47 protein-coding genes and 1 pseudogene (1 of these 48 running past the window's edge) are annotated in these 57,671 nt (G+C 56.9%); 25 read left to right on the plus strand and 23 right to left on the minus strand.

Annotated elements, in window-relative coordinates; all coding sequences use genetic code 11:
* Nucleotides 1–185 (minus strand): annotated as a pseudogene (locus VEV40_RS03980) (hypothetical protein); the annotation flags it as partial.
* A 17-nt stretch (nucleotides 186–202) separates the two neighbouring features.
* The gene (locus VEV40_RS03985; RefSeq protein ID WP_324830337.1) at nucleotides 203–973 is read right to left on the minus strand and encodes a class I SAM-dependent methyltransferase; all 771 of its coding nucleotides are present in this window, start codon (nucleotides 971–973) and stop codon (nucleotides 203–205) included.
* Nucleotides 974–1,122: 149 nt separating this feature from the next.
* On the opposite strand from VEV40_RS03985, the gene VEV40_RS03990 reads away from it, so the two are divergent.
* The 8 genes from VEV40_RS03990 to VEV40_RS04025 all read left to right on the plus strand — a co-directional run bounded on the left by VEV40_RS03990 (nucleotide 1,123) and on the right by VEV40_RS04025 (nucleotide 11,763).
* Complete coding sequence (locus VEV40_RS03990; protein ID WP_324830339.1) at nucleotides 1,123–2,481, plus strand: Gfo/Idh/MocA family oxidoreductase; 1,359 nt, start codon at nucleotides 1,123–1,125, stop codon at nucleotides 2,479–2,481.
* A gap of 23 nt (nucleotides 2,482–2,504) precedes the next feature.
* Nucleotides 2,505–3,449, plus strand: a complete 945-nt coding sequence (locus VEV40_RS03995) for a DUF1080 domain-containing protein (protein ID WP_324830340.1) — start codon at nucleotides 2,505–2,507, stop codon at nucleotides 3,447–3,449.
* Nucleotides 3,450–3,463: 14 nt separating this feature from the next.
* Nucleotides 3,464–4,705, plus strand: coding sequence for a Zn-dependent hydrolase (locus tag VEV40_RS04000; RefSeq protein WP_324830342.1), 1,242 nt, complete (start codon nucleotides 3,464–3,466; stop codon nucleotides 4,703–4,705).
* Nucleotides 4,706–4,791: 86 nt separating this feature from the next.
* The gene (locus VEV40_RS04005) at nucleotides 4,792–6,123 is read left to right on the plus strand and encodes an NAD(P)-dependent oxidoreductase (protein WP_324830343.1); all 1,332 of its coding nucleotides are present in this window, start codon (nucleotides 4,792–4,794) and stop codon (nucleotides 6,121–6,123) included.
* Nucleotides 6,110–7,525, plus strand: coding sequence for an NAD-dependent dihydropyrimidine dehydrogenase subunit PreA (gene preA, locus VEV40_RS04010; RefSeq protein ID WP_324830344.1), 1,416 nt, complete (start codon nucleotides 6,110–6,112; stop codon nucleotides 7,523–7,525). Before VEV40_RS04005 ends, preA begins: the two co-directional genes overlap by 14 nt.
* The gene (gene hydA, locus VEV40_RS04015) at nucleotides 7,503–8,963 is read left to right on the plus strand and encodes a dihydropyrimidinase (protein ID WP_324830346.1); all 1,461 of its coding nucleotides are present in this window, start codon (nucleotides 7,503–7,505) and stop codon (nucleotides 8,961–8,963) included. Before preA ends, hydA begins: the two co-directional genes overlap by 23 nt.
* Complete coding sequence (locus tag VEV40_RS04020) at nucleotides 8,960–10,390, plus strand: NCS1 family nucleobase:cation symporter-1 (protein ID WP_324830348.1); 1,431 nt, start codon at nucleotides 8,960–8,962, stop codon at nucleotides 10,388–10,390. Before hydA ends, VEV40_RS04020 begins: the two co-directional genes overlap by 4 nt.
* Complete coding sequence (locus VEV40_RS04025; protein WP_324830349.1) at nucleotides 10,387–11,763, plus strand: aspartate aminotransferase family protein; 1,377 nt, start codon at nucleotides 10,387–10,389, stop codon at nucleotides 11,761–11,763. Before VEV40_RS04020 ends, VEV40_RS04025 begins: the two co-directional genes overlap by 4 nt.
* A 91-nt stretch (nucleotides 11,764–11,854) precedes the next feature.
* On the opposite strand, the gene VEV40_RS04030 is transcribed toward VEV40_RS04025, so the two are convergent.
* The 3 genes from VEV40_RS04030 to VEV40_RS04040 form a co-directional block, all read right to left on the minus strand.
* Nucleotides 11,855–13,405 carry a CoA-acylating methylmalonate-semialdehyde dehydrogenase gene (locus VEV40_RS04030; protein WP_324830351.1) on the minus strand — a complete coding sequence of 517 codons (1,551 nt, stop codon included), beginning with the start codon at nucleotides 13,403–13,405 and terminating at the stop codon, nucleotides 11,855–11,857.
* A gap of 100 nt (nucleotides 13,406–13,505) precedes the next feature.
* On the minus strand, nucleotides 13,506–15,080 hold the full coding sequence (locus tag VEV40_RS04035; protein ID WP_324830353.1) for a hydantoinase B/oxoprolinase family protein: 1,575 nt from the start codon (nucleotides 15,078–15,080) through the stop codon (nucleotides 13,506–13,508).
* Nucleotides 15,077–17,050 (minus strand): hydantoinase/oxoprolinase family protein, encoded by a 1,974-nt coding sequence (locus VEV40_RS04040; protein WP_324830423.1) that lies wholly within the window; start codon nucleotides 17,048–17,050, stop codon nucleotides 15,077–15,079. Before VEV40_RS04040 ends, VEV40_RS04035 begins: the two co-directional genes overlap by 4 nt.
* Before the next feature lie 121 nt (nucleotides 17,051–17,171).
* On the opposite strand from VEV40_RS04040, the gene VEV40_RS04045 reads away from it, so the two are divergent.
* Entirely contained in the window at nucleotides 17,172–18,419 is a 1,248-nt protein-coding gene (locus tag VEV40_RS04045; RefSeq protein WP_324830354.1) for an MFS transporter, read from the plus strand.
* A gap of 47 nt (nucleotides 18,420–18,466) precedes the next feature.
* Here the strand turns inward: VEV40_RS04045 and VEV40_RS04050 are convergent, their stop codons facing one another.
* A complete protein-coding gene (locus tag VEV40_RS04050) occupies nucleotides 18,467–20,863 on the minus strand; it encodes a C13 family peptidase (RefSeq protein WP_324830355.1) in 2,397 nt (798 codons plus the stop codon).
* 22 nt (nucleotides 20,864–20,885) lie between these two features.
* Nucleotides 20,886–21,275 (minus strand): hypothetical protein, encoded by a 390-nt coding sequence (locus tag VEV40_RS04055; RefSeq protein WP_324830356.1) that lies wholly within the window; start codon nucleotides 21,273–21,275, stop codon nucleotides 20,886–20,888.
* Between the two features lie 603 nt (nucleotides 21,276–21,878).
* Here VEV40_RS04055 and rmuC point away from each other — a divergent pair.
* Nucleotides 21,879–22,247, plus strand: a complete 369-nt coding sequence (gene rmuC, locus VEV40_RS04060; protein ID WP_324830424.1) for a DNA recombination protein RmuC — start codon at nucleotides 21,879–21,881, stop codon at nucleotides 22,245–22,247.
* A 179-nt stretch (nucleotides 22,248–22,426) separates the two neighbouring features.
* Here rmuC and VEV40_RS20660 read toward each other — a convergent pair whose 3' ends face one another.
* The 11 genes from VEV40_RS20660 to VEV40_RS04115 all read right to left on the minus strand — a co-directional run bounded on the left by VEV40_RS20660 (nucleotide 22,427) and on the right by VEV40_RS04115 (nucleotide 38,368).
* Nucleotides 22,427–22,798, minus strand: a complete 372-nt coding sequence (locus VEV40_RS20660; protein WP_414637794.1) for an N-formylglutamate amidohydrolase — start codon at nucleotides 22,796–22,798, stop codon at nucleotides 22,427–22,429.
* A gap of 153 nt (nucleotides 22,799–22,951) precedes the next feature.
* Entirely contained in the window at nucleotides 22,952–23,920 is a 969-nt protein-coding gene (rapZ, locus tag VEV40_RS04070) for an RNase adapter RapZ (RefSeq protein ID WP_324830361.1), read from the minus strand.
* A gap of 47 nt (nucleotides 23,921–23,967) precedes the next feature.
* On the minus strand, nucleotides 23,968–24,648 hold the full coding sequence (hpf, locus tag VEV40_RS04075; protein ID WP_324830362.1) for a ribosome hibernation-promoting factor, HPF/YfiA family: 681 nt from the start codon (nucleotides 24,646–24,648) through the stop codon (nucleotides 23,968–23,970).
* 40 nt (nucleotides 24,649–24,688) lie between these two features.
* On the minus strand, nucleotides 24,689–26,410 hold the full coding sequence (locus VEV40_RS04080; protein ID WP_324830363.1) for an RNA polymerase sigma-54 factor: 1,722 nt from the start codon (nucleotides 26,408–26,410) through the stop codon (nucleotides 24,689–24,691).
* Nucleotides 26,411–26,536: 126 nt separating this feature from the next.
* Complete coding sequence (gene lptB, locus VEV40_RS04085; RefSeq protein ID WP_324830364.1) at nucleotides 26,537–27,265, minus strand: LPS export ABC transporter ATP-binding protein; 729 nt, start codon at nucleotides 27,263–27,265, stop codon at nucleotides 26,537–26,539.
* A complete protein-coding gene (gene lptC, locus VEV40_RS04090) occupies nucleotides 27,266–29,611 on the minus strand; it encodes an LPS export ABC transporter periplasmic protein LptC (protein WP_324830365.1) in 2,346 nt (781 codons plus the stop codon). It abuts the gene before it with no gap.
* 28 nt (nucleotides 29,612–29,639) lie between these two features.
* Nucleotides 29,640–30,254 (minus strand): hypothetical protein, encoded by a 615-nt coding sequence (locus VEV40_RS04095; protein ID WP_324830367.1) that lies wholly within the window; start codon nucleotides 30,252–30,254, stop codon nucleotides 29,640–29,642.
* Between the two features lie 20 nt (nucleotides 30,255–30,274).
* The gene (locus tag VEV40_RS04100; RefSeq protein WP_324830368.1) at nucleotides 30,275–32,803 is read right to left on the minus strand and encodes an ABC transporter permease; all 2,529 of its coding nucleotides are present in this window, start codon (nucleotides 32,801–32,803) and stop codon (nucleotides 30,275–30,277) included.
* Nucleotides 32,804–32,814: 11 nt separating this feature from the next.
* Nucleotides 32,815–35,316, minus strand: coding sequence for an ABC transporter permease (locus VEV40_RS04105; RefSeq protein ID WP_324830369.1), 2,502 nt, complete (start codon nucleotides 35,314–35,316; stop codon nucleotides 32,815–32,817).
* 24 nt (nucleotides 35,317–35,340) lie between these two features.
* On the minus strand, nucleotides 35,341–37,902 hold the full coding sequence (locus VEV40_RS04110) for an ABC transporter permease (RefSeq protein ID WP_324830371.1): 2,562 nt from the start codon (nucleotides 37,900–37,902) through the stop codon (nucleotides 35,341–35,343).
* A gap of 157 nt (nucleotides 37,903–38,059) precedes the next feature.
* Nucleotides 38,060–38,368, minus strand: coding sequence for a Dabb family protein (locus VEV40_RS04115; protein ID WP_324830373.1), 309 nt, complete (start codon nucleotides 38,366–38,368; stop codon nucleotides 38,060–38,062).
* A 69-nt stretch (nucleotides 38,369–38,437) separates the two neighbouring features.
* Between VEV40_RS04115 and VEV40_RS04120 the strand changes: the two genes are divergently transcribed.
* From VEV40_RS04120 to VEV40_RS04135, 4 genes are all read left to right on the plus strand, one after another.
* A complete protein-coding gene (locus VEV40_RS04120) occupies nucleotides 38,438–40,027 on the plus strand; it encodes a DHA2 family efflux MFS transporter permease subunit (RefSeq protein WP_324830374.1) in 1,590 nt (529 codons plus the stop codon).
* A 117-nt stretch (nucleotides 40,028–40,144) separates the two neighbouring features.
* A complete protein-coding gene (locus VEV40_RS04125) occupies nucleotides 40,145–40,690 on the plus strand; it encodes a pyruvoyl-dependent arginine decarboxylase (RefSeq protein WP_324830376.1) in 546 nt (181 codons plus the stop codon).
* A gap of 97 nt (nucleotides 40,691–40,787) precedes the next feature.
* Complete coding sequence (locus VEV40_RS04130) at nucleotides 40,788–41,711, plus strand: carbon-nitrogen hydrolase (protein WP_324830377.1); 924 nt, start codon at nucleotides 40,788–40,790, stop codon at nucleotides 41,709–41,711.
* The gene (locus VEV40_RS04135) at nucleotides 41,708–42,757 is read left to right on the plus strand and encodes an agmatine deiminase family protein (protein WP_324830378.1); all 1,050 of its coding nucleotides are present in this window, start codon (nucleotides 41,708–41,710) and stop codon (nucleotides 42,755–42,757) included. The genes VEV40_RS04130 and VEV40_RS04135 overlap by 4 nt, the downstream gene beginning before the upstream one ends.
* Before the next feature lie 23 nt (nucleotides 42,758–42,780).
* Here the strand turns inward: VEV40_RS04135 and VEV40_RS04140 are convergent, their stop codons facing one another.
* Nucleotides 42,781–44,385, minus strand: coding sequence for a HEAT repeat domain-containing protein (locus VEV40_RS04140; RefSeq protein ID WP_324830379.1), 1,605 nt, complete (start codon nucleotides 44,383–44,385; stop codon nucleotides 42,781–42,783).
* A gap of 281 nt (nucleotides 44,386–44,666) precedes the next feature.
* On the opposite strand from VEV40_RS04140, the gene gnd reads away from it, so the two are divergent.
* A complete protein-coding gene (gene gnd, locus VEV40_RS04145; RefSeq protein WP_324830381.1) occupies nucleotides 44,667–45,689 on the plus strand; it encodes a phosphogluconate dehydrogenase (NAD(+)-dependent, decarboxylating) in 1,023 nt (340 codons plus the stop codon).
* Nucleotides 45,690–45,693: 4 nt separating this feature from the next.
* A complete protein-coding gene (tadA, locus tag VEV40_RS04150; RefSeq protein ID WP_324830382.1) occupies nucleotides 45,694–46,146 on the plus strand; it encodes a tRNA adenosine(34) deaminase TadA in 453 nt (150 codons plus the stop codon).
* A gap of 146 nt (nucleotides 46,147–46,292) precedes the next feature.
* On the opposite strand, the gene VEV40_RS04155 is transcribed toward tadA, so the two are convergent.
* Nucleotides 46,293–46,808 (minus strand): cupin domain-containing protein, encoded by a 516-nt coding sequence (locus tag VEV40_RS04155; protein WP_324830383.1) that lies wholly within the window; start codon nucleotides 46,806–46,808, stop codon nucleotides 46,293–46,295.
* 185 nt (nucleotides 46,809–46,993) lie between these two features.
* Here VEV40_RS04155 and VEV40_RS04160 point away from each other — a divergent pair, with 185 nt between their 5' ends.
* The 3 genes from VEV40_RS04160 to VEV40_RS04170 are packed head-to-tail and all read left to right on the plus strand — an operon-like array spanning nucleotide 46,994 to nucleotide 50,964.
* Nucleotides 46,994–48,394, plus strand: a complete 1,401-nt coding sequence (locus VEV40_RS04160; RefSeq protein WP_324830385.1) for a sigma-54 dependent transcriptional regulator — start codon at nucleotides 46,994–46,996, stop codon at nucleotides 48,392–48,394.
* A 24-nt stretch (nucleotides 48,395–48,418) separates the two neighbouring features.
* A complete protein-coding gene (locus tag VEV40_RS04165) occupies nucleotides 48,419–50,374 on the plus strand; it encodes a sensor histidine kinase (RefSeq protein ID WP_324830386.1) in 1,956 nt (651 codons plus the stop codon).
* Nucleotides 50,371–50,964: a hypothetical protein gene (locus VEV40_RS04170; protein WP_324830387.1), complete on the plus strand. Its 594-nt coding sequence runs from the start codon at nucleotides 50,371–50,373 to the stop codon at nucleotides 50,962–50,964. The genes VEV40_RS04165 and VEV40_RS04170 overlap by 4 nt, the downstream gene beginning before the upstream one ends.
* Here VEV40_RS04170 and VEV40_RS04175 read toward each other — a convergent pair whose 3' ends face one another.
* From VEV40_RS04175 to VEV40_RS04185, 3 genes are all read right to left on the minus strand, one after another.
* Entirely contained in the window at nucleotides 50,965–51,642 is a 678-nt protein-coding gene (locus tag VEV40_RS04175; protein WP_324830389.1) for a TonB family protein, read from the minus strand.
* A 176-nt stretch (nucleotides 51,643–51,818) separates the two neighbouring features.
* Nucleotides 51,819–52,682, minus strand: a complete 864-nt coding sequence (locus VEV40_RS04180; RefSeq protein WP_324830390.1) for an NAD(+)/NADH kinase — start codon at nucleotides 52,680–52,682, stop codon at nucleotides 51,819–51,821.
* Between the two features lie 103 nt (nucleotides 52,683–52,785).
* Entirely contained in the window at nucleotides 52,786–53,553 is a 768-nt protein-coding gene (locus VEV40_RS04185; RefSeq protein ID WP_324830391.1) for a TlyA family RNA methyltransferase, read from the minus strand.
* A 44-nt stretch (nucleotides 53,554–53,597) separates the two neighbouring features.
* On the opposite strand from VEV40_RS04185, the gene VEV40_RS04190 reads away from it, so the two are divergent.
* The 6 genes from VEV40_RS04190 to VEV40_RS04215 form a co-directional block, all read left to right on the plus strand.
* Nucleotides 53,598–54,185, plus strand: a complete 588-nt coding sequence (locus VEV40_RS04190) for an RNA polymerase sigma factor (RefSeq protein ID WP_324830392.1) — start codon at nucleotides 53,598–53,600, stop codon at nucleotides 54,183–54,185.
* Nucleotides 54,182–54,976: an anti-sigma factor gene (locus VEV40_RS04195; RefSeq protein ID WP_324830393.1), complete on the plus strand. Its 795-nt coding sequence runs from the start codon at nucleotides 54,182–54,184 to the stop codon at nucleotides 54,974–54,976. The genes VEV40_RS04190 and VEV40_RS04195 overlap by 4 nt, the downstream gene beginning before the upstream one ends.
* A 52-nt stretch (nucleotides 54,977–55,028) precedes the next feature.
* Nucleotides 55,029–55,259 carry a CDGSH iron-sulfur domain-containing protein gene (locus VEV40_RS04200; RefSeq protein ID WP_324830394.1) on the plus strand — a complete coding sequence of 77 codons (231 nt, stop codon included), beginning with the start codon at nucleotides 55,029–55,031 and terminating at the stop codon, nucleotides 55,257–55,259.
* Between the two features lie 54 nt (nucleotides 55,260–55,313).
* A complete protein-coding gene (locus VEV40_RS04205; RefSeq protein WP_324830396.1) occupies nucleotides 55,314–56,240 on the plus strand; it encodes an MBL fold metallo-hydrolase in 927 nt (308 codons plus the stop codon).
* 46 nt (nucleotides 56,241–56,286) lie between these two features.
* A complete protein-coding gene (locus VEV40_RS04210) occupies nucleotides 56,287–57,348 on the plus strand; it encodes a LacI family DNA-binding transcriptional regulator (protein ID WP_324830397.1) in 1,062 nt (353 codons plus the stop codon).
* A 224-nt stretch (nucleotides 57,349–57,572) separates the two neighbouring features.
* Nucleotides 57,573–57,671, plus strand: partial view of an ROK family protein gene (locus tag VEV40_RS04215; protein WP_324830399.1) — the beginning only. It continues 942 nt past the right edge of the window; the window shows 99 of its 1,041 coding nt (coding positions 1–99); its start codon is at nucleotides 57,573–57,575; its stop codon lies off the right edge, out of view.

Here is a 57,671-nt window from a genome sequence, read left to right on the forward strand (position 1 = left end):
CCATCATCAATAAAGTAGAGGGAAACTTCGCGAACGAGACCAGCCGCGATTAGCTCTTGAATTAAAGACTCCAGACATGAAGCCGTTTCCGGCAGCACTTCTTCCTCGTTGTAGCAAGGAACAACGATCGCCAATCGCTGCAACAGGACTCTGGCGAGCATGGATGGAGGCAGTGTCGTATTCACAGGAACTCGTTCGGGTTCTATCGCGTCATTCTCCGGTACAAAAGTACACTCGAATGTTTCCACATAGCCAGCTTTGACACCAACCCGACCGGAAGAGGCGCAAGCACCTGCGTCCTCAGCCGGTAGAGCACTCCGGCAACATCGGCAATCGGCTCATTGTCCGCGACCCGCGCCTTTGCCACTGCTGGCGATAGCGCCTGGACCTGCTCCTCCGCCACATACAGCATGACGTTGTGTCGGTACCAGGCTTCCACTTCTGAGCAGTCCCTAATTGCAGGCCGGACGAAATCAAACGGCACATATCCATGATTCCGGAACAGCGCGCGCCAGAATTCATAGGGTTGCTCATTGATATGGTTCTCTCCGCCCTGCCCCGGAATGGCCGCTGAGAACAAAACCATGCTGCTGTGCCTGACAAGGTTCTCAACCAGGGTCTCGCTCGCGGACGTCGGCAGGTGCTCACCTACTTCAAGACACTGCGCCAGATCGAAGCCCCGTTTCAGATCAAATGACTTGGTAATGTCCTGTGCGCGAAAATTTTCTTCTGGAATCAGCAGCGATTCCTTCTGCACATACTCGCCATCAACGCCCAGATAATCTGCAATTCCTTGATGGCTGTACTGCCGCAGCCACGCACCCGCACCACACCCTACATCTAGCACGCTCTTTGTACCCAGCGTCTCAACTACAAGAGGAACAACCTTTTGCGCGGACCGCGTCGAGCCTTCCTGAATGTAGCGAAAGAAAGCGTCGTCATAGAGATAGGTGCCGGATGCGCTCGAATTCACGAATGGGTTTCCTGTCAGTCCTCACTATATCGTGAATCCAAATTCACGCTGTCCTAAAATCGGCACCCATTGAAGCATGTAACTCAGTCAGTTACTGTATTCACGACAGAAAAATGCGCCACAAAATTTACTTGTAGGAGATTGCCATTATGAATAAAGCCCTTTTCTCTCGACGCGAGTTCCTGCAAACCACTGCGGGAGCGGCAGGAGCTTCCCTGCTCACCGGTTCAAATTTTCTCGAAGCTGAACCAATACCGTCCTCGTCTCAGTCAGTCGCTCCAAGCGACCGGATACGTTTTGGCATCATCGGCGTTGGGATGGAAGGCTCGAACCTGCTCACTACCGCGATCCAACTTCCAGGAGTGGAATGCGTCGCCGCTGCCGATCTTTATGACGGCCGTCATGAATTATCAAAGGAAATCGTCGGCAAGCCGATCCGCACAACCCGCCGCTATCACGAACTACTCGACTCCAAAGATATCGACGCCGTTATTATCGCTGTCCCCGATCACTGGCATAAACAGGCTGTAGTCGATGCACTGGCCGCAGGAAAAGACGTGTATTGCGAAAAGCCCATGTCACACAATCCGGCAGACGGACTGGCCATGGTCGCAGCAGCGAAAAAGACAGACCGCATCGTGCAGATCGGCGCACAGCGCACCAGTTCTGTTCTTTGCGCAAAAGCGAAGGCACTTTTCGAACAGGGCGCTATCGGCGACATGAACCTGATCGAGGCGACCTATGGACGCAACGATCCCAATGGCGCATGGGAATATCCGCTGCCCACTGACCTGTCTCCCCAAACTCTCGACTGGGATACATGGCAGGGAACTGCCCCGAAGATACCCTTCGATGGGTATAGGTTCGCGCGCTGGCGCTGCTGGAAGGAATACGGAACCGGCGTGGCAGGCGACCTGCTGGTCCATCTCATCAGCGGCATGCAGTTTGTACTCGGCATCAACGAGCCGCCGAAGAAGGTGTCTGCTTTTGGCGGCATCTACCGCTGGAAGGACGGACGCAATATGCCGGACGTGCATCCTGTCCTTTTCGAGTATGACAACGTGCCCGTCTACATGCGCCTGAGCCTGGGATGCGAGTCCACCGAGGTCACGCGCTTTCAGGGCTCCAAAGGCGTCATCGAGCTGCGCGAATTCAGCGTCAGCTATACCCCACAGTTCGGAGTCGATACCTCTCCAAGCTACTATTCCGCCTCCTTCCCTGCCGCCATGAGGAATGCCTACGTCAAGGAGTGGCATGAAAAACACGATCCGACGCCCGGGCAGGAACCGGCCCTTGAAACCATTACCTACAACGGCAATGATTATGACGATCTAAAGCCGCATCTCTGGAAATTCTTCGAAGCAGTCCGCTCGCGTAAGCCAGTCTTGCAGGATGCCGTCTTTGGCCACAATGCTGCGCTCGGATGCCATCTCGCAAATGAATCGTATTTCCGCGGAACTCCGGTTTATTGGGACGCGGCATCAGGGACCATCAAATCACTCGCATGATTCAACCCAGAGAGGCCGATTCAATGAAATTCCAGAAACTGATTTTTGCCGCTGCATTCGCCATCTTGTTTACCGCCGCTCCCGGCTTTGCTCAGAACACAAATGCGAAGCCGTTCCTGGGCCGATGGGACCTGACACTGAAAGCTCCCGACCATGAATATCCCTCCTGGCTGGAAGTCAGTGAGGAAAACGGCCAGCTAAAAGCGCGGATGGTGGGGCGCTGGGGCAACGCCCGTCCGCTCCCCAAAGTTGACGTTGCAAATGGAACCCTCACCTTCGTCTCGCCCAAAGAAGAAGAAGGCAGCAAATCCGACCTGGTTTTTCAGGGTAAGATTGTCGGCAAATCTCTGTCCGGAACCGTAAACGGCCCCGATGGAACCACATGGCAATGGGTCGGTGTGCGAGCGCCCTCTCTCGTGCGGTCCTCCGAGCCGAAGTGGGGCAAACCCGTTCAACTCTTCAATGGAAAAGACCTGACCGGCTGGACGATGAGCAATCCCGGCCCTCCCGTTTGGACAGTTCGCGACGGACTGCTGATTAGCCCCGGACATGGACCCGAGCTTATCAGTAATTCGAAATTTCAGGACTTCAAGCTCCATGTTGAGTTTAACTGTGGAAAAGATGCAAATAGCGGAGTTTACCTTCGCGGCCGCTATGAAACGCAGATTGAAACCGAGTCACAGGACGAGCCGCCCAGCCATCATACCGGCGGTATCTACGGCTACATCGCACCTTCACCGGAATTGCCGCGCAAAGCCGATACATGGCAGACCTTCGACATCACGCTCATCGGTAGAAAAGTCACGATCGTGCAAAACGGTCAGACCATCATCAACAATCAGGAGATTCCCGGCATCACCGGCGGCGCTGTCAATAGCCACGAAGCGATGCCCGGGCCAATCTACCTGCAGGGCAGCGAAAAAGGCCATGTCGAATTCCGCAGCATCGTGATCACGCCAGCTGAATAGAATCGAGGCTGGCAATGGTCGACCCAAAGACAGTTTTGCAGAACCTTGAAGAGCTGCGCGCCCTCACAGCCGACGAGCAGGGCGCGCAGCGGTTGGCTTGGTCTCAAATCTGGCTCAAAGCGCGCGCATGGTTCGAAGAAAGATTGAAGAGTCTGCCCGTCGAGCATCATTACGACGCTGCAGGTAACCGCTGGATAACGCTGCCGGGCAAATCGGACAAAGCGTTGGTCATCGGCAGTCATCTCGACTCCGTCCCCAACGGCGGCTGGCTCGACGGCTGTCTCGGAGTGCTGGCGGGACTTGAAGTCCTCACCAGCCTCGCCAATGAATACAACGGCAAGGCGCCATGCACAGTGCGCCTTGTAGACTGGGCCGACGAAGAAGGCGCGCGCTTTGGCCGCAGCCTCTTCGGATCGTCCGCCTTTGCCGGAACCCACACCGTTAACGCCGACCGCGTCCGCACCGATCGCGACGGCACAACCCTCGAAGTAGCGCTGCGAAACTGTGGCATCGATGTCGAACGCATCGGCGGAGCCAGCCGTGAGCAGAAAAATATCGCCGCATACCTCGAACTGCACATTGAACAGGGCCCGATTCTCGAAAAGCTAGGAAAGCCGCTCGGTGTCGTGCTGGGCACCAAGGGAGTCGAGCGCTGGACCATCACGTTTCACGGACAGGAGGCGCACTCCGGCTCCACGCCCATGGAAGCGCGACGCGACGCGCTCGCCTCAGCCGCAAAGCTGGCTCTGGAGATACGCCCCATCGCCCGCAAGCACCCGCAGTCAGTTGCGACCATGGGCAGTGTCAAGACATTCCCCGGCATCGTGACCGCCGTAGTCGGTAGATGCGAAGCCACGCTTGACATGCGCGATCTCGACGCAAACATTCTCGCCGGAATGTTGCGTGACGCTCGTGAAGCTAGCGAACGCTTCGCGCAGGAAGAGCGCTGCTCCGTGGAGTGGTCAAAGATATGGTCGATTGAGCCAATTCCCTTCCATCCCGAACTCATCAAATTGTGCGAAGAAGCGGTCACCGAAACCGCAGAAGTCTCCGAAAAGCTTCCCTCCGGTCCCCTGCATGACGCGGCTGAGGTCGCGCGCCTCGGCATCCCAACCGTGATGATGTTCGTGCAGTCTCTTAACGGCCTCAGCCACAATCGCGCCGAGGACACAAAGCGCGAGCACCTCGAGCTGGCGGTTGTTGCGCTAAATCGCCTTGCCGAAAAAACTATCCACTGGATACAGCAGCACGGCTGAAATGACGAGCCTTTGCCGCTTGCGATAGAAATATATTGCATAAGCTGGGCTTCCAGCCGCCAGCGCGGGAGAGCCTTGGGAAATCGATGAGCGAGCCTACAAACTTCTTCGAGCAGGCACCGGACGCGCCTGAAATCGCAGCCCGCTTCCCCGACCTGCATCCGCCATTCAACAAAACCGTCGCGCTTACTGAAGCCAACCGCTGCCTCTACTGCTTCGACGCGCCCTGCACCGCTGCCTGCCCTACGCATATTGATGTGCCGCGCTTCATCAAGAAGATCGCCAGCGGCAATATGGATGGGTCAGCAAAAACCATTCTCGATGCCAATATCCTAGGAGCAAGCTGCGCCCGCGCCTGCCCGGTCGCCGTGTTGTGCGAGGGCGCCTGCGTCATGCACCGCTACAACAGGCAGCCCATCGCAATTGCGCGACTGCAGCGCTTTGCCATGGACAGTTTGTATGAAAGCGGAGCGTTGCTTCCCTTCTCGTCTGGAGCGGACACCGGCAAGTCAGTCGCTCTCATCGGAGGTGGCCCCGCATCACTTGCCTGCGCGGCCGAGCTCCGCCGCCGCGGCATCCGCGCGGAAATCTTCGACGCGCAACCGCTGCCGGGTGGTCTGAATACCTACGGCATAGCCGAATACAAGCTCCCTCTGGCGGAGAGCCTGCGCGAAATCGATATGCTTGCGCAACTCGGCGTTCAATTTCATTTCGATGTCACAGTCGACGCGAAGATGCTGGGCGAACTCGAAGCCTCGCACGATGCAGTCTTTCTCGGCCTCGGCCTGGGCGCGATCCACAAGCTTGGCATCGTTGGGGAATCGTTAGCCGGCGTAACCAACGCGCTCGATTACATTGCGGATTACAAAAGCGGAAAGATCACGTCCGCGCCAGCACACGTCGCCGTCATCGGAGCCGGAAACACCGCGATCGACGCCGCCAATGCAGCCGCCCGCCTGGGCGCGAGCGAAGTCCACATTGTTTATCGCCGTGGCCCTGAGCAGATGTCGGCCTTCGCATACGAGTACGAGAACTCGAAGCTTGAAGGTGTGAGGTTTTTGTGGCACACACAGCCTGTCAGCATCAACGGAAATGGCATAGTCGAATCTCTCCGCCTCGCGAAGCTTGACGACTCTCTCTTGCCAAAACCCGAAGAGGACTTCGACATACCGGTCGATCTCGTCATCCTCGCTATCGGGCAGTCCACGCATACAGAATTTCTGGCAGACGACAACATCAAGCTCGACCACGGACGCATCCTCATCGACCGCGCAACCGGCCAGACCTCAAATCCAAAATATTTCTCAGGAGGCGACTGCACGAATAGCGGGCGCGAAGTAGTCGATGCTGTGGCCGATGGCAAGCGCGCTGGCGTCGGAATCGCCGCGTGGTTGGAGGAACAACATGCCAACGCTTGAAACCACCTTCGCCGGTATCCCGTGTTTGAATCCGTTCTGGCTTGCCTCCGCACCTCCAACCAACTGCGGTGAGCAAGTCATGCGCGCCTTTGACGCAGGTTGGGGCGGCGCTGTCTGGAAGACCATCGGCGAACCAATCACCAACGTCAGTTCGCGCTACTCATCCATCGACTGGAATGGCCAGCGCATGATGGGCCTCAATAACATCGAGCTCATCAGCGACCGCCCCATCGAAGTCAATCTGCGCGAGATCTCCGAAGTAAAGCGCCGCTACCCAAAACACGTCGTTATTGCATCGCTGATGGTCGAATCAAAGCGCGACGCATGGCATGAGATCGTGCAGCGTGCCGAAGACGCAGGCGCCGATGGACTCGAACTCAACTTCGGCTGCCCGCACGGCATGAGCGAGCGTGGCATGGGCTCAGCCGTCGGTCAGGTGCCGGAGTACTGCGGCCAGATCACTGAATGGGTGAAAGAGAAAGCGGGCACGCCGGTCATCATCAAGCTCACGCCCAACGTCACCGACATCCGCATGCCAGCGCGCGCCGCAAAACAGGCAGGAGCCGACGCTCTTTCCGCCATCAACACCCTCAATTCCATCACCGGCATCGATCTCGACACGCTCGAGCCACGCCCGAACGTCGATGGCAGAAGCTCGCATGGCGGATACTGCGGCCCGGCAGTCAAGCCCATCGCGTTGAATATGGTGCAGCAGGTCATGTCAGACGAGCAGGCCGCGCTGCCCATGTCCGCCATCGGCGGCATCGGTTCATGGCAGGATGCAGCCGAGTTCATGCTGCTTGGTGCAGGCACAGTGCAGGTCTGTACCGCGGTCATGCACTATGGCTATCGCATCGTCGAAGACATGGCCGACGGTCTGCTCGCATGGATGCGGCAAAAAGGCTATGAATCACCCGATGACTTCCGCGGCCTTTCATTACCTAGAGTCACCGACTGGAAGCATCTCAACCTCAACTACAAAATCGTCGCCCGCATTCATGAAGACAAGTGCATCGGCTGCGGCCTTTGCTACATTGCCTGCTGGGATGGTGCGCACCAGTGCATCCATGTGGATCGCACCCTGCCCGCTCCGGACACATCGCGCACGCCGGATATCGTCGCAGCGGAAAGCGCGCGCCGCATCAGTACAACGCCAATCCCCAAGCTCGATCTCAACGGCGTTGGCGAAACCGGTCCATACCCAACGCCGCTCGCCCGCATCCCCCGCGTCGACGAGCACGAGTGCGTCGGCTGCAACCTCTGCTCACTCGTCTGTCCAGTGCCCGATTGCATTACGATGGAGCGCGTCGATAATGGACAGTCGCCGGAAACATGGGAAGAACGCGTGAACGCCGGCGTGGCTACAGAAAGCATGGCCGATGCCGGCAACCCGAATCTTTAGCGAGTACGATGTAGGAGGCGCAATGGGAACGCTGATCAAAAACGGCACGGTAATGAACTCGGATGGATCAGGAAAAGCCGACGTGCTGATGGAAGGCGAAAAGATCGCGCAGGTCGGCGGCAGCATCGATCCGAAGAACCATACAATCGTTGATGCCTCAAATCTGCTCGTCATGCCTGGCGGTATTGACGTTCACACCCATCTCGACATGCCCTTCGGCGGCACCGTCTCAGCCGACGACTACACTTCCGGCACACAGGCCGCAGCCATCGGCGGCACGACGATGCTCATCGACTTCGCTCTTCAATCGCAAGGCCACACCATGCGCGAAGCTTTCGATACGTGGCGAAAGAAATCAGACAACAAAGCCTGCATTGATTTCTCTCTGCACATGGCGGTGACCGACCTCGGACCCGGCGATGGCGCGCAAGGGCTGCGCGAGATGGAAGAGATGGTCGCTGAAGGCATCTCCAGCTTCAAGCTCTTCATGGCCTATCCCGGCGTGCTGATGATCGATGACGGCTTGATGTTCCGCGTGATGCAGAAAGCGGCGAAGCTCAATGCGCTCTGTTGCATTCACGCCGAGAACGGCAGCGCCATCGACATCGTGGTCGCGCAGATGCTGGCTGAAGGCAAGACAGCGCCACACTATCACGCGTTGTCCCGCTCGCCGAAAGCCGAAGCCGAGGCTACGCACCGGTCTATTGCTCTTGCTGATATGGCCGGGGCAGCGGTCTACATCGTGCATCTCTCAAATGCGTATGCGCTCGACAACCTGAAGTTCATGCAGAAGCGGGGCGCCAGGGCGCTTGCCGAGACCTGCACGCAATATCTCGTTCTTTCCCTCGAAGACCAGATGCCCGGCAAAAGCTGGGATGAAGCGAAATTTGTTTTTACTCCTCCTCTGCGCGAGAAGTGGAATCAGGAGCCACTTTGGAACGCGCTCAAAGACGGTTCGCTGTCTGTCGTCTCCACCGACCACTGCCCCTTCCGCTTTGCCGACCAGAAATCGCTCGGCCGCGAGAATTTTGCCAGGATTCCGAACGGTGGCCCGGGCGTCGAAAACCGCCTGCAAATCATCTGGCACTACGGCGTCAACGCAGGACGCCTCACGCCTGAGAAATTCGTCGAGCTATGCTGCACCGCGCCAGCGCGCATCTTCGGCATGGAAAAGCAGAAAGGATCCATCAAAGCCGGCCTAGACGCCGACATCTTGCTCTGGGACCCCAATGCCGACTACACCATCTCCGCCGCAACTCAGCGCATGGCCACCGACTACTCCATGTTTGAAGGTTGGAAAGTGAAAGGCAACGCAGCCAAAGTTTTTTCGCGCGGTGAACTTGTAGTCGATAACATGTCGCAGCCGGGCAAGTTTCTCGGTACAACCGGACGCGGACGCTTCGTCAAACGCGAAGCCAACGCTGGAGGCCTTGCTTGATCCCATCCGCAGCCGAGCTTGCTCCAGACCCGCGCCTCTACAACAAAGACCTCGCGCCCACCGAGCCAGCGCGGCGCACCTGGAGCACCTACAACTACATCGCGCTGTGGTTTTCCATGTCGATGGCCGTAACGACATACATGCTCGCGTCGTCGCTCATCGCCGGCGGCATGAACTGGAAGCAGGCCATCTTCACTATCCTGCTTGGCAACCTCATTGTGCTCATTCCCATGCTGCTCAACGCGCATGCCGGAGCCAAGTACGGCATCCCGTTTCCTGTCTTCGTGCGCGCATCGTTTGGCCCCATCGGCGCAAACATACCGGCAATACTTCGCGCCATCGTTGCCTGCGGATGGTTCGGCATCCAGTCCTGGCTGGGCGGAGAAGCCATCGCCGCCATGGTCGGTGTGCTTCTCCCGCAGACTATTCACATGCCCTGGGTACTGTGGATATGCTTTCTCGGCTTCTGGCTGCTGAACATGGCCGTCGTGTGGCGCGGCGTTGAATCCATCCGCTTTCTCCAGAGCCTCTCCGCGCCGTTCATGCTGGCCATCTCGCTCGTGCTCCTGTTCTGGATGCTGCATAAAGCAGGCGGCTTCGGCCCCATGCTGTCCACACCCAGCAAATTCACATCGACGCGCAGCTTCCTGCGTTTCTTCTTCCCTTCGCTCACCGCAATGGTCGGCTACTGGGCGACCCTCTCGCTCAACATTCCCGACTTCACGCGCTACGCAAAAAATCAGGACGCCCAGATGATCGGACAGGCATTCGGCCTGCCTGTCGCCATGACGCTCTATTCCTTCATCGGAGTCGCTGTCACTTCGGCATCGACAGCCGTCTTCGGTGAGCCAATCTGGAACCCCATTACCTTGATCGGCCGCATCCACCAGCCCTTCGCGGCCTTCCTCGGCCTGATCGGGTTGCTCGTCGCAACCCTGAACGTAAACATCGCCGCTAACGTCGTCTCACCATCAAACGATTTCTCCAACCTCGCCCCGCGGCTCATCAGCTTTCGCACCGGCGGCATGATAACCGGTTTTCTCGGACTCGCCATGATGCCGTGGAAGCTGATGGAGACCTTCGGCAGCTACGTCTTCGGATGGCTCGTTGGCTATTCCGGCCTGCTCGGCCCGGTCGCTGGCATCATGGTGGCCGACTACTTTCTAGTGCGTGGAACGAAGCTCGATTGCTACTCCCTCTATCGCCGTGGCGGAATCTACGAGTACCGCCGCGGCCTGAACCCCGCCGCGCTCATCGCCCTGGTGATCGGAGTCGTTGCCGCGCTCATCGGACGCTTCGCGCCCTCCGTCGCCTTTCTGTACGACTATGCATGGTTCGTCGGCTTCTTCCTGTCCGGCGCTCTCTATTACCTGATGATGCTGGGCAAGCCAGCCGTCGCAACCGAACGAATCGAGGCCACTCCATGACTCCCCACGAAACAATGACGCAGCCCACTACAACCGAAATGACTTCCGAAGAAGTTGTCCGCATCACGCGCGAGACCAACTACGGCACATGGCGATTTCAAAAAGGTTGGAACCCGCTGCACATCGTTGACTCCGATGGCTGCTACATCGTCGACGCGAACGGAAAGCGCTACCTCGACCTTTCAGCGCAGTTGATGTGCTCCAACCTTGGCCACAAGAACCAGGCCGTCATCGACGCCATTGCCAAGCAGGCTCAGGATCTCGCCTACGTTCTGCCGGGTTACACAACGACCGCGCGCGCCGAGTTGTCGAAGCTGCTGCTTGAAGTTCTGCCGAAAGGGCTGAACAAATTCTTCTTCACTACCTCCGGCACCGACGCCAATGAGGCCGCCTTCAAAATTGCCCGCATGTACACCGGAAAAACCAAGATCATCACGCGCTACCGCTCCTATCACGGCTCAACCGCAGGCTCCATCGCCGCCACAGGTGACCCGCGCCGCTGGGCCATGGAACCACGCGGCAAAGGCCCGGGCGTTATCTTCGGGCCTGAAGTGCATTGCTATAAGTGCCCCATTAAACACACCTATCCCGAATGCGGCATCGCCTGCGTCGACTACATCGAGCACATGATCCGCAACGAAACCGATGTAGCCGCCGCGCTCGTCGAGCCTATCGTCGGAACGAACGGCGTCATCGTCCCGCCCCCAGAATACATGCCCAAGCTGCGCCGCATCTGCGACGATACCGGCGTGCTGCTCATCGCTGACGAGGTCATGAGCGGGTGGGGACGCTCCGGCGAGTGGTTCACTATGAATCTATGGAACGTAACGCCCGATATTCTCACCACCGCCAAAGGCATCACAGCGGCATATGTGCCTCTGGGCCTCTGCGCAACATCGGAAAAAATCGGCGACTTTTTTCAGGACCACTACTTCGCGCACGGTCACACCTATGAAGCGCATCCCATGACGCTGCTTCCCGCCGTCGCCACCATTCGTGAAATGCAGCGCCTCGGCCTCGTTGAAAGAGCGCGAAAGCTTGGCCCGTTTGTCGAAGAGAAACTGAAGGCGCTTAAAGCCAAGCATCCGAGCATAGGCGATGTGCGCGGCAAAGGGCTCTTCTGGGCCGTCGATCTGGTGAAGAATCAGAAAACGAAAGAACCGTTCAATACCTACACCGACAAAGTCTCTGGCAAGCCGCTGCTAGTGGATCAGATCGCAGCAAAAACTCTCGCCGACGGCGTCATCATGCAGGCATGGGTAAGCCACTTCATCATCGCGCCGCCGCTCATTATTACTGAAGAGGAAATTGTCCGAGGCATCGATACCCTCGACAAGCACTTGCACATCGCCGACGAACAGCGTATTGTTTAACGCAAGCTCTAAAACAAATTGTCATCCCGACCGGAGTCGCGGAGCGACGCAGTGGAGGGACCTGCGGTTTCGTTCCCGCTACGAATTCGGCCTACCCCAAAGTGGGCATAGTCGTATCCACACCGGTCCTGATTCCGGTCGGCCAACGGGCCGTCACCGTCTTCAGCCGCGTATAAAAGCGCACTCCCTCCGGCCCATACATCGCGTGGTCGCCAAACAGCGACCGCTTCCACCCGCCAAAGCTGTGAAAGGCCATTGGCACCGGAATCGGAACGTTGATGCCCACCATGCCCGCCTGTACGCGTCGAGCAAAATCGCGCGCCGTATCGCCATCGCGCGTGAATAGTGATGTACCGTTGCCATACTCGTGCTCGTCGATGAGTTGCACTGCGGTCTCGAAATTATTGACCCGCACAACACCCAACACCGGGCCGAAAATCTCTTCCTTGTAAATTCGCATCTCCGGCTTCACATGATCGAAGAGGCATGCGCCGATAAAGAATCCTTCACCGCGCGGCAGCGCGCTCTTGCGCCCGTCAACAACAAGCTCCGCGCCTTCCTTCCCACCAAGCTCAACATAGCCGTTCACTCTCTCAAGTAGCTGCTTCGTGATAAGCGGTCCAAAATCAGCATCATCCTTTACGCCATCACCGACTAAAAGCCCGGCGACGCGGCTCTTCAGTTTCTCAATCAGCTTGTCTGCTGTCTGGCTTCCCACCGCGACCGCCACGCTGATCGCCATACACCGTTCTCCGGCCGATCCGTATGCCGAACCCACAAGAGCATCCGCCGCCTGGTCGAGATCGGCGTCAGGCATCACCACCAGATGGTTCTTTGCACCGCCCAGCGCCTGCACGCGCTTTCCATGGTTGGTGCCCTCGCGATACACATACTCTGCAATCGGCGTGGAACCAACGAAGCTCACCACCTGGATCAACGGATGCGCGAGGATCGCGTCAACAGCGACCTTGTCGCCGTGCACAACGTTGAATACGCCATCCGGCAAGCCCGCTTCCTTCAGCATCTCCGCCAGCAGAATCGATGAGCTCGGATCACGCTCGCTCGGTTTCAGAACAAATGTGTTCCCGCATGCCAGCGCAATAGGAAACATCCACAACGGCACCATCGCCGGAAAATTGAATGGCGTGATGCCCGCAACCACGCCCAGCGGTTGACGCATCGACCAGCTGTCAATCCCTGTCCCCACCTGCTCGGTGTACTCGCCCTTCAATAGCTGCGGAATTCCGGTGGCGAACTCAATCGCTTCCAGCCCGCGAGTGGCCTCGCCGCGCGCGTCAGAGATTACCTTGCCATGCTCGCTGTTAATCAGCGCAGCAACTTCTTCCATCCTGCGCTCAAATATCTCGCGAAAGCGATACATCACACGCGCGCGCCGCAGCGGTGGCTGTGCAGCCCATTCAGGAAACGCCGCTGCAGCTGCCGCAACAGCCTTGTCTACCTCGGCATCGTTGGCCAGCGGCACAAGGGATTGGACCCGGCCCGAAGCAGGATGAAAGACATCAGCAAACCGCCCAGACGATCCCTCAACACGATCCCCGGATATCCAGTGAGTGATTTGCTTTACATTTGTATCGACTGCCTTAGGCGATGCTGCAAGCGGACACGCGGTAACAGCGGGCATAGGACTTCTCCTTGCGGAAAGAACTTCCCATGATAACGCGCCATATGCAAATCAGGCACACGACACATTGCTTCCCTCCCAAGCGAGAACCACATTGCAATTAAGACTTGCCCCAGCCTCCGCCGCCCGGAGTCTCCACGCGAACAACATCTCCTCTGGCTGCGCGAATGCTGCATTTGCCGGAAAGCTGTTCCCTCTTTCCTTCATGCAGAATGGAGACATTTCCCGGCGTCCCATCTGCTCCGCCATTCAGTCCATAGGGTCCCATCCTTTGCCGATCAGCCAGCACCGTCACCTGCGCGTCAGTGAGCAGTTCTATCTCGCGGATCAATCCATCCCCGCCGGTAAAGCGCCCCTTGCCACCCGACCCGCGCCGATAGCCGTAACGCACCACGCGAAAGGGATATGCGTACTCCAGCGCCTCAACCGGAGTATTCAGCGAGTTCGTCATATGCGTGTGAACGCCGGAAACGCCATCGCGATCAGGCCGCGCGCCCATCCCTCCTGCTGTTGTCTCGTAATAGGCAAACGGACGGCCATAGCGCGGATCGATGCCACCTATCGTAAGATTCGACATCGTACCGCTGCTCGCTGCAGGCACACGGCTCGGCGCAATCTTCGATAGCGCGCGCAGTAGCACATCCACAATGCGCTGCGAAGTCTCAACGTTCCCGCCCGCCACCGGCGCAGGCACACGCGCATTTACTACCGTGCCCTCCGGCGCGATAAGCGTAATCGGCCTCATCAACCCCGCAGTGGCCGGAGCGTGCGACGGCAGCAGGCAGCGGAAAACATAGTAGACAGCCGAATAAGTGACCGCCAGCACCGCATTAATGCTGCTTTTTACCTGCGCATCCGTACCCGAGAAATCAACCGTGACATTCGCAGCGGCTGGATTGATCGTCAGCTTTACACGGATGCCGACAGGCCCGCTCCCGTTGCCGTCATCATCCAGAAAGTCCTCAGCCTCGAACTCGCCTGCGGGCATGCGCGCAATCTCCGCGCGTGTTAGCTGTTCAGAGTAATCAAACAGCTCCTGCGTCAAGCGTCTGATCATCTCAGGCGAATACTTGTTCATTACTTCGCCCAGCCGCAGTTCACCCACGCGGCACGCCCCAATCTGCGCCTGCAGATCGCCATCCCGCTCCAGCGGAGTGCGGACATTGCTCAGCAGAATTTCAAGCATCGAACGGTCAATCGTGCCTCCGCAAACAATCTTCACCGGCGGAATCCGCAAGCCCTCCTGATAAATCTCGCGGCACAGTCCCATCGATCCCGGATACCGTCCGCCAACATCGGCATGATGAGCGCGCGCCGCAACATAAAAGATCGGCTGCGACGCCTCTTCGCCAAACACCGGCATCACCATCGTGATGTCCGGCAGATGCGTGCCGCCGCGATACGGATCATTCAGCATGGCAATGTCTCCGCGTTCCAGCGAAAGCGCATCCACAGCGGCTTTCACGGACATTGGCATCGATCCCAGATGCACAGGCATATGGTCGCCCATCGCAATCACTTGCCCCAGGCCATCAAAAATGGCACACGAATAATCGCGCCGCTCTTTGATATTCGGAGAATAAGCAGTCCGCCGCAGCGCCGCGCCCATCTCTTCCGCAATCGAGTGCGTCGCGCTCTGAAAAAGTGAAACGTCAATAGGGCTGATCGCTGTCATCCCACCTCTACCTCAATCATCAAATTTCCGTACCGGTCCACAACCACAGAATCCAGCGGTGGAACCACTGTCGTCGCACTGTACTCGGTAACAATCGCAGGCCCTGCGAAACGATCTCCCGCCCGCAGCAGTTCGCGTGCATACACCGGAGCCTCCACCGGTTCCTCGCTGAAGTAAACCTGTGCCGTTTTGCTCAACGCCTGCCGTCCATCGCCTAGACGGGCTTCATGCGCAGGAAGCTCCCATGGCTCGGCCTCAACGGTAAACCGAGCGCGCAGGCTCACGACCTCAATTGCCCTCTTCGCGTCCGCATATCCATACCGCTTGCGATGCAGCGCGTGAAAACGTTCCGTCGCGCCGCTGTCAGCCGGCACATTCACTTCATAGCCTTGTCCGGCATAGCGCATGTCAATCGACTTGCTCACGCGCCCGGCCAGTCCCTCACGCTCTAACGCAGCGCGGCCCTGCTCTTCCAATTCAAGAAAATGTTCTTCCATTGCGGCTTCGTCATAGCCGAGCATCACCGTTTTCGAGAAATCGCGCACATAGTCAGCCAGTAGAATCCCCAGCGCTGACAGCGCTCCCGGCATCGGCGGCACCAGCACGCGCGGAATCGACAGCGACCGCGCCAGCGCGCAGGCATGCAGTGGCCCAGCGCCTCCAAACGACAGCAGCGTAAATTCTCGTGGATCATGTCCGCGCTCTACTGAGATCACGCGAATCGCTTTCTCCATCGCCGCCTCGGCGAGACGAATCGTCCCCAGTGCGAAATGTTCCACTGATCCCAGCGGGGTGAACACCTTCTCCGTCCAGGAGCGCGTCCGTTCCTTGTCCAGCCGTAATGCGCCACCCAAAAAATTGTCCGCATCCAATCGCCCCAGCAGCAGATTCGCATCCGTTACCGTCGGTCTCTCGCCATGCCCATAACAAATCGGTCCCGGCGCAGCGCCCGCCGACTCCGGCCCTACATGCAGAATCCCACCGTCGTCAAAATAAGCCAGCGACCCGCCGCCCGCTCCAACCGTATGGATGTCCAGCATGGGAACAGCAATCGGCAGTCCGGAGACAGTCAACTCATTCGTCGTCTGCACTTCACCCGCGGTCAGGTCGATAAGCGAAACATCCGTTGAAGTCCCGCCCATATCGAAGGCAATGACCTTCTGCAATCCAGCAAGCGCGGCAACCCGTGCCGCGCCGATCACGCCGCCCGCAGGCCCGGAAAGTACCGTTCGCACCGGCTCTTCCGATGCAACCTCTGCCGAAAGGATGCCGCCAGAAGACTGCATCACATGCAGTGACGCACTCGGATAAGTAGCACTCAACCCCTTATTCAAACCGCGAATATATGACCCGACCTTCGGCGCAAGGTAGGCGTTCACCACAATCGTCGAAGCACGCTCATACTCCCGGAATTCCGGCAAAATCAGATGCGAAATTGAAAGCGGCAAAACCAGCGGTTTCAGCGCTTCAACCACTTGTTGCTCATTCGCGGGATTCGCAAAAGAAAAAAGCAGCGAAATCGCAACCGCCTCAGCGCCGCTTTTATGAATCGCTTCGCGCAGCTCGTTCAATTCCTCCCTCGTCGGTGCGCGCAGAATAGCCCCCTCAGAGCTAACACGCTCCGGAACCCCGAATCGCAACTCCGCAGAAACAAGGCACGGAGGCGGCTCCACAAACCAGTCATATAGCGAGGTCCGCGCCTGCCTTCCAATCGCTATCGTGTCTTCAAATCCTGCAGTCGTCACAAAGGCGACCTTTGCTCCCTTCCGTTCAAGCAGCGCGTTCGTCCCCACAGTCGTACCATGGCGCACGGAGATTGAAGTGCCCAAGGGCGCCGCCTCACGAATAACAGCAAGAATGGCCTCGCCCGGATTGGCAGGTGTTGAAAACACCTTTGCGACCTTCAGAACCCCACGGTCTAGCGAAATACAGTCCGTAAAAGTGCCGCCACTGTCGATAGCGATGCGCATCAATCCATCCGCTCCATTGTTATCAGTAACAGTTACAAATACCCTGTTGCCCCCATGCGATTTTCAGAAGGAAGTTTATCAGCGCCATTGACTGCCAAGAGATGATAATGAGACGGAACGCATGGCCGCCCCTTCACACTCGTCCACTACTTCATCAGGCCCACTGGCCTGGCTGAGTCAATCAAGCACCATGCAGCGCCGTGTATTGCTGGCCGCATCGCTCGGCTGGATGCTCGACAGCATGGACGTCATGCTCTACGCGCTTGTCGTTCCCAGCCTGAGAACAGACCTGCATCTGACAGCCGCGGCAGCCGGCCTCATTATGTCGGCGACCCTCATCTGCGCGGCCATCGGCGGCATTCTCTTCGGCGTCTTCGCCGACCGCTTCGGACGCGCCCGCGCGCTCATCGCCAGCGTCCTCGTCTATTGCATCTGCACCGGCCTCTGTGGCCTGGTGCAGACCGCGATGCAACTCGCTATCTGCCGCATGCTTCTTGGTTTCGGCATGGGTGGAGAATGGGCATCCGGCGCTGCGCTCGTAGCCGAGACCTGGCCCGACCAGCATCGCGGCAAGGCTCTTGCCTTGATGCAAAGCTCATGGGCCATCGGATACGCGCTCGGAGCGACCATAGTAGCCGTCATCATGCCCCACTTCGGCTGGCGGGCCGTCTTCTTCGCGGGGCTGCTGCCCGCCCTCTTCGCGGTATGGATTCGCCGTAAGGTCAGCGAGCCACAACGCTGGACGAAGGTCGCACGCTCAGCCCATCCCAGCCAGATTTTCCACGGACGCAACGGGCGCTACCTCGCCATTGCAACGATAGTCAACGCCGCAACGCTCTTCGCGTGGTGGGGACTCTTCTTCTGGGTGCCGTCCTACCTCTCGCTACCCACATCGCAGGGAGGCCGTGGTCTCAGCATTGTGCAGACCTCCACCTGGACCATTCTTATGCAGGTTGGCACTTTTCTCGGCTACGTCAGTTACGGATTTCTCGCCGACCGCCTCGGGCGCAAGTGGGTTTATGTTGGATTTCTCTTCATGGCCGCAATCGTCGGGCAGCTCTATGCGCGCGCAAACAGCGCAACCGAACTGCTCTGGCTCGGCCCGCTTGTAGGCTTTTGGGGAACAGGCTATTTCAGCGGCTTCGCCGTCATCGCTGCCGAACTCTTCCCTACTGCGATTCGCGGCACAGCGATGGGTTTCGCCTATAACACTGGACGAATCGCCAGCGCCGCGGCACCGCTCCTTGTAGGCAAAGCATCCGACCAGCACGGCATGGCCGCAGCCCTGAGCATCACTTCAATCAGCTTTTTTGGTGCCGCACTGCTCGCCCTCGCCATTCCCGAAACACGCGGTAGACCACTGGAATAGCGCCCCGCCCGCAGGTTCGCAGAACGGAGCGCCATCCAATACTTCAACTAGAACTGATTATCAGCAGTATTCAGTAACCAGCCGCCGAAGCGCGTGCCGTTTGGCTGCATAATCGGCGCGTTCATCGTATTCCCCGACTGCCGCAGAAGGCCCATCCCCCACGGGCTGGTAATCAGCACTTCTGACACCGGACCACCCTGATAGCTCGCCGCCGTCCCGAAGTGGTTGTCTCCGGTGTTCAGCAGCCAGCCGCCAAAGCGTGTTCCGTTCGGCTGCATCATCGGCGCGCTCATCGTGCTGCCTGCGAGCTTCAGAATGCCCAGCCCCCATGCGCTGTAGATCAGCACTTCCACCTTGCCGTCGCCGTCGTAGTCCGCAGCCGCGCCAAATGTGTTCTGTGACGTCTCCAGCAGCCAGCCGCCAAAGCGCGTCCCATTCGGTTGCAGCATTGGGCACGACATCGTGCTGCCGCTCAGCTTGAGAATGCCGATGCCCCACGGGCTCGATACAAGGATCTCCGCCTTGCCGTCGCCATCATAGTCACCTGCGCGTCCCAGGCTGTTGTTCGAGGTGTCCAGCAGCCAGCCGCCAAAGCGCGTCCCATTCGGCTGCAGCATTGGGCATGCCATCGTGCTGCCGGAAAGCTCAAGAATCCCGATCCCCCACGGGCTGGTGATCAGAATCTCAGCCTTGCCGTCGCCGTTGTAGTCCGCCGCCGGCCCGATGTAGTTGATGTTCGTCTCCAGCAGCCATCCGCCAAAGCGCGTCCCATTCAGTTGCAGCATCGGGCACGACATTGTGCTTCCGCTCAGCTTGAGAATCCCAATGCCCCACGGACTGGTGACAAGAATTTCAGCCGCGCCGTCACCGTCGTAGTCTGCTGCAGGACCGAATGTATTGTCAGCCGTATTTAGCAGCCACCCGCCAAAGCGCGTCCCGTTCGGTTGAATCATCGGATTGGTAAACGTGCTCCCTGCAAATTTCAGAATGCCGATGCCCCATGGGCTCGAGATAAAGACCTCCGCTTCACCGTCGCCATCATAGTCGGCCACCGGGCCAACCACGTTGTCGGCAGTGTTCAGCAGCCAGCCGCCAAAGCGCGTCCCATTCGGATCGAGCATCAGTCCGGCCATGGTATTGCCCGCTTCTTCCAGCACACCAATGCCCCACGGACTCGTCACCACAATCTCGGCGCACCCGTCCCGGTTCACATCGCCCACCTGCGTTGGCAGATACGGCGTAATTCCCAGGAACATATTGGCGCCGCAGCCCGCAGGTTGGTCTGCATACTGCGGATCGTCATCCGATCCCGTGTCATTCGCTTTGGCCCAGTCGCACGCCGCCTTCATTGAGACCATCCCATCCAGATTGTGCGGCGGTGGAGAAGCCAGAGCCGCGCCCGCGGGCGTCTCACCACACAACGCCTCAATCAGCGCCTCTGCCCACGGGTCGAACTGCGCCGCGCCGTCTGACTCAGTATTTGCGTCAACCGCCGATGCAAACACCGTATTCACCGCCGTGCTCTTCTGCAGCACACCGCTCTGGAACGCCCCCGAATAGCACTGCTCCATCGATACAAACAGGCTGCGATACGCTGGCAGCCCCGACAGCATCGTCCCAAACTGCGAAGGCGTAATCACCGTCGAATTGTCCACGCACAGCCCGGAAGGCGAGCCGTGATTGTTCGTGTGGATCAGCAGCAGGTCCTTCGGCTTCAGCTTTCCAGCCAGCGTGTTGAATACCGATTGCAGATTTGCCGTCGTCGCCGAAGAGTGCACCTGCATCTGGTAAGGCGTGTTGTTGCCCACCCAGTTCCCTACCGGATTCGACGCGTCCGTTGCACCAATCGTGCCGTTGTAGCAAAGAACATAAATGTTGCTCGCCGTGAAGCCATACACATTCACCAGCGTCCGCCACATGAACTCAAGATCTTCAACGTGGCGCATGTTGGAAATCTGGCTGGTAAACAGAATTGCGTAGCGCTGTTCCTGCGCCTGCGAGATTCCCGGCAGCACATTCGCCTTTGAAACCCTGTTCGCCAGCAGCGGAAACGTGGGCTTGGTAATAGGCGGCTTTTGAATCGGCGCGTGGAAAACTTGAAGCTCCGTCTCCCCCGCAAGATTCGGCGGGAAAATCGCGTCTTCCTGATACAGCAACGCTCCTGTCGTGGGGTCGTAAAACCGGTAGACGCATGGATGTCCCCAGTTCGCCTGCGGCTTCAGATCGACGAAGACCAGCGCGGCCGGTTGCTTCACAACTAGCTGCGTGTCTACAAGGTTGAAGGTGTGACCTTCAGGAAAGACATGCGGTGAAATGGCTAGGCGTACCACGCCTGCCTGTTCCTGCGTTAAAGACGCGAGCGCGTCCTGCTTCATAATCTCCGCCACTTGCGGCCCCAGCGGAGGTAGCGGAGGCAGCGGACGGATGGGTAATTGTGTGCTCATATGGCTTTCCTCTTTCTATCTGTCAGTGTTGGGAAAGCGGCCGGGAGATCGGAAGCAACCGCCAGTCGTCGATGTCGGGTGATCGCCACACGACTCTCCACGTTGGCGGCAGCGCCCCGAAAAGCGGGGGGCGGTCGCTGTCTATCAAAGTAATGTTTCTGGTGACCGGATTAATCAGCAGGTAGCGGCAGGGATGCATCCAATTCGCCCCAGGCTTGCGGTCCACGAAGGCAAGAACAAACGGATCGCTGCGTTCGTACTTGCTTCCGCCAATCGCAATCTGCCCTGGCGGCCTGAGCTGTTCATCGAGATACACAACCGACCTCGCCCGCTCCGCGTCCGTAAGCTGGTCGACAATCAGCGCATCAAAATTACGGAAGTCGGGCTGTCGCTCAGTTGCAGTTTGGACCATACACCGCCCTCTCTGCTGCGGCTTTGGGGAGCAGTAAACCAGGGCCCGTCAATCAGAGCCCGCACGCGGACGTTATTGCGAGAAATAGTGCGGCGCAGTTCCAGACCGTTTCAATAAGTCCAACAGGAGATTTGGCAATGCTCCGAAAGCAGCCTCCAAGCTATACCCATTTGCCTTTCCCGCATATAAAAAAGTGATGACAGAAATCTGCACGAAAAGAGTGCCCTGATGCAGCTATGCAAGCACCCTGGCGTTCTATTTCCCTGCTCAGGTCCTATAGCTTCAATCGCTTTTAGGAGATCGTGGGTAGGTACGTGATTTCGAGGAAGGCTTGCGGCGACACCTGAATTGCACCGGTTTTCTTCTCGTTTGACAGCTCGATTGCCGTCCCCTCCAGCCGTTTCCCCTAAATTCTCTGCGTAAGCTAGTGTCCAGAAGCGGAAGAATAAGCAGCGCGAAGGGCTCGTCGTCTGATATTCGCCCCTTAATGACCGGATGAGTAGCATGCACAGTTCCTGACATGTTGGTTAGAAAAGGGATAATGCGCTCAAACAACGGCTTCATTGCTATCGCAAGTGATAGGCACTCACAGAACTGAATCGGATCCAGCAGAACTATCGGGTCGTGATTGCCGGTCCGACGACGTTATGGTCGATCCTTAATAGCCTCCAAATGGGCTTTCGAACGCTAGCGATTCAGAAGCTTAGCAGCGAAGTCTGGAACCTTCTTGCCGCCGTAAAGACGGAATGGACAAAATACGGTGAGGTGCTGGATGCGGTGCAGAAGAAGATTCATCAGACATCTGACACAATCGAAAAGGCCAAGGTTCGGTCACGTGCAATTGGAAGAAAGTTGAAGGACGTTCAGGAACTCCCCGCTGGTGATGCCATCACCTTGCTACCGGAAAGCATCTCCATCGAAGACGTGGATCTAGCCACGGTTTCCGAAGAGGAAGAGGTAATAGGGGTGTAGGTCTCCCAGACCGTACATAGTGCTACGAGGAGTGCAACTGGAGAAATTGCTGTGCCATACGTGACAGCACTTGCGCGATTTCAGCGCAGGTTTCATCGAATCGGCTCGACTTCGCTCCAGTCCTCTCGTCCATGTACAAGGCGCGGTTCACCTCAATCATCAGTGCAGCGATGTTCGCGTCACGGCGGTAAAACCTCGCCGGAACGAACGCACCTGCAAAGGGGGCGATTGACAGCGACCGTATATCCGTTTAGCCGAAAGCCCTCGATCACTTCATCGGCGAGTTCCGCCGGCGTGTGGATCGGGTCGGTTCCAACACAGATGTCTGGCCTCTCGGGTCTTTGGTCAAGCTCATACGGCAACAAGTGCGACGGACAGCTGTGGCAGTCAACGACGAGGCAGCGACCATGCCGGCTCGCCGTGGCAACGGCATCGGTCAGGGCAACGTGATGCGAGCGGTAGTAAGCCGCCAGCAGCGCCTCCCGTTCTGACGGAGTTAGGGCGTGCCGTAAGGGCCTTCCGTCGCTGATACTCGTATATACGGCTCCCATTAAAGCCGCATTCCTCGCACGGTGTAAACGCGCCGAATTTCTTACGGCCACATTTGGTATATAGAGCGGTCGTCATACTCGTATTGCGAAGCCTATAGCGAGTACGCATGCAAGGCGGTCATACCGACCCGAGCTATGGATTGTGAAGTCCAATCAAAAGAGCCCAAGCTTTCTCTTTATTCTGTGAGCTCTCCCGAATACTAAGTCGCGATGGGCAGTCTTGACCCGATAGCCCTCTTGTTCAAGTCTCTTGCCAACTTCTTCGGCGATCATCACTGAGCGATGCTGGCCACCAGTACAGCCAAATCCGATCGTCAGATAACTCTTGCCTTCGTGAATATAGTGAGGCAACAGATACAACAGCAGACCTGTGACACGGTCAAGAAATTCCTGTGTCTGCGGAAATCCATTCAGGTAGGCGACCAGCTTCGGGTGCTTTCCTGTGAGCGGGCGGAATTCCGGTTTGAAATGCGGGTTGGGCAGAAAGCGCACATCGAAGACGAGGTCCGCCTCGAGCGGGACCCCATTCTTATAGCCGAAACTCAGCGAGGAAATCAGCAGGTCTTTTCCACTGCTGCCGCTCGAAAATCTCTTCTGGATATGGTCACGCAGCTCGTGGACATTGAAATTCGTTGTGTCAATAATGACATCTGCTACATTGCGGATCGGATCCAGCAGTTTGCGCTCAGATTCGATTGCGCCTGCAACCCTGCCTTCCAGCGCGAGCGGATGCGGACGTCGCGTCTCAGAAAATCGCCGCAGCAGCGCGGCATCAGATGCCTCAAGATAGATAACCTTCGTCACCAGCGTTCGGCGAATCTGCTTCAGGATTGTTGGAAACCGTTCAAGCCCTTGCCCCTCCCGCGCGTCTACTACCAGCGCTGCCCGAGTGGTCATGGCCGATTCACCAATCAATTCGGCAAAACGCGGCACCAGTTCTATTGGCATGTTATCAACGGCATAATAACCAAGATCTTCAAATGCCTTGAGAGCGGAAAGCTTACCCGATCCGGAAAGTCCGGTGATGATGACAAGCGAACGTGCTTCGTCTGCGTTGTGAGCGGACTTCGGCTTCGCCTTCTTCGTCTTGCGGGAAGGCCTGGGCGCAGCTTTTGAGGACATGCGCCCATGCTAGCATTTCGGCGTGTGGAAGGCAGCGGTGAGTGGATTTAAGGCGCTTCGATCAGCTCCATTTTGCCGTCGCGTTTACGGTGCAGGATCTTGACGTTTCCATGATGGTCGCGGAAGACGAAGACATCTCGATCGCGGAATTCCGCTTCTTTCACGGCTTCTTCCAGCGTCATGGGACGCAGCGCTACAGAATCAGCCGAACGGACAACATGCGGCTCCTGAATTGGCGCCTTTGCCGGGAAAGAATGCACCGTGACCGGAAGCACCTGTTTGGAGTGCCCATTGCCATTGGCTTTCTTGGCTGGCGGATCAGGATCGGACGTTTCCTTCTGCACAGGCGCGCGGGCTGCGAGGCGTTTGGGGCGAGCCAATGCGGGCTCGGCGGCTTCTTTTTCCTCTTTTGGCTGGCGCTTTTTGGCGTGGAGCTTCTTCTTGCAGCGGACAGCCTGCGTCTCCGCCTTTTCGAGAGCAGCGCGCAGCGCTGTTTCCAGATTGTTCGATTCGGAGGCTGCAACGATGTTGAGCAGCCGTGTTTTGATGGTCACTTCGGCGGTTTGCCTGTATTTCTCTGCCGTAAGGACGATATGCGCGCCTGTGGTCTTACCCAGGATCTTTACGATGCGCTCAAGAGATTCTTCGGCGATCGTGCGTAGGTTGCGGGTAACGGTCACCTGCCTGCCTCTGTACTCAACCTGCATGGTGAAAGCTCCCTTCTTCACGAAGTACTTCGCCGACTCCGGCGAAGACCGTGATTGTACATCAACCGCGAACGCGGCGTTGATGAGTGCTGGGAATCCGCATATCTTCGCGATATTTGGCGACAGTCCGGCGGGTTACATCGATGCCCTGCGACTGCAACATGCCCGCAATCAGATCATCGGTAAGCGGTTTACGCGGGTCTTCATCTTCGATAAATTTCTTCACCTTACGCTTTAATAACATGAGTGGAGTGCTTGATCCTTCAGGGCCATTTACGCCTTCGGAAAAAAAGAATCGCAGCTCATAAACACCTTGCGGTGTGTGGACATATTTGTTGGATACGGCGCGGCTCACTGTGGATGGATGTACGCCGATTTCTTCGGCGACTTCCTTGATCATCATGGGCTTCATAGCATCGACGCCCTTTTCCAGGAAGTCCGCCTGCCTCCGGACAATGGCTTCGCAGGTGCGCAAGATGGTGTTCTTACGCTGTTCGATGTTCCGCATCAACTGGATGGCGGACCGATATCTCTCCTTGACATAGTCCTTGACTTCCTTTTCGGTGCCATCCTGCGTGATCATCCTGCGGTAGCCCTGATTCAGGCGAAGGGAGGGAAGATCTTCCTCATTCATGACGACGACGTAGTCGTCGCCGCGTTTTACGAAGACCACGTCCGGCTCTATGAGGCGCGCGTCGACACGGTTATAGCGCTGACCAGGCCGCGGGTCGAGTGTGCGAATAAAGTCGACGGCGTGTTGTGCTTCTTCCGACGATCTTCCGAGCGTTTTTGAAAGTTCACGCAAGTCCCGCTTTTGCAACAGAGCTAGATGTTTGTCCACAATACAGTGTGCTGCTTCAAAAATTCCTGCTCGCTCCAACTGACCACTGAAATCTCTGCTAGACCCATTGGCATTATCGGCTGTTGGGCAGTGGGCTGGCTCGTCATTCAGCAGAGATTCCACGACATTGACTGCGACCGCGCCATTCGCATGCGTGGAACGGTGGTGACGCTTATTCTCACGCTCATGGATCAACTCTAACTCGCGTTGCTGGGCGCTGATCTGAGCAAGCAGGCATTCGCGTAGATCTCTGGTGGCCACCCCGATTGGATCTAGCTGCTGGACCACCTTGAGGGCCGCCGTCAGGTGCCCATTGGCACGTTCTGCCAATGGAATCGCGATATGGGAAGTGTGTGCCTGTTCGGAATCCAGGCTCGCGTGTCCATTCTCCTGCTCAGGCAGCAGTTGTTCCCGCAGATATCCTTCAAGTAATTCCTCATCTGTAGCTGTTAAATAGCCATCTTCATTAAGGTTGCCGATGATGTATTCGGCTGCGTCACGAATGCCAGGAACGAGGTTCAATGACCCCAGCTGCCAGAAAAGATGATCGCTTAACGTGCTGGGCTGAGAGAGAAAATTCTCAATCGAGGGTTTTTCCGTAATTTCAAAGCTGTTAGGTGTGCGGAAGCCTGGGTCGAGATAATCCTGAAAATAGGAGCCGAAATCGATCTCGTCGAAGGGATCTGCTTTTTCACGGGTGGCTTCGGCCTGCTGCGCTTCGACCGGGCGGTCCAGCATCTCCTCGCGACCGGCAACATCGTCGAGTAGCGGCACATTCTCTTCAAGTTCTTCAAGGATAGGATTTTCGGCGATCTCCGATTGAATCATCTCCTTTAGCTCAAGCTTGTTCAGCGCCAGCACGCTGACCATCTGCATCAGGCCGGGCGTGAGTATCTGCCGCTGAGAAACTTTCAAGCTGAGTTTTGGTTGAAGTAGAGCCATTCCTGCCTGCTAACGAAGTTGCCCTCAATCGGGGGATTTGCCCCTAGTCTACACGCATCCGCATACAGTCAAACAGTGCTGGAGTCCTGCCAGCGGTCTCGCCCTAAACGCCAGAATCCGTCCGGATCAATTCAACGAGAAGCCTTCCCCTAAATAAACCCGTCGCACTTCGGGATCGTTGCCCAGTTGCTCCGGCGTTCCGTGGCGGAAGATGCGGCCTTCGTTGATGATGTAGGCGCGGTCCGTAACCGACAGCGTTTCGCGAACGTTATGATCTGTAATTAACACGCCGATGCCGCTGGCTTTCAGGTCGTAGATGATCTCCTGGAGGTCGAGTACCGCAATGGGATCGATTCCCGAAAAGGGCTCGTCCAGTAGGATGAAAGACGGCTGTATACAAAGGCAGCGGGCAATTTCGACGCGGCGGCGCTCGCCGCCGGAAAGGGCATATCCTCGTGTTTTGCGGATGTGACCCAGATTCAATTGGTCAATCAGCTTTTCCGTGCGTGCCCGGCGCGTTTCGGCGGAAATGGACTGCACTTCAAGCACGGCAAGAATGTTTTCTTCGACGGTCAGTTTACGGAAAACTGACGGCTCCTGCGGCAGATAGCTGATGCCATATTGGCGGGCCCGGAGATACATAGGGACACGCGTGATGTCGGCGCCATCTGCGAGAATTCGCCCGGAATCCGGCGCGACCAGGCCAACAATCATGTAGAAGCTGGTGGTTTTTCCGGCGCCGTTCGGACCAAGAAGGCCGACGACTTCTCCTTGCGAAATTTCAAGGCTTACGCCCCGAACTACTTCCCGGCCTTTGTAGGACTTGCCTATCTCGTCGGTTGAAAGCTTCTGCATCTATTTGGGAGCCCGCGTTTTTGTGACTGCGGCAGACTGCCCTCCACTCACCTCGACGCTATCATTCTGGTCATTGAAAATCAACGCAGCTCCAGTGGTTGTACCACGCGCGGCATCTGTGATGCGCGGCGGGCCCGTTGCCGTGCCGGTCAGCACATAGCGTCCGTTTGCCGATGTGTAGACCAGCTTCTCGCCTTCGCCCTTCCTGCTCGGCTGGGTTAACACGACATCGCCTTCGGCGACGATTTTTTCTATCTGTGAAGAAGCGTCGCTTTGACTTTGCGTCTTTTGCTGGACTGCAGGACGAAGGAAGAACTGGGCATCGTCGGAACGAACCACGCCATCCGGCGCAACAGCGACTACGTCCCCGTCAAAGTCGCCACGCCTGTCCTTGTCAGAATAGACAAGCGTATTGCTCCTGACTCGAATCACGCCCGGCTGCCGTTTTGATCCCATGGCTGAAGATATGGTGGTATCGACCGCATGGTCTTTGCTGTCTCCATCGCCGTGCGCCTTAAACGTCTGTTGTGTGCGCGACAGTTCGACAACAGGAGCTGAAACTACATTGGGGCCTTGCCACATCCTTACCTGTCCGTGAAAAACGCTGTCGCCGCTTTTGTGCTGTAAATCCGCTTCCGAAGCAATGATATGAACCGGACCCTGTCCGCCGAACATGGAAGCCGCAGGAGCATTCTGCTGGTTTGCATTGCGGAGATATGTTGCCTTCACATCCCCCTTAGCCGTCGCATCGCCTGTATCGCGGTGATAATCAACCGCCTGCGCTGTGAGATCAATCTCTCCATTGTTGATCCTCGGATTGCCCGTCAGATGCAGCACGTGGTCAGAAGCATGGTATTCAGCGCGTTTGGCGGTTGCATGTAAGGAGGATTGTACCTTTGCGCCCTTTGCCGGCGTTTGCGCCAGCGAGACATTTCCCTCCTGCATCGCTGTGTCGATCTGCGCCGCCTGCATAGGAAGCGTTGTGCGCGACTTGACCTGACTTGAAGTCGGATTTTGTGGCACAAACGTTATTTGAAGCGAATCGCCACTGCTCGTATTAGTAGACCCGTCCTGCGTCACGTCTACAATTTTGGTGTGCCCTGAGCCGTCCAATTGCCGAATAGCATGCCCATTGTCCAGCGTTGCCAGCAGTTGATCCGCGCGGATGGTGGTGCTCTGGTCCGGCCCTTTTGACGAAATCGTGCGCAGTGTCGCAACAGCATTTCCCGTGGCCAATGCTTTTTGAGCAACCGCCTTTTTATCCGGGCCGGTCGTGAAGTCGATATCGAGCTTTGACGCTTCAACCTGCCGGGTCGCCGAGCCGCGCGGATCGTTGCCGAGCTTTAACCGCTGATCGACAAAGCTGACGGCATCACGAAACTGCGCGTGTTTGAGCGTTGCATCAGGACCAAAGGTCAGCGTGCCCTGAACCGCGTTTCCGTGCATGGCTTGCATGTCGTCTTTGGCAACGAAGTTGACGCCCTTGTCCAAGATTGCCTGCGTGGGCTGGCTCTTTTCATCGAGAGCTATATTCGCCATCTGCGATGTGGCTTGCGCGCCATTATCGAGCACAGTATGTACGTTGCCTTGAGCGTCAATGCGCTCCGCCGAGCCGTCCTGACGGAAATACACAATGGCCTGCCGGGCCGTGCTGCGCTCGTTGCGGAATTCGGTTGCCGGGTTCAGCAAAAATACCTGCCGCGCGTCGCGCAGTAACTGCGCATGGCTAGCACGCACAATGGTGGGCGCACCGTTGGTGCTGGTGGTCAATTCCACCTGCTTGTCGAGGACAAGAACCCCTTGCTTTGAGTCAAAGCTGGCGCCTACCGCTTTGCCTGCGGCCTTCGGCAGTTGAAATTCAAGTGGCTGATCGGTTGTCGCAATTCCTGTCTTCTGGTTGAAGACGAGCCCGCTGGCCTTTACATGGATGGCGCCGGTGCTTCCCTGCTGCGGCGATTGAAGGTCGATCTGCACTTCACCCTGCGCCGAAGCGATGCCGTTTTTCTGGTCGTAGTCGAAATCACTGCCGGAGACGTGGTCTTCACGGTTCGTTCCTGGAGGGCCATAGAGCGTAATCGCCACATCGTGCAGCACAGCATGTCCATTGTCCTTGAATTGCACCAGCTTCGAGGCATGGATAGTGAAGATCGTGTGCCCTTTTTCTGATTGGGAATAGGTAAAGCCGTTCGCCGTCTGCTGGATGTTAATTCCCAGCTTACCGGGCAGGTCTTTTGCGATATGGCGGATGCGATAGCGCGCATAGATGAGGAAACCGCCCAGCACAACAACCAGCAGGCATGCCAGCGCAACAATCAGCAGCCGCAGCCTCTTGATGGTCATGCGCATGGAAGTATTGTCTCAGGACGCCGGTACGTTAGTTCACCTGCTGCAAACGCGCAATCAGCTTCTGGGCCAGGCTTTCGCCTGACTCCGACCACAGCAACCGTGACGAGATGCCGCAGTGCTGCTGCACGCCATTGGTGAAGTCCACCAGCATCTGCACGTTTTGTTTGACGTGTTCCGTGGCCTCGACGTCAAGGTCGACGCCTTCCTGCAGAAACGGCGTATCGGTGCCTAAATCGACGCGTATTTGTCCGTTCTGCTCGTAGGAGCTTTCGTCGAATTCCGGGCCGTATCCTATGATGCGCACTGCACGCGGTTCCTTGCGCCAGACGGGCTCGAGACCGCCGGCCTGCTCCTGTGCCCACAACTCCCAGGTCAGCTCAAGCTCGTAGGCAAAATCATCATGCAGCATTTCGAGCGCGGCAGGCACAGCCTGCTCCGGAGCGGCGGCTTCCGGCTCGTCGTCATCATAGACGCGCTGATAGGCCGGAGCCTCATTCCATGAAATGGGATAAGCATTCGCTGCCCGCACCAGTCCCGAGCCGCCAACAATAGTGAACTGGCGTATCACGCCCAGCAGCGCAGGCCCGAGTGAAGTCAGGCGAAAGTTGGGATACCACAGGCTTAGATACAGTTGGTCAGCCATCTTGTTATTGTAGATGGCTTTCACTCCGCCCGAAGCGCTTCCATTGGATCGACGGATGCCGCGCGCCGCGCGGGGAGATAGCCGGCAGCCAGCATGACCAGTACAAGCACAAAGTCTGCAAGCAATTGCAGCCAGATCGGCGCGGGATGCAAACCGCCGCTATGCTGAAGCAGCCCGACAGCCGCCCATGACAGGGCCGAACCTGCCGCAAGACCCGCAATCGCCAGCATGCCAACCTGGCGCAGCACCAACACGGAGATATTGCTCTTGTCCGCTCCCATGGCGATGCGAATGCCAATTTCCCGCGTCCGCTGCGCCACGGCAAAGGCCAGTACGCCGTAGAGTCCTATGGCGGCCAGCGTGAGCGCAAGCCCACCCATGACTAATGTCAACAGGCTCATCAATCGTGTCTGTGACATTGCGCCGTCAATATGCTCGCGCATGGTTTCGAGGCGCGTTACCGGAAGATTGTGGTCGATGCCGTGCACGATAACGCGCACTGCTCCAGTGAGCTGCGCCGGGTCTCCGCTGGTACGGACAAAGAACGTTGCCGGGCGACTGCGGCTGTAATGGCCACCCGCAGCGGATGTCTGAGCATAAGGCAGATAAATAAACGGAACTGATGGCGGTGTATCAAGATTTAGCGCATGGATCGTTGGGATAACACCGACAATCTGAATATCGGGCTTGATGTTGTCGCCTGCGCCGAATGCAAATTGCCCGCGCAACGCCTTCTGCAAGTCTCCCTGGAAGTAGTGCTTCACAAATGCTTCATCAACGATGGCTACTCTTTGCGAGGTCGCAATATCACCATCTGTAAATTCGCGACCTGCGAGCAGAGGAACCTGCATGGTTGAAAAGAATCCGGCGCTGACCCAGTTGTTATCGGGGGTTGGGTCGTTATCGCCAGCAACATAGTCAGCGACAGTGATATTGCTCCCGCTTTCATCGCCTGTGATCAGGCCTTCCCTGGCATAGACCACACTGCGTACGCCAGGCTGGCGCAAAATCCCATCGTGGATACTCGCGTAATCGTTCTGTGTCTGCTCTCCTGTTTTACCCAGGGCCGAAGAATCCACCTGAAAGGTGAGGACATGATCGGTACGGAAACCATGATCGACACCTCGAAGCTGATACAGTGCCCAACTGAAGACCGTTGCGGTAGCCAGCAGAGCAAGGCTCAAAGCAATCTCACCGCTTACGAACACATTCCGCAGCCAGCCGCCTCTTCCGGAAACGGCGCCAGTTTGCCCATGCAGAGCGCGCAGAAGGTCAACGCGCATGCTCACCAGCGCAGCTGCCAGGCTGAACAGCACACTTGTAATAATCCCCGCCAGCGCGCAAAACGTAACAGCACGCCAGTCCATTGGCAAAGACAGCAGGTCGTGCATTGAACTTGTCGCCGGCACAAACTTCAACAACAACTTCTGGCCCATCTGCCCGATGCACAGCCCTGCGACAGCTCCCGCAACTCCTAATAGCAACCCCTCTGCCAAAACCTGCTGAAAGATTCGCCGGCGATTCGCCCCAAGAGCGCCGCGGAGCGCCAGTTCGGCATGTTTGCCGGCAGCCTTCACCAGGAGCAAGTTCGCCACATTTGCGCAAGCAATTAGTAGTACCACCAACGCCATTGCCTGCAGGGCTTTTATCGGATTGCCGAGATGCCGTGCTAAGAGAGAAATACCGCGTGCTCCGTCTGTGACGGAAAGATGAGTCTTGAGCCAATCTGTTTTGTCACCAATATGGTGGCTCTGCGAAGTCAGCGTGTCACGCCGCCAGTTCCACCACAACGTGTTCAGTTCCCCTTCGGCCTGGACGCGCGTCGCGCTGGGCGTCACTCTGCCTACAATATTGAGCCAGCGATCCAGCGGATTGCCTAGCTGGTCTCCATGTCCGATGTCCAATTGGGCTTGCATCGTGATGGGCAGAAAAATTGCCGCGTGATTGTCGTCCATCAGGCCGGTGTGCTGCACAACGCCAACGACGGTGACAGGCTCTCCGTTGACCTGAATGACCTGATTCAGGATGGACGGGTCGCTGCCGAACCGGCTGCGCCAGTAGTCTGCGCTTAACACGGCAACAGGATTAGGCGCATGGTAGACGTCATCTGCGGGTGTGAGCAATCGGCCCATCACCGGCTTGAGTCCCATTACGGCAAAGTAGTTGCCACTCACCAATTGCATCATGTTCTGGTCCGCGTCTTTTGCGGTCACAATGCTTGCAGGCTGAACAGCCGCAGCGGCAAGTCCTTGCAGCAAATGATCGCCATCGCGCAACGTCTGATACGCCGGATAGGCAAAATAAAGCGTGTTGTCGCCGCCATAGCTGTTTAAGCCACCTGTTTCATATATGGAGTGCTCTTGCAGCATTACCAGCTCGCTCGGTTTTTGGACAGGAAGATTGCGCAGCAATACCTGATTGAAAACCGTAAAGACAGCCGAATTCATGCCAATCCCCAGCGCCAGCGTTAGCACCGCCGTCAACGCAAAGCCCGGAGACTTTCTCAATTGCCGTAATGCATAGCGAAGATCATTCCAGATGGTTGCCAACAGGATTCTCCCTATTCCGTTCTCAACGCCTGCATGGGCTCAATCGAAGCCGCCCTGCGCGCAGGCAGGAGCGCTGCCAGAGACGCGACGATGCCGATCATCAGAACACCTCCGAGATATACCAGAGGATCAGCCGGTGAAACGCCGAAGAGTTGGTCATGCAAAGTGCGGCTTAGGAGAAATGCTATCGGCAGCGTAATCAATATTGTTCCGGCGGACAGCAGTAGCACTTCTCGCAGAATGAGCCTGGCTACTGTAAGCCGCTGTGCTCCCAGCGCCATGCGGATGCCGATCTCCCGAGTCCTCTGCGCGGTTGAATACGCGAGCACGCCATACTGGCCAATACCCGCCAAGAATGCCGCGAGCGCGCCAAAGACGGAGGCCAGCATCGCAATCATCCGCTCGGTACTGATGGTGTCGTCAATCTGGTTCTGCAAGGTGCGCAGGTCATCTACAATCAGCTTCCCGTCGATGTGCTGCACGGCTGCTCGGACCTCGTTTGCGGCAGCTGTGGGCGCCTGCCATGTGCGCAGATACATAGTAAGATATGTCGGCTTTTCACCCTGCACAAATGGCCGGTACACAGTTGGCCGGACCTCATCGCGCACAGTCGTGTGTTTTGTATCGCGCACAACGCCGACAATCGCTGTGTCGGTTACAGGGCGTCGGCTCCGGCTCACGTGATGTCCCAACGCATTCAGCGGCGAGCCGAAGTACTTGCGGGCAAACATTTCATTCACAACAGCCACTTTCTGCGCTCCGGCTATATCGGCTTTGGTAAAGCCGCGACCTGCCAGAAGCGGGATGCCCATCGTCGAGAAATAGTCCTGACTTACCCACGGTACTTCGGCGTCCACTTCTTCATCCGGCTTTGGAGTGTATCCGGTGATGTCCATACTGCCATTTACATCGTCATCGGCCAGTTCGGGATCATTGGTTGCTGCCACGCCGCGCACGCCCGGCAGCGTCGCGAGCGCATCAAGCACTCTCACTTCGACCGCTGCAACAGAATCACCCTGATAACCCGCCATCTCAGGCGAGAGGTCGAACGTAAGCAGATGGTCGGTCGCGAACCCGGGATTTACGTTATGCAGATTCTGAATTGTGCGCATAAAAAGTCCTGCGCCAACCAGCAACAGCAGGCTGAAGCCAATTTGCAAAGCCACACAGCTTCTACGGAACTTGAGCGATCCGCTCGTGCCCGTGCCGCTCTGCTGCTTGAGTGAATCCACCAGATTGGGTTTCAGAAATTGCACCGCCGGCGCAAGACTGAACAGAATGCTGACGACCAGCGTTATGCCTAATGCGAAGGTCAGAATGTCAGGATTGAGCGTTGCCGTAAAAGGCGTATCGGTAAGGGTCGTCGAAAGCCAGGCAATCAGCCCACGAGCCATTTGGGGAGCGATCAGTATGCCTAACGCCGCTCCCCCCAAACCAAGCAGCAGGCCTTCTGTAAGCAACTGGCGGACGATGTCGCCCGTGCGCGCTCCCAGCGCATACCGCATGGAAAATTCACGCACGCGGCCAGCCGCTCGCACCAGCAGCAGGCTGGCCATGTTCACCGCCGCCATTGCGACCACGAGCAGCACCATACCCATCAGGATCTTCAGCGGTGTTTCTACATCCTCGCGCATCGGCGAGAAGCCCTTTGCCGCATCGACAACGCTCAGGTGTGATGTGGCCACAAATTTCTCGTGCTCGCGTGCCGATTGGTCGTGCAGGTCCTTAAATTCCATCTCGCGGAGCGAAGTCCACAGTGGATTCAATGCGGCCTCAGCCTGCTTCGTTGTGTGACCGGCTGGCAGGCGTCCGATGATCTTGAGCCAGATAGAACGCCGATCTGTAAGATCATTGTCCGGAGCGATGGTCTTCTGCATTGTCATCGGAATGAAGACGCGCGGACGGTCGCCCCACACTGCGCTTTCAAAACCGGGTGCAACCACACCGACCACGGTAAACGCCGTGCCATTAAGAGCAATGGTCTGCCCCACGATGGTTGGGTCTTCGTTAAACCGTCTCTTCCAGTAATCAAAACTAAGCACGACAACCGGATTGGCTCCCAGCGCCGTCTCGTCGCTGTTGGCAAAGAGCCGCCCGACGGCAGGCCGCACGCCGAGTACATCAAAATAGTTGCCGCTCACGATCTCCGCGGGCACAGCTTCGGCGCTGTTGTGCCAGCTCACCCCGGCGCTGCCGACCGCTGTCGCAATCAGCCCATTAAAGACCGAGGTCTTATCGCGCAAATCGCGATACATGGGATACGAGAAATACGGGTGCGCGCCGGGATGGTCGCCGCCCTGCTCGTTGACATGCCCGCTGTTCTCTCCGAAAAACCGCAGCAGGACCAGTTCCTGCGGGTTCTTCACAGGAAGGCTTTGCAGCAGCGCCTGATCGAAGAGCGTGAAGATTGCCGTGCTCGCGCCAATCCCCAGCGCCAGAGTCAACACCGCTGTTACCGTGAACCCCGGAGATTTTCTCAGTTGACGCAACGCATAGCGCAGATTGGCTAACATATGTCACTCCATTCGTTACAAACTTCATTCCGAGCGCAGGGCCTGCATCGGCTCTACGCTTGCTGCTCTCTGCGATGGTGCGACAGCCGCCAGCAGAGCGGCCAATCCCAGAAGAGCAGTTGCTCCAATCAGAATCAGAGGATTCCAGGGCTGCACGTAGAACAGTTGGCTGGCCATCGCATGTCCCGCCCCAATAGCCGCGGGAATTCCAATCGCAAGTCCAATACCTACCTGCAGGAATGCACCCCGCATGACCATCTTCACTACTGAAAAACGATTCGCACCCAGGGCCATGCGAATGCCGATTTCGTTCGTGCGCCGTTCCACGGTGTAAGCAGTCACCCCATACAGCCCAACGGCAGCCAGCACCAGCGCCAGAGCGCCGAAGAGCGATGTCAACTTCGCCATCAATTCGTGCTGTGAAAAATCGAAGGCAAGCGCGTCGTCATAGCTTTTGATGTCGGTGACGGTCAGATTGGGATCGATCTCGGCGAGCGCTTGCCGCACATTAGTCTCCAGTCCTGGAGGATTTCCCGGCGCCCACAGCACGATGTTGCCTAGATAATGCGAGCGCGTTTCGCCATTGATAGCCCCAGGCGTGTCCCACTGGACCGTCTGCGCTTCGGGTACGAAATACATCGCATCGATTGGTTTCTTCATGTCCCAGGGTATGTAACGAATGTCCGCCGCTATCCCGACAACCTCGAAATCCCCGGCGTGTTTCATCTCTGTCTCGCCGAAATGTTTACCCAAAGGGTTCTCACCCTTGAAGAACTTTTTTGCGAATGCCTCATTGATGACTGCAACTTTCCGGGAAGAAGCGGTGTCCTGCTCTGTGATTGGCCGGCCCATGATCATCCGGGCTCCAATCGTATCCGAGAACCCCGGCATGACGCGCACATCGTTCGACGAGGAGTTGTCGCCTTCGCGCGGCTCGGGATTACCTTCTACGCGTATAGAAGTGTTCCAGTTGTCGCCGCTCATAGGCGCCCATTGAACAATGCCCACGCTCCGCACTCCGGGAATGCGCTGCAGCCGCTCCTGTATGCGTTCATACAGCTTTTCAAGCTGGTCCACTTGGTAGCTGGTAAGCGGCCCATCTATCCACGCGATAATCCGGTCTTTTGTCTCAAAACCTAATTTCTGGTGCTCCATATTGCGCAGGCTTTGCGACAACATCACCGCCGCGCTCACCAGCACCAGCGAAATCGCTGCCTGTGTCACCACCAGCGCTTTCTGGGGCAACGACGTCTTCCCCGCAACCGAACGGTTCGCACCTCTAAGCGCATCGAGCGGCTCGGCGTGCGAGCTCACCCATGCAGGCGCAACACCGAAGCAGATTCCCGTCACCAGCGACACGCCCAGCGCAAACAAAAGCACAGGCAGCGAGGGCGACGCTTCAATCGGCACCGAGCTGATCGGGTTGATAAATACGAGGCGCAAAATCAGGCTCGTTCCCGCATACGCAATCAGCAGCCCCGCTAACCCACCAAGGATGCCGATCAGCACGCTCTCCACCAATGCCTTCTGCACCATCCGCATGCGCGACGCACCCAGCGCGAGCCTAACCGAGGTCTGCTGCCTACCCGCCATGCCGCGCGCCAGCAGCAGGTTGGCCAGGTTGGCGCAGGCAATCAGCAGCACGCATCCTGCGGCAATCAAGAGCAGCACCAGACTCTCCTGATAGTCCTGCCGCATCGACGTCACCCCGGCGCCGCCGGGCGTCAGGTGCAGCGCCTGTTTTGGCAGAAACTGCTTCTCCTGCGGGCTCATGTCTGCAAGGTGGCTCATCTGCCATTCGCGCAGCTCCAGCTTCAACTGCGCTTCCAGCGCCTTCGGATCGGTGCCAGCGCGCACCCTGCCGATAATATCGAGCCAGTTAAGATTCGCTCCCTTCAACATTGAGCTTGCTTCCTGAAGATAAGGTTCATCCGCCAGGGGCATCCAGAAGTCTGGAACGCCGAAACTCCTCAGTTCACCGCCAAAGAATCCCGGCGGAGCAATCCCTACGACAATGAATGGCTTATTGTTGATCTGGAAGGTAGAGCCAATGACTGACGGATCGCTGCTGTATTTCGTCTGCCATACGCGGTAGCTCATGACCGCAACCGGTGATGCACCTTCGCGGTCATCATCATCCGTCAGCATCCGCCCAGCCCAGGCTCCAATTCCAAAGGTACGGAAGTAGTTGCCGGAGACAAACTGCCCAAGCCTTGGCTCGGCGGACTGCTGGTTGCCTGCGCGTCGTACGCCAAGTGTATTAGAGCCGGCCTGAAAGGCAGCCAGGTCAGAAAAGGCTGGCGTGTGGTCTCGGAACTGCTTGTAAAGCTCGTAATTGAAGATCGAGAACTCTTCCCACTGCGTGTACCCGCCCCACATGCAGCAGTGCACCTTGTTGCCGATGCGGTAAAGTTCTTCGGGTTTCGTCACCGGCAGTGACTTGAGCAACACTGCATGGATAAGAGTGAAGATGGCGGTCGTTGCTCCGATGCCGAGCGCCAGCGTCAGCACTGCCGTCAAGGTAAACCCCGGCGACTTTCTCAGTTGGCGCAGCGCATAGCGCAGATTGCCGAAGATCGATGACATGGCGCAAACACCCCCGCCTAGCCATCAGCAACCAATCTGCCAATCGCAATAACCCGCAAGCTGCTCAATTCATGTGGTTTCGCAACGTGAATACTTGTCTGGAATGACGCAACTCTGTCCGGAATCGTTCATGCTCTGTTCGGAAACGGACACCGCTTTATGCCTCGAAATCGAGTTCCAGAGGCTCGATCAAGGGCATCAGCCAGACCAGCAGTTTCTGGTGCGCTGGATGTGAGCCATAGGCTTCAAAACTTGTCTTGTCTGAGAATTTCATCACGCCGCCGAAAGTGTATCCCTGCCCGCGCGGGGAGTCATTTCTTCCCACGCATGTTTCAAGAAGTCCGGGAATCTGCCCCTGAAGATTTTGAATCTCATGGACGGCGCGTTCCATCTCTTCTCTTTTGGCTTCAGGTTTCCAGCGAAAAGCAAAGCAATGAATATACATATGCGCCATCTTAAAGCACATGTGCCGCTGTTAGTCTGACGTTGACCCAATACAAATTTTAATCTCCCCGGAAACGAGCAACGGTAAGGCGTGCCCGACCACATCGACTATCACAACTCGAAGCCGAAGCATAATCCCTGGCTGGTTGCGCTCACGGTCACGCTGGCAACCTTCATGGAGGTTCTCGACACCTCCATCGCCAATGTTGCGCTGCCGCACATGGCGGGGTCGCTCGGCGCCAGCCAGGAAGAAGCGACGTGGGTGCTTACCAGCTATCTGGTTTCGAGCGCTGTGGTGCTTCCCATCTCCGGATGGCTGGCCACGCGTTACGGACGCAAACGTTTCTACATGACTTGCGTGGTCGTGTTTACCGTCTGCTCGTTTCTCTGCGGCATTGCCCAGTCGCTGCCTATGCTGATTCTTGCCCGCGTGCTGCAGGGCGCTGGCGGAGGCGGCCTCGCCCCTAGCGAACAGGCCATCCTTGCCGACACTTTCCCGGTGAGCAAGCGCGGGCAGGCCTTCGCCGTTTATGGGATGGCCGTTGTCGTCGCTCCGGCCATCGGCCCTACTCTTGGCGGCTGGATTACAGACAACTTCACCTGGCACTGGATTTTCTTCATCAACATCCCCATCGGGATTCTGTCGATCTTCCTCAGCCAGCGAATGGTGGAAGACCCGCCGTATTTGAATGAACAACGCAAGAAGGCCGGTCCGGTCGATACTATGGGCCTGGGCCTGATCGCCATCGGTGTAGGCTGCCTCGAATTCGTACTCGACAAAGGGCAGGAAAAAGACTGGTTCGGTGACGGCAAAATTACGACGTTCTTCATTCTCGCGATGTGCGCGCTGGTGGCCTTCGCCATATGGGAGTGGCGACACGAAGATCCGATTGTCGATCTGAAGCTGCTTAAGAACCGGAATTTCGGGACGGCCATCTTTCTGCAGTTCATTCTCGGGATGGTGCTCTTCGGCTCGACTGTTCTCATCCCGCAATTCCTACAGGTGCTGATGGGATACACAGCCGAGCAGGCGGGCATGGCGCTTTCACCCGGCGGCTTCATCCTGATGCTGATGATGCCCCTTGCAGGACGCCTTATCGGCAAAATGGATGCGCGGCTGCTGGTCGCCATTGGATACGCAATTACGGCGCTCGGCCTCTACAATCTCACCCGCCTCGATCTTGAAACCAGCTTTGGCACTATCGTGCTCTGGCGCATGTTCCAGGTCTGCGGCCTGGCCTTCGTCTTCATCCCCATCAGCACGCTGAACTACGTCGGTGTTCCTTATAACAAGAACAACCAGATTTCCAGCTTCTCCAACTTCGCGCGTAACCTGGGTGGCAGTGTGGGCACGGCCCTGCTTACGACCTTTCTGCAGCGGACGCAGCAGACACATCAGTCCGTGCTCGGCGCCAATGTTGTGGCGGGAAGCGCGCGCTATTCTCAGTTCATCGACGCCACTAAGCACTCCCTGATGCAACTCGGTCAAAGCTCTGACCAGGCCGCGCAGATCGCTGTCGGCCACGCTTATCAGGTGCTAGTGCAGCAATCTTCCATGCTGAGCTACATGAATGCCTTCTGGTGGCTGAGTGTTATTATCGCCTGTCTGATTCCTCTGCCCTTCGTCATGCGCAAGCCGCCGGCGATGAGAAAGCCTCCAGAAGAGGCCATGGGGCATTGACTGGACATGCACAAATCTCAATCTTCCGTCGAAATTTCTCCCGAATCTGCCGTATCATTTTTCCTGCATCCAAACACAAAGTAAGATCCCCGGAGGAAATCTGAATTGGGAAAAAGCATGGTCCCGAAGCGGCTGTTTTTCACCAAGGGCGTTGGCAAGCACAAGGAACGCCTCACCTCCTTTGAGTTAGCGCTCCGAGACGCTGGAATCGCCGCACAGAACCTGGTTCGCGTGTCATCGATCTTCCCACCGCAGGCCAGGCTCATTCCGCGCAAAGAGGGCCTGAAATATCTTTCTCCAGGCGAAGTTGTCTTTGCCGTCGTCGCCGAAAACTCGACGCGCGAACCGCACAGGCTCGTCGCATCGAGCATCGGCGTCGCCATTCCCAGCGACCGCAATACCTATGGCTACCTGAGCGAGCACCATAGCTTCGGCGAGACCGAAGAACAGGCTGGTGAATATGCAGAAGAGCTGGCTGCTGAGATGCTTGCTACCACACTCGATGTAGACTTTGACCCCGACAAAAGCTGGGACGAGAAGAAGGAAATTTACCGCATCTCAAATAAGATTGTGCGGACCGCAAACGTCACCCAATCGGCCATCGGCGACAAACACGGACGCTGGACAACCACCATCGCAGCAGCGATTTTGATTTTTGAATAGAATTTAAGTGAGAAATCGAGGCGCGGGCCAAAGTGCCTGCGCCTTTTCTCTGTCCTTAAACAAACATTTTGTAATGTGTCGTTGAAAGAGAATTAACATGCCCTCCAATCCAAGCTACCGAATCGGGTTGGTGCAGATGTCCTGCACGCCCGACCCAGACGCGAACCTCGACAAGGCAGCGGACCGCGTCCGCGAAGCCGCTCGCGAAGGCGCCAACGTTGTCTGCCTGCCCGAATTGTTCCGCGCTCAGTATTTTTGCCAGCGCGAAGATATTGCCCTCTTCGATCTCGCTGAGCCGATTCCCGGTCCCAGCACCGAGCGCCTGAGCGTCATCGCCCGCGAGGAGAAAGTCGTCATCGTCGCTTCCCTCTTTGAGCGTCGCGCCGCCGGACTTTATCACAATACTGCGGTCATCATTCAGCAGGACGGCTCGATTGCAGGCCTTTACCGCAAAATGCACATTCCCGACGATCCGCTCTACTATGAAAAGTTTTACTTCACGCCCGGCGACCTCGGCTTCAGAGCATTCGATACGGCCGTAGGCAAAATCGGCACGCTTGTCTGCTGGGACCAGTGGTATCCGGAAGGGGCGCGCATCACGGCGCTGCAAGGCGCAAACGTGCTCTTCTATCCCACGGCCATAGGCTGGCATCCGGCAGAAAAAGAAGAATTCGGCACAGCGCAGTATGAAGCCTGGCAGACTATCCAGCGCGCTCATGCCATCGCCAATGGGGTGTTTGTCGGAGCTGTGAACCGCGTAGGACACGAGCAAGGCGACGTGCGAGGCAATCGGGTCGAAGGTCTGGGGCTTGAATTCTGGGGCGGTTCTTTCATCGCTGATCCTTTTGGCCGCATCATCGCAAAAGCATCGCACGACAAGGAAGAAATTCTGATCGGCGAAGTCGATATCCGCTCGATAGAAGGCGTGCGCCGCAACTGGCCGTTCCTGCGCGATCGCCGCATCGATGCCTATTCACCCATTGTCCATCGCTTCCTTGATGCGACGACGCTGGAGAAATGATGAGCACGCCGAGAGACCACAATTACCGTATGCCCGCCGAGTGGCATCCGCACATCGCCACTTGGATCGCGTGGCCGCACAACGCTTCCGACTGGCCGAGAAAATTCGCGGCCATCCCATGGGTCTACGCCGACATCGTTCGCCACCTTTCCCGCGTCGAACTCGTTCACACTCTCGTCAACGATGCAGCTGCCGCCAAGCGCGCGCGCAATATCCTCCAACGCAGCGGCGCAAATATTGCCAACATCTATTTCCACCAGTGGCCCACTGATCGGGTCTGGACGCGCGACTCCGGTCCCATCTTTATCAAGAACGAAAACTCAATGGCCATCACTAATTGGAAGTTCAATGCCTGGGCGAAATACGATAACTGGCAACTTGATAACGAAGTCCCCAATAAAATTGCCAAGGAACTCAGTCTCCAGCAATGGACACCGATGATCGGAGAGCACCGTGTTGTGCTTGAAGGCGGATCGATTGACGTGAACGGAGCAGGTACGCTTATCACAACCGAAGAATGTCTCCTCAGCACAGTCCAGCAGCGCAATCCTGGCATAAGTCGCGAGCAGATGGAACAAGTTTTCCACGACTATCTCGGCATCGACCAGGTCCTTTGGATGAATCACGGCATCGCTGGTGACGACACTCACGGCCACGTCGATGACATCACCCGCTTCGTCAACGAAAACACCATCGTCACCGTCGTTGAACCAAACCCCGCCGACGACAACCACCGGCCGCTCGCCGAAAACCTGGATCGCTTAAAATCAGCCCGCAATCTACAAGGCGAGCCTTTCAACATCGTTGAATTGCCCATGCCTGCGCCTGTCGTCTTTGAAGGGCAGCGTCTACCAGCAAGCTACGGGAATTTCTACATCGCCAACGGACTCGTCCTCGTGCCTACCTTCAACGACGGGAACGACCGCAAAGCCCTAAGCATCCTCGCCGACCTGTTCCCCACTCGCGAAGTCATCGGCATCCACTGTGGCGATTTCATCTGGGGACTGGGAGCTCTCCACTGTATGACGCAGCAGCATCCTGGGTAGGCAGAAGTGGCATTAACTTGCTGTTATCTTTCTTTATCGTAACGCTGCCAGTCTTTGTGGGCTATGCGGGCTTCTCGAGTACCTATACTTGCGAGTGCATTCGCAGCAGCTTCACGTACTCCATGAAACTCGCCCTCATTTTGCGAAATGGCGATTAAGTCGGGTACAGCGCTTGCGTCCTTGAGCATTCCGATTGCACGCGCGACCCGACTTCGAACTCTTTCGTCTGGATCTTTCAACGCAAGATGCAAGGCAAGGAGGGCGGCTTGATCGCCGAGTTCTCCAAGCGCGTATGCGGCACGGCCACGAAAACTAACATCCGGATGTTTTAGCAAAGCAAGTAAGCCATTCAATACAATTTCACCTTTAAACCCAACCAGAAGATCGATGATCTTGTCCCGGGTATTGATATTGCCCCCGGTATAAGTATTGGGAATTTGCTCCAGTACTTGGAAGAGGGCTGGAATTGTAGAAGAATCAATTACCTTTTCTATTGCTGCACAAGCATCCCAGCTTACGACATTATCTTCATCCCGAAGTGCCTCCATCAGCGCAGGAATAGCATTCGCATCCGGCACCTCTTTCAGTACTCCGACTGCCGCCTGACGTATGCTGAGCTCCGGATTTTTCAAGCCTTCCACTAGTGCAGCCACAACTTCGGGCCCGCGATACTTCTGTAGTGCCTTTATCGCCGCCCAGTCAGTGTCTTTGTCTTGAAGCGCTTCGAGAATCCAGGGCAGAGCCCGCGGTTCGCCGGCCAGTGATTTCACAGCTTGTATGCGCAACTCTCCTTCCGGACTTTTCAGCAGTTCATGCAATGCGTTTACCGCCTCGTTATTTCGCAGATCTTCCAGCGCCATGGCAATGCACCTGCGTACATGGACACCTTGGGCGGGATCACGCAACATGGTTACCAGATTCGGTACAGCGGCATCGCCCAGTTTCGCCAGCGTGGACACATTCAGCCGATCCCACCGCTTATATCGAATCGCATCCATGATTGCGGGCAACGCGCGCAGATCCTGTACCTCCGCCAGCGCCTCAGCCGCTCGATCCCTCACGTCCGGCGCAGGATGCTTCGAAGCCTCCGCCAGGATCTCCAACACCGATGGATCGTGATTCTCAGCAAGCATCTCAATCGCAGCTATACGCTCGTCAGCATTCGGGCTATCCAACTCTTGTGCAGCCTTCTGAATAAACCGTGGAGCATCCCTTGGAACTGCCATCGTGAGTTGCCGCTCTACATTCGCCAGGACCTTCAGAGACCGTGTCAGCTCGTCCCATGGACGGAGCATGTAATTCGAAAAATCGAGAAACTGCAAAGCCCTCAGCCGCGGATGCAGACGATCGGCTTTTATCTTCAGCAGCAGCGGCAGGATCGGAACTCCCGCACCGGCAGCAAAGGCCCATTCAAAATTCACGTACTCCGATGTCAGTGCCGTCTCGGAAAGGACAAGAATGACTGCCGAAGCGAGCCTGATTGCGCTCTCGATCTCTGCATGCCAGTCGTCACCAGCCCTCAGTTCCCGGTCTTTCCAGACGGCAAAGCTGGCCTGCTTGAGCTGGTCTTCCAGCACATGGACAAAATCGGCGTCCTCGTGGCAATACGAGATAAAGACGTGTCTCATCGGAATGCGAAATCAATCAAGCATTTGAGCTTGTTGCTTTTTAGGCGCTCCAGAATCCTATCAGGGCTGAACCACTAGTGTGCACAAAGCAACAGCCGCCATATCGATTTCTGCCTTCAAATCCGCGTCAGCACGCGCAAATAGGAGCGTTCCGTCCAGCCTAATCCCAATCTTTGAAACCGTCAGCCAAATTCACGTATTTACAAAATGAAATAAGCTAATCTTTAGAGCGTCGATACTTCTTCAGGAAACGCATCACGAACGAATCGAAAGGAAGCGTTATGCAACTCGGAATGGTGGGACTGGGAAGAATGGGAGCGAACATGGTTCGTCGCCTCGCGCGCAATAACCATGAGTGCGTCGTCTTCGACAGATCGGCGAAAGCCGTTCAAGATCTGGCAAAGGAAAAGGGCGTCGGTGGTTCCGCTTCAATCGCGGATTTCGTTGGCAAACTGAGTACTCCACGCGCGATCTGGCTGATGATACCTGCCGCAGTCGTCGACGACACGATTGCCGAGATCGTTCCTCATCTCCAGAAGGGCGACATCCTTATCGACGGCGGCAACTCCTATTACATCGACGATATTCGCCGCGCCAAAGAACTTGCACCCAAGGGCATCAATTACGTCGACGTGGGAACCAGCGGCGGCGTATGGGGGCTGGAGCGCGGCTACTGCATGATGATCGGCGGTCACAAGAATGTCGTCGAGCATCTCGATCCCATCTTCAATGCCATTGCCCCCGGCATTGGAGATATATCGCGCACCCCTGGCCGTGAAGGCACTCCGACGGCCGCGGAACAAGGCTACCTGTACTGCGGCGAAAGCGGTGGCGGCCACTTCGTAAAAATGGTACACAACGGCATCGAATACGGCATCATGGCCGCCTATGCTGAAGGCCTCGGCATATTAAAAGCAGCCAATGTTGGCAAAGATACACACGAGATCGACGCAGAAACCACGCCTCTTCGCGACCCCGAACACTACCAGTACGACTTCAACCTGCCGGACATCGCTGAAGTGTGGCGTCGCGGCAGCGTCATCGCATCATGGTTGCTCGATCTCACGGCTTCAGCACTTCAGGGAGACCCCGAGCTTTCTAAATTCGGCGGCCGCGTCTCCGACTCCGGTGAAGGCCGCTGGACGGTGAAGGCGGCTATCGATGAGGGCGTGCCAGCACATGTGCTCACCGCCGCGCTCTATGAAAGATTCAGCTCACGCGGACTGGCGGATTACTCTGACAAGCTTCTCTCCGCGATGCGCTTCGCCTTCGGTGGCCATCTGGAAAAGCCAGCTGCCAAATAACAAGATGCTGGATGAACCCTTCATGCAGGAGGCGCTTGAAGAGGCGCGTCTGGCAGCGGCAGCGAGAGAGGTCCCGATCGGAGCGGTCGTCGTTAAGCAGGGAAAGATCATCGCGCGAGGTCAGAACCGAGTGCTGCGTGATGTTGACCCGACTGCCCACGCCGAGATTGTAGCCATACGTGCAGCCGCGTATGCAATCGGCAACTATCGTTTACTCGACTGCGAACTATATGTAACGCTCGAACCTTGCGCCATGTGCGCCGGAGCCATGATTCATGCCCGCCTGGCGCGGATCGTCTACGGCGCAGCCGATCCGAAAGCTGGGGCGGTCGGGTCGGTGCTGGAAGTGATGAACCATCCCAAGCTGAACCACAAGATGCCGGTGACGGCCGGTATTCTTGGTGAAGAATGTGGCGCTATTCTTAAGGATTTTTTCCGCACTCGGCGTGATGCCTGAGGATCTAAGTCGTTTTACCAGGATTCGTAGTGGGCAACAAAATGCAGGTCCCTTCGGGAAGCTCAGGGCAGGCTCTTCGACTTCACTTCGTTTACGCCCCGCTCAGGATGACAAGACTTTAGTAGTCGTTGCTCTTTGCAATTCCGCTAAATGTGCGTGAGCAAATTAATCATCTCCTGCGCTTGCGGATACTGCTCAATCAGTGCTTCCCTTTTGCCTGATTCATAATCGGCATAGTCGAACCCAGGACTCACCGTACATCCAAGCAACGCAAAGCCGCCGCCGGGAAATAGCCGCGAGCCTTGCCAAATATTTTTCGGTACATGCAACTGCACATGCTGACCCGCGCCAATATCTTGGCCGAGGACGACGGTCTTAATACTGCCGTTCGGCCAGAGCTGCAGCATCTCCACCGGATCGCCGAGATAGAAATGAAATATTTCGTCAGACGCGAGGCGATGCAGTTCGGAAAACGTGTGGGATTCGAGAAGGTAGTAGATCGCGGTTCCTGCAGTGCGTTCGGCGGGATAGCGTGCTGGCAACGCGGGCTTTGGGATCATCTCTTCCGCGCGCCAAGTTTGAATAAACCATCCGCCCTCCCGCGGATGCGGTTCAAGCCTGAGCAGTTTCTTGATCTCATCGGCAGTCATCACCGTCATCATATCCGGGAACTTTGTCACTTATGTGGGGTTTATCGCTGCAGGTGTCTCGCTAATCAAACTTGCTTGGTCAGGAAATGCGGTCATGCAATGAAAGTGGCCCTTCATTTGCTTATACCCAAGTCAAACGATAGGCTGCCGTGTTACAAACGAAGAAGCCCCCAGATGAGGTCGTAACGCCCGAAAGAATGCCAGTACAAGAAAAAGTCTTGATCGTAGAAGACGAGGAAAACGCCCTGATGGGGCTAGCTGAACTCGTCTCAGGGTGGGGATACCGCACCGACACGGCTCGCGACGGGCTGGAGGGGCTGGAACGCGCGCAGGCGTGGCAGCCAGGCATTGTCCTTACGGACCTGAAGATGCCGCGCATGGACGGCCTGGAGCTGCTGGAACGTCTCAGCGAGCTGAAGCAGCAGGACCAGGCGGTAATCGTAATCAGCGCGCAGGGCAGCATTGCGGAAGCCGTAGAAGCGATGAAGATCGGCGCGTACGACTTCATCCAGAAGCCGATTGATCCAAACCGGCTGCGGTCGATCCTTGCCAACGCCACCCGCCAGCGCGAGACGCAGCAGGAGCTTGAAGTCACACGGCGCAAGCTGCGCGATACAGGCGTGCTTGGATCGCTGGTCGGGTCGTCAAGGAAGATGCAGGAGCTTTTCGCGCTTGTCGAGCGGGTGGCCACGAGCAATGTTTCTGTGCTGATTACCGGAGAGAGCGGAACAGGCAAAGAGCTGGTGGCGCGAACGCTACACGATCTGAGTCCGCGCAAGAACAAGCCGTTTGTCGCGGTGAACTGCGCGGCGATTCCCGAGACGCTGATCGAGAGTGAAATTTTTGGCCACGAGAGAGGAGCATTTACCGGGGCGCTGGAGCGCCGCGCCGGGTGCTTTGAGCTGGCCGAGGAAGGCTCGCTCTTGCTGGATGAAATTGGCGAAATGCCCATTGGGACACAGGCCAAGCTGCTGCGGGTGCTGGAAGACCGCAAGCTGCGGCGTCTAGGCAGCAAGATTGAGTCGCCAGTCGATGTCCGTGTTCTAGCAGCGACGAACAAGAATCCAGATGACGCAGTGGCCGACGGCCACTTGCGCGGCGACCTTTATTACCGGCTAAACGTCTTTAACATCCACATGCCGCCGCTGCGCGAGCACAAGGAAGACATTCCGGCGATTGTTGATTCGATGCTGCGGGACATGAACCAGAAGCATGACCGCCAGGTGGCTGGGATCAGCGAGGAAATGCTGTCGCGCCTGACGGCATACGACTGGCCGGGTAATGTGCGCGAGTTGCGCAATGCTATCGAGCGCGCCGTGATTCTTTGCGGGGAAGGTTATCTGGGCAGCCAGCACCTTCCTCCGGGATTCGGAAGCAGGCCGACGCGGCAGCCGCTCGACGACGGGAATTCGATTCAGGTGGAAGTAGGCACGACTGTAGATGAGGCCGAGCGCCGGTTGATTATCAAGACGCTCGCATCGACGAACAACAACAAGACAAAAGCTGCTGAAATTCTGGGTATCAGCCTCAAGACTCTGCACAACAAGTTGAAGGAGTACGGAAGCGCAAGCAGCAATACGGACGCTGCCGAAGAGTAGCGACGGGCGTTTTCGAAAAGGCAGATGCGACTCAAGACCAAACTCGTGGTGGCGATCACCGTGATGGTGTTCGTCGTGGTCAGCGTGCTCTCGTGGCTTTATTTCGGCGAGATGCTGCAGCAGCACATCGAGCAGTCCTACAGCGCGACTGACATCATCGCGCACCAACTTCAGTTCGCCACCCGGCAGGCCATTGAAAACGGGACACGCAATGTGATCATCAATGCGAATGACCCGGCCCAGTTGCGGGCAGCTGTGGCCACGGCGCTGCGTAATGATGCGGCGTTAAATGCGTCTCTTGGTTCTGTTATCAGCTATTCGCCTACCGTGTTTGACGTGGCCATTGCGGACGGCGAAGGTCGCGCTTATCTGAGCACCGACCCAACCCAGCAGGACCAGTTGCTGCCGCAACGTCCGGATTATGCTTCACTGCTTCACGCCTCAGTGAAGCAGATCCTTGACGTGGTCTTCGGACCGCCGCGAGTCTATAACGTCACTCTTGGGTTGGTGCGCCAGGGGCAGACGATAGCCAGCGTGCGCATCGGCGTTCGTACGACATTTTTGAGCGCGACATTCCGCCCATGGATTGAAAACGCGGCAACGCTGATTGTAGTGGCGATTATGGTCGCGCTGATTGTTTCGGTTTTTGTCGGCAATCTCGCCTTCCAGCCGATTGAACAGATCAGCCGCCGACTGGATGCGCTGTCCCAACTGCAGATGCCTGAATCCGGGCCCGCCGGCGAACTGGAGGCCGGAGATTCTAGCGATTCAGGCGACTCGGGCGACACCGTCGTGCAGGTTTCGCACAAGATCGAGCGTTTGGGCCGCCGCATGAAGAATGTGGAGGAGGTCTTCTCGGCCCTGAAAGAAAACCTCGACCAGATCCTCTCCAATCTGCAGGACGGCATGATGCTGTTTACGCAGGACGCACGCGCGGTGCTGGTGAGCAGTTCAGTTGAGCGCTTTCTTGGCGTGGACCGGGACCACATTCTGGGCGCAAAGGTGCCGGAAATTTTTGATCGCAGTACGGTTCTCGGTCGAATTGTGCGCGAGGCGTTCGATCGCGGCATTTCATTGGTGCAGGAAGAAATCACAACGGAGACGGGTCGGAAGGTCGAGGTTTCGCTCGACTTCATTTATGACGACCGGGCCCCGCAACAGCGACAGGGCCTGGGGGCGCTGCTCACGCTGCACGACAGCGAGTCGGTGCAGGAAATCGAATCTGAATTGGAGCTATCGCGCCGTTTGGCAGCTATTGGGCAGTTGACTTCGGGCGTAGGCCACGAGGTAAAGAATCCGATCAATGCCATTGTTGTGCATCTGGAGCTGCTGCGGAACAAGATGAATGCGCAGGACGCTCCCGCGTTTCGTCATCTGGATGTGATTCAGAACGAGATTCAGCGCCTCGACCGCGTAGTGCAGACGCTGGTCGATTTTTCGCGACCAGTTGAACTGAAGCTGCATGATCAGGACCTGCGACAGGTTGTGAATTCCGTGCTGATGCTGGCCTCGGCGGAACTGGAAACGCGCGACGTGCGCGTCATTAACGAAGTGCCGGGGCGCGCGGTCATCGCCAAGATTGATGCTGATCTTATGCAGCAGGCACTCCTGAATGTCGTGCTGAACGGGGCGCAGGCGATGGTCATGGGTGGTACACTGCGAGTCCGGCTTACGGAAGACTCACGCTGGGCGGCATTGAGCATTGCCGATGAGGGGGAAGGTATCCCGGATGAAGTGCGGCCCAAGATTTTCAATCTTTATTTCACGACCAAGAGAGGCGGCAGCGGTATCGGCTTGGCCATGACTTATCGAATTATTCAGCTTCATAATGGCCATGTTGACGTAGAATCACGAGTAGGCCAGGGGACGACATTTACGTTGAAAATACCAGTCGCAGCCCCTTCAGATGTGAAATTGCGCGGCCATTTGGAAGCAGACGCCGCTACGGGTACGACCCTTTCAAAGGAGCCTTGGGCATGAAAACCGCAAGTCAAGTTGCGGTGGTTGCATTGTTAGCCATGTCCCTGTCTGGCTGCCAGAAGCAGGTCAAAACACCCGCGCAGCCCCAGGTCCAGGCGCCTATTCTTCCGCCATCAAAGATGGTCTATATTCCGAATCTTCCGGCGCTGCCGCCGCCATCTCTTCCCGATGTCGCCGTTGCGACTGCGCCGCCGGAAATGCCGGAGCCTGCTCATCCGCGAAAAGTTGCACGCCATAAACCTTCAGTAGCGAAGAGTGACACGCAAGGGACGGAGAAGAACGAGCAGCAGCCAGCGCAAGCCGGGAACAACGCGGCAGTAGACACTTCGCCCATTGGTCAGCTTTCATCGACGGAAGAAGCCGTGAGCTCCCAGGGGCGGCAGAACATCGAGCGCCAGATCAACGACACAGAAAACGGACTGAACGGAATCAAACGCTCACTCAGCAGCGATGAACAGTTGACTTCTACCCAGATCAAGACATTCCTGACCAAGGCGAAACAGGCATTGGCGGAGAATGATCTCGACGGCGCTCAGACATTGGCGGACAAGGCTAAAGTGCTGCTCCAGGAACTTACTACGAAGAAGTAGCTAATCGATCTCCGGGTAGTTCCGGTCGAAGGGAAAGACTAGCTCGATTTTGGACGGAACCGGCTGGCCGTTGACCATGGCTGGGTGAAATTGCCACGCGCTCACCGTGTCCAGCACAAGCTGATCAAGGACGTTTCCCATGCCTTTTACAAGAATGGTTTGCGTGATGCGCCCGCTTGAATCGAGATCCACATCTACGATGATTCTCTGGGTTGTTTGCGGCAGCAGAGCGCGGTCGCGGACTTGCGGTGACGGCGAGAGAATGGGGTAGGCCGGGTACATGCTCTGCGCGTCACTTCCCTGCCCGGTAACGTTTGAATTGCTTACTCGAGGCGAAGACTGATTGGTTTGAGCGCGAGATGACTGTAAGGCCTGGTTTGTGGTTTTTGGTTTTGCCGGGGGCAGGTGGTGCGTTATGTTGATTTGCGCTGCTTTCGTCTGCTCAGTGAGTGCTGGATGCTCAGATGCCAATACTGCCGCTAAAGCGCCCCGGCTGACCGCGACCACGGCTATCTGCTGCGATGATCCCTGAGTCATGGGTCTGAAGATGACGATATGACGCGCATGGATCGAACCTGCGACGATAATCGCCAGCAGCAGCGCATGCAGCGCTATCGACAGAGCGGCGGTGTTGCTGATTCGTCGTTGGGATTTTTCGCTTTGGAAAAGGCTGACCATCTTTGAAACCGGAAAAAGCTCCAGGGCTAAAGCCCTTCCTTAGTCCTCATTATTCACCGGGCTAAAGCCCCGGTGCTTTTGCCTAAAACCTCTACCTACCTAAACCTCAACGAGAACGCTCAGGCCATGCTTCTTGGTTAGACGGGGAGGAGCAGAAAAAGGGACTGCGCTCTTACTCAGCGTTCTCCCCACTTCAACTTAGAACGCAGTACATCGAAGAACCCGGCCGATCCATGGCCGAGACGGACCAGACGCACGGCGTAATCGGAACGGCGGCAGCGCAGCTCGTCGTCTAGTTTCAGAGGAATTGCTTCCTGTCCATCTATCGTCAGATATGTCTGGTCAGGAATGCCTTCGACGCTCAGGTTCAGGTTGCTGTCGCCGCGCATGACGATTGGGCGCAGCGTGAGCAGGTGTGGACAGACTGGGGTGACGATAAGCGCGTCCACGTTGGGCACTACGATGGGGCCGTTGGCAGCCAGCGAGTATGCCGTGGAACCTGTTGGAGTGGAGACGATGACACCATCGGCGCGGAAAGAAGCGACCAACTGATTGTCGAGCCTGATAGTGAAGTTCACCATGCGGGCGATTGCGCCCTTCGCGACGACTACGTCATTCAGCGCTTCGTGGTCGGAGAAAAGCTTGCCGTCGCGCCACAGCTCGGTGTGAACCATGGCGCGTGATTCAATGGCGCAGCAGCTTTCACACCAGCCTTCCAGAGTGGAATAGATGTCAGCAAGGCGCACTTCCGTGAGGAATCCCAACGAGCCGAGGTTCACGCTCATGATGGGAACGCTTGTCTTGGCAAAGACGCGCGCCGCCGCCAGCAGTGTGCCGTCGCCACCTAATACAACTACCAGTTCCGGGTCGGCGGCCGGAAGCTCGTCGCGTGGGATGACGTTCTTTTCCTGCGCATAGTTTCCACTGACGGGATCAAGGATGGGCTCAAAGCCGCGAGCCCGCAGCCAGAGAATCAGCTCAGGGAGAAGCGTAGTCAGCTCTTCTTTCTGCGGCTTGGAAATAATGGCGATGCGTCGCATCAGGTTTCCAGTGTAATCGCAATACGCCCCAAGTCTCTGCGAGACCCTTCGCTTTCTCTCAGGGCAAGGCGCTGGGGACACATTTTTCAGGTGCAGGATGGATTCACGCCGCCAGTACGTTTTCCTTGTGCAGGAAGCGGGCGTGCAGCAGGAATTCCCGGTTCCCTTCCGCTCCGAGGATTGGTGAATCTATCACCTCGATGCCTTCACCACCCAGAGACTCAACACATGCGCCGACCCTGTCGATAGCCAACTGATGCGCTGCCGGATCACGCACTATGCCTCCTTTTGTGATATGTTCCCGGCCGGCTTCGAACTGTGGCTTGACCAGGACCACGATCTCAGCAGAAACGTTTGATTGTTCAAATGCGGCGTGAACGATGGCCGGCAGAACCAGTGTTGTCGAGATAAAAGAAACGTCCATGCCGAGAAATGTGATGCCCTTCGGCAGCTCGCCGGGCTTGATATGCCGGGCGTTAGTGCGCTCCATCAGCGTCACGCGCGCATCGGCGCGCAGTTTTTGTGCGATCTGGCCGTAACCCGTGTCAATGGCCAGCACTTTTGCCGCGCCGTGTTGCAACATGCAGTCAGTAAAGCCTCCGGTGGACGCTCCAACGTCCAGGGAGAAGCGCCCGGTCAAGTCGATGTTCCAGTGCCGCAGGGCCGCTTCCAGCTTGAATCCTCCTCGGCTGACATAGCGTAGATGATCGCCGAGAATGCGAATGGCGGCGTCTTCAGCGATGCTGCTGCCTGGCTTGTCAATCTTCTGTTCGTCGACCAGCACTCTGCCGGCAAGCACCAGGGCCTGCGCTTTTTCCCGCGTGGGGGCAAGCCGGCGCGCCAACAATAACTTATCCAGACGCATCTTCATAGAGAGATACTTGTCCCTTATGTAGAATACCTGCTTGCACACTAATGCCTGAGAGTTTGCAAAATCCGGAGGGCGGACTGGCGCGTATGAAAGACAGCGGCGCGCAAAGCCCGACTGACGCCGAACTGCTGCGACTCATAGCGCAGCAGGACGAGAAGGCAATGGCCTCCCTCTACGACCGCTATGCCAGGATCGTCTACTCCGTTGCCCTGCGAGTATTGCGCGATCCACATGAAGCGGAAGATGTGATGCAGGAAGTGCTCATGCAGGTGTGGCGCGGCGCCTCTTCGTTTATCGTTGGGCGCGGATCGTTTGGTGGCTGGCTGGCTGTCGTTGGCCGGAACAGGGCCATCGATGTGCTTCGCCGACGGCATCCGTCGGATCCAGTCGACGAAGTGGCGCTGCCCTCGTCATTAGATCTGGCCAATGAGGCGGAGCGGAGCGCGATGATGGAGAAGCTTCGCGCCATCATGCAAAATCTGCCGCAAGAGCAGCAGAAATCATTAGAACTGGCCTTCTTTGAGGGCATGACACACTCGGAGATTGCGGAAAAGACCGGAGACCCGCTGGGCACGGTCAAGACGCGCATTCGCCTTGCTTTAATTTCGCTACGAAAGGCCCTGCAAGCTTGATTTACAGCGACCACATTCCGGAAGAAGACCTGGCGCTTTACGCGTTGCGCTCACTCGCGCCTGCTGACGCGGCAGCACAGCAGCATTTGAACAGATGCGCGGACTGCCGCAGGAAGCTTGCCAATATTCTTGGGGACTTATCTCTGGTTAGCCTCACCGTGCCGCAGGAGCCGCTTCCGGCAGAAGCACGCGAGCGCTTTATGAGGCGCCTGCGCGCAGAATCCGGCGCAAAGAATGTAGAGACAACCAGTCCAGCAAGGACGCAGCCGCCCGCACGCTCGTGGAACCTGTTCGGCGGACTGGGTTGGATTGCGGCTGCGGCCGCTCTGCTGTTGGCCGCGTACCTGGGCAATACGGCGCACGATCTGCGAGAGCAGCTAGATGCGCAACGCTATCAGGTCACACAGCTTTCAACTCAGGTGTCTCGCGCGCAACAAATTTTCGACGTGCTCAATTCGAAAACAGCCAAGCGCGTCTCACTGACAGAAGTGAAGGCCGCGGCGCAACCCACCGCGCACGTGATTTACGAAAGTGGCAAAGGCGCGCTGATTTTTGTCGCAAGCGATTTGCGCCCGGTGAAGGCCAACAAGACGTATGAGCTGTGGCTCATTCCAGCAAACGGACAGGCGCCTATTCCCGCGGGGCTTTTCCGGCCTGACGTAAATGGAACTGCGAGCGTCGTGTTGCCGCCGCTGCCGACCGGCGTGGATGCGAAGGCTTTCGGCGTCACCATTGAAAATGCGGAAGGGGCCACGACCCCGACGCTGCCAATTGTCATGTCGGGTCAGTAGATGAATTTACACTCAAAAAGCGAGCATTATCTCTTCTCAGGAGCAAATCAAAATGTCTGAAAATGAAGTCAAGATTACGGTGCGTCCGAATGGTCCTTACCGCGTGGAAGGCCCCTGCAAACTTCTCGATGCAGACGGCAAAGAGTGGGACCTGACGGGTAAACCTGTTTTCTCACTCTGCCGCTGCGGCGGATCGACGAATAAGCCATTCTGCGACGGAACACATTCGAAGATTGGCTTCCAGGCCGCTGAAGCGGCTGTGGCTAAGGCCGACGCTCAGTAGATTTGCGGCATCAAATCGGGGGTCTCTCGCATCTGTCTAAGTGCAGGAGACACTTTGGCTAGACGTCCGAATCTCGGTTTTATTTTTCGATTAATAGGCCGCGCGGCATTCCAGCCGATGCAGGGTGAGCAGCATAAGCCAGTACTGGCGCAAGAAGGAGAATTAGGAGTGACCTTTATTGGTCACTCTTCGTTTCTGATTCAAATTGGCGGACTGAATCTGCTGGTTGATCCGGTGTTTGCCAACTGGCTTATCGTTCTGCGCCGGTTGCGGCGTCCAGGCGTGGCCATCAGGCATCTGCCGCCTATCGACGCGGTCTTGCTAACACATGCGCACATGGACCATCTGAATCTTCCGTCGCTGCGGAGGATCATCCGCCATACGCGCAAGCTCACTGGCAAAGCGCCCGCCGTGATTGTTCCGTGGAACGTGAATGACCTGGCTTCCGGGCTTGGATTTTCGAGCGTTACGTCGTTGGTGTGGTGGCAGAAGATGCGGCTCGGCGATGTCGAAATCACGCTCACTCCGGCAAAACACTGGGGGGCGCGCAAGATGACAGACAGGCACCGCGGCTATGGTGGATACGCGATTCGGAACGGTGAGCAATCGGTATATCACTCCGGTGATACTGGGTACTTTGACGGCTTCGATGAGATTCGCGAGCGTCTCGCGCCGCAGATAGCACTGTTGCCTATAGGAGCTTATTCACCGGATAGTTTCCGCTCCGTGCACGCCAGCCCGGAAGATGCACTACAGATTTTTGCCGATCTTCGCGCGGAGACTATGGTCCCCATGCACTACGCCACGTTTTGCCTTTCCGCAGAGCCAATGGATGAGCCGCTGCCGCGATTGTTAGACGCCGCCCGTAGAGCGGGCATGGCCGCACAAATGTTACCTCTGGGTGAAGGTGAGACAAAGATATTTGCCGAGGATGCCGCGCTGGAAAGTGTCGAAGCATTGACAGCATCCAAGACTGCCTGAATACTGGTGCAAGTTTGAAAGAAGCCGTAGACTGCACTCAGGTTCGATGAGCAAAACTGGTTCGCACCCCACGCTCGCAGACGTAGCACGCAAGGCCGGAGTCGGGACGACTACGGTTTCACGAGTCATTAACGGCGGCAATCGTGTCAGCCCGCGTACCCTGAATCGCGTGCACTCGGTGATCGAGCAGCTTGGGTATATGCCGAACCAGGCGGCGCGAATCCTTAAAGGCGAGCGCACCAAAACCATCGGCTTGGTCATCCCCAGCATTGCGGACTCGTTTTTTTCAAGCTGCGCCGAGGCTGCGCAGGAGATTGCGCGAGCCAACGATTCCCTGCTGATTGTCACGGTTACGAACAACGATCCGCACATCGAGATGGAAAACCTCAATGTGCTGATGCGCCACCGCACCGATGGCCTGCTGCTGGCCCCGGCGAACTATCAGAGTGAGTCGCTGGGTGAGTTTCTCGGCAGAATCTCAACTCCTGTGGTTTCTTTCGACCGCCCTGTTGCTAAAACAGACGTTCCCAGCGTGGTCGCGGATAACTACAACGGCGCTCGCATCGCCATTGAGCACCTGATCGGGCACGGTTACAAACGAATTTTGTGTCTTGGTGGCGAAACCACGCTCTACACCATACGCGAGCGTCTTCGCGGATACCGTCACGCGATTGAAGAAGCCGGTCTGCCTACAATGATCGACATGTCCGTCAAGGATTACAAGTCCGCGGAATACGCAATCGAAAGTAACCTGGCAGCCTCTCAACCTCCGGATGCCATTTTTACTGTCAAGAACAGTACGACCATCTATGCCTTCGAAGCACTACAGAAGATGAAAGTGCCCATTCCGAAGTCCGTAGCCCTGCTTGGCTTCGACGATTTTGAGTTGGCTTCCACTCTGAGACCGTCGATCAGTGTCATTCAGCAGCCAGTGGAAGATTTGGGCCGAATAGCAGCGGAAATATTGTTTGAACAGCTCTTCCCTACCAAGAAGAAAAAACATCAGCTGACCAAGAAACGGCAAGACCAGGTGAAACTTGAGACCAGGCTGGTGCTCAGAAATTCCTGTGGGTGCAATCCTGCCGCCATGCCGGAAATTATTTCATGACAACTTGCGTATAGGAAAAACAAGCGTCGGCAAAGGAAACGATACCACTCAGAATGGAATCGTTTCCACCTTCACTTTTTTCGTGTATATTGCAGAGGGTTGTGATTAGACTGCGCCTGCCGTGAGTCGAATCACAGCGAAACCTTGTCCGGGCATCATTTTGTTGCCCAGCTTGCAAACCTGGATGTGAAGTCAACCTCCAGTACTTTGAGACTTGGCTGCGTATGAGTTCTTTTTCAGTTGGGGTAGATTTAGGCGGAACGAATCTGCGCGTCGCGGCATACACGCAAGCGTCTGGGTTGATCGAGACAATTCTTCTGCCC

Origin of the sequence: Alloacidobacterium sp. (genome assembly GCF_035631355.1) — a bacterium.
Taxonomy (GTDB): Bacteria; Acidobacteriota; Terriglobia; order Terriglobales; family Acidobacteriaceae; genus Alloacidobacterium.

Bases quoted from the DNA above. Each gene is read 5' to 3' on its own strand.
- VEV40_RS03990 (WP_324830339.1), top strand. From the start codon at position 1,123: ATGAATAAAGCCCTTTTCTCTCGACGCGAGTTCCTGCAAACCACTGCG.
- VEV40_RS03995 (WP_324830340.1), top strand. From the start codon at position 2,505: ATGAAATTCCAGAAACTGATTTTTGCCGCTGCATTCGCCATCTTGTTT.
- VEV40_RS04000 (WP_324830342.1), top strand. From the start codon at position 3,464: ATGGTCGACCCAAAGACAGTTTTGCAGAACCTTGAAGAGCTGCGCGCC.
- VEV40_RS04005 (WP_324830343.1), top strand. From the start codon at position 4,792: ATGAGCGAGCCTACAAACTTCTTCGAGCAGGCACCGGACGCGCCTGAA.
- preA (WP_324830344.1), top strand. From the start codon at position 6,110: ATGCCAACGCTTGAAACCACCTTCGCCGGTATCCCGTGTTTGAATCCG.
- hydA (WP_324830346.1), top strand. From the start codon at position 7,503: ATGCCGGCAACCCGAATCTTTAGCGAGTACGATGTAGGAGGCGCAATG.
- VEV40_RS04025 (WP_324830349.1), top strand. From the start codon at position 10,387: ATGACTCCCCACGAAACAATGACGCAGCCCACTACAACCGAAATGACT.
- VEV40_RS04030 (WP_324830351.1), bottom strand. From the start codon at position 13,405: ATGCCCGCTGTTACCGCGTGTCCGCTTGCAGCATCGCCTAAGGCAGTC.
- VEV40_RS04035 (WP_324830353.1), bottom strand. From the start codon at position 15,080: ATGACAGCGATCAGCCCTATTGACGTTTCACTTTTTCAGAGCGCGACG.
- VEV40_RS04040 (WP_324830423.1), bottom strand. From the start codon at position 17,050: ATGCGCATCGCTATCGACAGTGGCGGCACTTTTACGGACTGTATTTCG.
- VEV40_RS04045 (WP_324830354.1), top strand. From the start codon at position 17,172: ATGGCCGCCCCTTCACACTCGTCCACTACTTCATCAGGCCCACTGGCC.
- VEV40_RS04050 (WP_324830355.1), bottom strand. From the start codon at position 20,863: ATGAGCACACAATTACCCATCCGTCCGCTGCCTCCGCTACCTCCGCTG.
- VEV40_RS04055 (WP_324830356.1), bottom strand. From the start codon at position 21,275: ATGGTCCAAACTGCAACTGAGCGACAGCCCGACTTCCGTAATTTTGAT.
- VEV40_RS20660 (WP_414637794.1), bottom strand. From the start codon at position 22,798: ATGGGAGCCGTATATACGAGTATCAGCGACGGAAGGCCCTTACGGCAC.
- rapZ (WP_324830361.1), bottom strand. From the start codon at position 23,920: ATGTCCTCAAAAGCTGCGCCCAGGCCTTCCCGCAAGACGAAGAAGGCG.
- VEV40_RS04080 (WP_324830363.1), bottom strand. From the start codon at position 26,410: ATGGCTCTACTTCAACCAAAACTCAGCTTGAAAGTTTCTCAGCGGCAG.
- lptB (WP_324830364.1), bottom strand. From the start codon at position 27,265: ATGCAGAAGCTTTCAACCGACGAGATAGGCAAGTCCTACAAAGGCCGG.
- lptC (WP_324830365.1), bottom strand. From the start codon at position 29,611: ATGCGCATGACCATCAAGAGGCTGCGGCTGCTGATTGTTGCGCTGGCA.
- VEV40_RS04095 (WP_324830367.1), bottom strand. From the start codon at position 30,254: ATGGCTGACCAACTGTATCTAAGCCTGTGGTATCCCAACTTTCGCCTG.
- VEV40_RS04105 (WP_324830369.1), bottom strand. From the start codon at position 35,316: ATGTTAGCCAATCTGCGCTATGCGTTGCGTCAACTGAGAAAATCTCCG.
- VEV40_RS04110 (WP_324830371.1), bottom strand. From the start codon at position 37,902: ATGTCATCGATCTTCGGCAATCTGCGCTATGCGCTGCGCCAACTGAGA.
- VEV40_RS04115 (WP_324830373.1), bottom strand. From the start codon at position 38,368: ATGTGCTTTAAGATGGCGCATATGTATATTCATTGCTTTGCTTTTCGC.
- VEV40_RS04125 (WP_324830376.1), top strand. From the start codon at position 40,145: ATGGTCCCGAAGCGGCTGTTTTTCACCAAGGGCGTTGGCAAGCACAAG.
- VEV40_RS04130 (WP_324830377.1), top strand. From the start codon at position 40,788: ATGCCCTCCAATCCAAGCTACCGAATCGGGTTGGTGCAGATGTCCTGC.
- VEV40_RS04135 (WP_324830378.1), top strand. From the start codon at position 41,708: ATGATGAGCACGCCGAGAGACCACAATTACCGTATGCCCGCCGAGTGG.
- VEV40_RS04140 (WP_324830379.1), bottom strand. From the start codon at position 44,385: ATGAGACACGTCTTTATCTCGTATTGCCACGAGGACGCCGATTTTGTC.
- gnd (WP_324830381.1), top strand. From the start codon at position 44,667: ATGCAACTCGGAATGGTGGGACTGGGAAGAATGGGAGCGAACATGGTT.
- tadA (WP_324830382.1), top strand. From the start codon at position 45,694: ATGCTGGATGAACCCTTCATGCAGGAGGCGCTTGAAGAGGCGCGTCTG.
- VEV40_RS04155 (WP_324830383.1), bottom strand. From the start codon at position 46,808: ATGATGACGGTGATGACTGCCGATGAGATCAAGAAACTGCTCAGGCTT.
- VEV40_RS04160 (WP_324830385.1), top strand. From the start codon at position 46,994: ATGCCAGTACAAGAAAAAGTCTTGATCGTAGAAGACGAGGAAAACGCC.
- VEV40_RS04165 (WP_324830386.1), top strand. From the start codon at position 48,419: ATGCGACTCAAGACCAAACTCGTGGTGGCGATCACCGTGATGGTGTTC.
- VEV40_RS04170 (WP_324830387.1), top strand. From the start codon at position 50,371: ATGAAAACCGCAAGTCAAGTTGCGGTGGTTGCATTGTTAGCCATGTCC.
- VEV40_RS04175 (WP_324830389.1), bottom strand. From the start codon at position 51,642: ATGGTCAGCCTTTTCCAAAGCGAAAAATCCCAACGACGAATCAGCAAC.
- VEV40_RS04180 (WP_324830390.1), bottom strand. From the start codon at position 52,682: ATGCGACGCATCGCCATTATTTCCAAGCCGCAGAAAGAAGAGCTGACT.
- VEV40_RS04185 (WP_324830391.1), bottom strand. From the start codon at position 53,553: ATGAAGATGCGTCTGGATAAGTTATTGTTGGCGCGCCGGCTTGCCCCC.
- VEV40_RS04190 (WP_324830392.1), top strand. From the start codon at position 53,598: ATGCCTGAGAGTTTGCAAAATCCGGAGGGCGGACTGGCGCGTATGAAA.
- VEV40_RS04200 (WP_324830394.1), top strand. From the start codon at position 55,029: ATGTCTGAAAATGAAGTCAAGATTACGGTGCGTCCGAATGGTCCTTAC.
- VEV40_RS04210 (WP_324830397.1), top strand. From the start codon at position 56,287: ATGAGCAAAACTGGTTCGCACCCCACGCTCGCAGACGTAGCACGCAAG.